Source organism: Jeotgalibacillus marinus, assembly GCF_040801915.1.
In the GTDB taxonomy this organism is placed as follows: Bacteria; Bacillota; Bacilli; order Bacillales; family Jeotgalibacillaceae; genus Jeotgalibacillus; species Jeotgalibacillus marinus.
The window spans coordinates 461,093-518,763 of record NZ_JBFMIA010000001.1; the positions used below are offsets into that span (position 1 = coordinate 461,093).

At 39.0% G+C, this 57,671-nt stretch carries 51 protein-coding genes (2 of these 51 running past the window's edge); 11 read left to right on the forward strand and 40 right to left on the reverse strand.

The features are described from left to right. The 10 genes from polA to AB1471_RS02440 form a co-directional block, all read right to left on the reverse strand. A protein-coding gene (gene polA / locus AB1471_RS02395) for a DNA polymerase I (RefSeq protein WP_367778117.1) crosses the window boundary here: on the reverse strand, positions 1–352 show its 5' end (the start). It extends 2,264 nt beyond the left edge of the window; only the first 352 of its 2,616 coding nucleotides appear in the window; the start codon lies at positions 350–352; the stop codon falls past the left edge of the window. Between the two features lie 219 nt (positions 353–571). Then, complete coding sequence (gene hflC, locus AB1471_RS02400) at positions 572–1,528, reverse strand: protease modulator HflC (protein WP_367777959.1); 957 nt, start codon at positions 1,526–1,528, stop codon at positions 572–574. Next, positions 1,525–2,499, reverse strand: coding sequence for an FtsH protease activity modulator HflK (hflK, locus tag AB1471_RS02405; RefSeq protein WP_367777961.1), 975 nt, complete (start codon positions 2,497–2,499; stop codon positions 1,525–1,527). The genes hflC and hflK overlap by 4 nt, the downstream gene beginning before the upstream one ends. A 310-nt stretch (positions 2,500–2,809) precedes the next feature. Further along, positions 2,810–4,573 (reverse strand): two-component system histidine kinase PnpS, encoded by a 1,764-nt coding sequence (pnpS, locus tag AB1471_RS02410; RefSeq protein WP_367777962.1) that lies wholly within the window; start codon positions 4,571–4,573, stop codon positions 2,810–2,812. Between the two features lie 2 nt (positions 4,574–4,575). After that, on the reverse strand, positions 4,576–5,289 hold the full coding sequence (locus AB1471_RS02415; protein WP_367777963.1) for a response regulator transcription factor: 714 nt from the start codon (positions 5,287–5,289) through the stop codon (positions 4,576–4,578). A gap of 441 nt (positions 5,290–5,730) precedes the next feature. Beyond that, the gene (locus AB1471_RS02420) at positions 5,731–6,207 is read right to left on the reverse strand and encodes a hotdog family protein (protein WP_367777965.1); all 477 of its coding nucleotides are present in this window, start codon (positions 6,205–6,207) and stop codon (positions 5,731–5,733) included. 176 nt (positions 6,208–6,383) lie between these two features. Next, positions 6,384–7,325: a malate dehydrogenase gene (mdh, locus tag AB1471_RS02425; protein WP_367777967.1), complete on the reverse strand. Its 942-nt coding sequence runs from the start codon at positions 7,323–7,325 to the stop codon at positions 6,384–6,386. Positions 7,326–7,392: 67 nt separating this feature from the next. Next, positions 7,393–8,661, reverse strand: coding sequence for an NADP-dependent isocitrate dehydrogenase (gene icd, locus AB1471_RS02430; protein ID WP_367777968.1), 1,269 nt, complete (start codon positions 8,659–8,661; stop codon positions 7,393–7,395). Positions 8,662–8,725: 64 nt separating this feature from the next. Further along, positions 8,726–9,844 carry a citrate synthase gene (citZ, locus tag AB1471_RS02435; RefSeq protein ID WP_367777969.1) on the reverse strand — a complete coding sequence of 373 codons (1,119 nt, stop codon included), beginning with the start codon at positions 9,842–9,844 and terminating at the stop codon, positions 8,726–8,728. 256 nt (positions 9,845–10,100) lie between these two features. Next, complete coding sequence (locus AB1471_RS02440) at positions 10,101–10,568, reverse strand: DUF441 domain-containing protein (protein ID WP_367778118.1); 468 nt, start codon at positions 10,566–10,568, stop codon at positions 10,101–10,103. Between the two features lie 70 nt (positions 10,569–10,638). On the opposite strand from AB1471_RS02440, the gene ytvI reads away from it, so the two are divergent. Beyond that, the gene (gene ytvI, locus AB1471_RS02445; protein WP_367777971.1) at positions 10,639–11,769 is read left to right on the forward strand and encodes a sporulation integral membrane protein YtvI; all 1,131 of its coding nucleotides are present in this window, start codon (positions 10,639–10,641) and stop codon (positions 11,767–11,769) included. 39 nt (positions 11,770–11,808) lie between these two features. Here the strand turns inward: ytvI and AB1471_RS02450 are convergent, their stop codons facing one another. The 8 genes from AB1471_RS02450 to AB1471_RS02485 form a co-directional block, all read right to left on the reverse strand. Then, a complete protein-coding gene (locus tag AB1471_RS02450) occupies positions 11,809–12,195 on the reverse strand; it encodes an FxsA family protein (RefSeq protein ID WP_367777972.1) in 387 nt (128 codons plus the stop codon). Between the two features lie 314 nt (positions 12,196–12,509). After that, entirely contained in the window at positions 12,510–14,270 is a 1,761-nt protein-coding gene (gene pyk / locus AB1471_RS02455; protein WP_367777973.1) for a pyruvate kinase, read from the reverse strand. 33 nt (positions 14,271–14,303) lie between these two features. Continuing rightward, on the reverse strand, positions 14,304–15,263 hold the full coding sequence (pfkA, locus tag AB1471_RS02460) for a 6-phosphofructokinase (RefSeq protein ID WP_367777974.1): 960 nt from the start codon (positions 15,261–15,263) through the stop codon (positions 14,304–14,306). Positions 15,264–15,553: 290 nt separating this feature from the next. Then, entirely contained in the window at positions 15,554–16,522 is a 969-nt protein-coding gene (gene accA / locus AB1471_RS02465; RefSeq protein ID WP_367777975.1) for an acetyl-CoA carboxylase carboxyl transferase subunit alpha, read from the reverse strand. Further along, positions 16,516–17,382, reverse strand: a complete 867-nt coding sequence (gene accD / locus AB1471_RS02470) for an acetyl-CoA carboxylase, carboxyltransferase subunit beta (protein ID WP_367777976.1) — start codon at positions 17,380–17,382, stop codon at positions 16,516–16,518. Before accD ends, accA begins: the two co-directional genes overlap by 7 nt. Before the next feature lie 504 nt (positions 17,383–17,886). Next, positions 17,887–19,125: an NADP-dependent malic enzyme gene (ystJ, locus tag AB1471_RS02475; RefSeq protein ID WP_367777977.1), complete on the reverse strand. Its 1,239-nt coding sequence runs from the start codon at positions 19,123–19,125 to the stop codon at positions 17,887–17,889. A gap of 109 nt (positions 19,126–19,234) precedes the next feature. After that, positions 19,235–22,564: a DNA polymerase III subunit alpha gene (dnaE, locus tag AB1471_RS02480; RefSeq protein WP_367777979.1), complete on the reverse strand. Its 3,330-nt coding sequence runs from the start codon at positions 22,562–22,564 to the stop codon at positions 19,235–19,237. A gap of 24 nt (positions 22,565–22,588) precedes the next feature. Next, the gene (locus AB1471_RS02485; protein ID WP_367778119.1) at positions 22,589–23,521 is read right to left on the reverse strand and encodes a DHH family phosphoesterase; all 933 of its coding nucleotides are present in this window, start codon (positions 23,519–23,521) and stop codon (positions 22,589–22,591) included. A 93-nt stretch (positions 23,522–23,614) separates the two neighbouring features. On the opposite strand from AB1471_RS02485, the gene AB1471_RS02490 reads away from it, so the two are divergent. Continuing rightward, positions 23,615–23,935 carry a YtpI family protein gene (locus AB1471_RS02490; RefSeq protein ID WP_367777980.1) on the forward strand — a complete coding sequence of 107 codons (321 nt, stop codon included), beginning with the start codon at positions 23,615–23,617 and terminating at the stop codon, positions 23,933–23,935. Positions 23,936–23,979: 44 nt separating this feature from the next. Here AB1471_RS02490 and AB1471_RS02495 read toward each other — a convergent pair whose 3' ends face one another. Both AB1471_RS02495 and AB1471_RS02500 read right to left on the reverse strand, forming a co-directional pair. After that, complete coding sequence (locus AB1471_RS02495) at positions 23,980–25,290, reverse strand: DRTGG domain-containing protein (RefSeq protein ID WP_367777981.1); 1,311 nt, start codon at positions 25,288–25,290, stop codon at positions 23,980–23,982. A gap of 141 nt (positions 25,291–25,431) precedes the next feature. Next, positions 25,432–26,112: a metal-dependent hydrolase gene (locus tag AB1471_RS02500; protein ID WP_367777983.1), complete on the reverse strand. Its 681-nt coding sequence runs from the start codon at positions 26,110–26,112 to the stop codon at positions 25,432–25,434. 172 nt (positions 26,113–26,284) lie between these two features. Between AB1471_RS02500 and AB1471_RS02505 the strand changes: the two genes are divergently transcribed. Continuing rightward, entirely contained in the window at positions 26,285–27,382 is a 1,098-nt protein-coding gene (locus tag AB1471_RS02505; protein WP_367777984.1) for a M24 family metallopeptidase, read from the forward strand. Between the two features lie 109 nt (positions 27,383–27,491). Here AB1471_RS02505 and ald read toward each other — a convergent pair whose 3' ends face one another. Then, positions 27,492–28,643 carry an alanine dehydrogenase gene (gene ald / locus AB1471_RS02510; RefSeq protein WP_367777985.1) on the reverse strand — a complete coding sequence of 384 codons (1,152 nt, stop codon included), beginning with the start codon at positions 28,641–28,643 and terminating at the stop codon, positions 27,492–27,494. A gap of 382 nt (positions 28,644–29,025) precedes the next feature. Then, entirely contained in the window at positions 29,026–29,367 is a 342-nt protein-coding gene (locus tag AB1471_RS02515; protein ID WP_367777986.1) for a DUF4064 domain-containing protein, read from the reverse strand. A gap of 304 nt (positions 29,368–29,671) precedes the next feature. Here AB1471_RS02515 and AB1471_RS02520 point away from each other — a divergent pair, with 304 nt between their 5' ends. Continuing rightward, positions 29,672–30,154 (forward strand): universal stress protein, encoded by a 483-nt coding sequence (locus AB1471_RS02520; protein WP_367777987.1) that lies wholly within the window; start codon positions 29,672–29,674, stop codon positions 30,152–30,154. 429 nt (positions 30,155–30,583) lie between these two features. Here the strand turns inward: AB1471_RS02520 and AB1471_RS02525 are convergent, their stop codons facing one another. The 8 genes from AB1471_RS02525 to sppA form a co-directional block, all read right to left on the reverse strand. Beyond that, positions 30,584–31,420, reverse strand: a complete 837-nt coding sequence (locus tag AB1471_RS02525) for an EcsC family protein (protein ID WP_367777988.1) — start codon at positions 31,418–31,420, stop codon at positions 30,584–30,586. Between the two features lie 139 nt (positions 31,421–31,559). Next, a complete protein-coding gene (locus AB1471_RS02530) occupies positions 31,560–32,744 on the reverse strand; it encodes an acetate kinase (RefSeq protein WP_367777989.1) in 1,185 nt (394 codons plus the stop codon). A 221-nt stretch (positions 32,745–32,965) separates the two neighbouring features. Then, entirely contained in the window at positions 32,966–33,952 is a 987-nt protein-coding gene (locus AB1471_RS02535; protein ID WP_367777990.1) for a class I SAM-dependent methyltransferase, read from the reverse strand. Between the two features lie 186 nt (positions 33,953–34,138). Beyond that, entirely contained in the window at positions 34,139–34,639 is a 501-nt protein-coding gene (gene tpx, locus AB1471_RS02540) for a thiol peroxidase (protein ID WP_367777991.1), read from the reverse strand. Between the two features lie 92 nt (positions 34,640–34,731). Then, positions 34,732–35,151, reverse strand: a complete 420-nt coding sequence (gene ytfJ, locus AB1471_RS02545) for a GerW family sporulation protein (RefSeq protein ID WP_367777992.1) — start codon at positions 35,149–35,151, stop codon at positions 34,732–34,734. Then, on the reverse strand, positions 35,135–35,752 hold the full coding sequence (locus tag AB1471_RS02550; RefSeq protein ID WP_367777993.1) for a DUF2953 domain-containing protein: 618 nt from the start codon (positions 35,750–35,752) through the stop codon (positions 35,135–35,137). The genes ytfJ and AB1471_RS02550 overlap by 17 nt, the downstream gene beginning before the upstream one ends. A 91-nt stretch (positions 35,753–35,843) precedes the next feature. Further along, positions 35,844–36,407, reverse strand: coding sequence for an RDD family protein (locus tag AB1471_RS02555; protein ID WP_367777995.1), 564 nt, complete (start codon positions 36,405–36,407; stop codon positions 35,844–35,846). Positions 36,408–36,421: 14 nt separating this feature from the next. Beyond that, positions 36,422–37,423, reverse strand: coding sequence for a signal peptide peptidase SppA (sppA, locus tag AB1471_RS02560; RefSeq protein WP_367777996.1), 1,002 nt, complete (start codon positions 37,421–37,423; stop codon positions 36,422–36,424). A 178-nt stretch (positions 37,424–37,601) separates the two neighbouring features. Here sppA and AB1471_RS02565 point away from each other — a divergent pair, with 178 nt between their 5' ends. Further along, a complete protein-coding gene (locus AB1471_RS02565; protein WP_367777998.1) occupies positions 37,602–38,402 on the forward strand; it encodes an NAD kinase in 801 nt (266 codons plus the stop codon). Positions 38,403–38,472: 70 nt separating this feature from the next. Here AB1471_RS02565 and rarD read toward each other — a convergent pair whose 3' ends face one another. The 6 genes from rarD to AB1471_RS02595 form a co-directional block, all read right to left on the reverse strand. Next, the gene (gene rarD, locus AB1471_RS02570) at positions 38,473–39,396 is read right to left on the reverse strand and encodes an EamA family transporter RarD (RefSeq protein ID WP_367777999.1); all 924 of its coding nucleotides are present in this window, start codon (positions 39,394–39,396) and stop codon (positions 38,473–38,475) included. A 153-nt stretch (positions 39,397–39,549) separates the two neighbouring features. Beyond that, entirely contained in the window at positions 39,550–41,112 is a 1,563-nt protein-coding gene (locus AB1471_RS02575; protein WP_367778000.1) for an amidohydrolase, read from the reverse strand. Positions 41,113–41,255: 143 nt separating this feature from the next. Beyond that, complete coding sequence (mbcS, locus tag AB1471_RS02580) at positions 41,256–42,833, reverse strand: acyl-CoA synthetase MbcS (RefSeq protein ID WP_367778001.1); 1,578 nt, start codon at positions 42,831–42,833, stop codon at positions 41,256–41,258. A 165-nt stretch (positions 42,834–42,998) separates the two neighbouring features. After that, on the reverse strand, positions 42,999–43,196 hold the full coding sequence (locus AB1471_RS02585) for an alpha/beta-type small acid-soluble spore protein (RefSeq protein ID WP_367778002.1): 198 nt from the start codon (positions 43,194–43,196) through the stop codon (positions 42,999–43,001). Between the two features lie 92 nt (positions 43,197–43,288). Continuing rightward, positions 43,289–44,506 (reverse strand): tRNA uracil 4-sulfurtransferase ThiI, encoded by a 1,218-nt coding sequence (thiI, locus tag AB1471_RS02590; RefSeq protein ID WP_367778120.1) that lies wholly within the window; start codon positions 44,504–44,506, stop codon positions 43,289–43,291. After that, positions 44,506–45,651: a cysteine desulfurase family protein gene (locus AB1471_RS02595; protein ID WP_367778003.1), complete on the reverse strand. Its 1,146-nt coding sequence runs from the start codon at positions 45,649–45,651 to the stop codon at positions 44,506–44,508. The genes thiI and AB1471_RS02595 overlap by 1 nt, the downstream gene beginning before the upstream one ends. Before the next feature lie 218 nt (positions 45,652–45,869). Here AB1471_RS02595 and brnQ (AB1471_RS02600) point away from each other — a divergent pair, with 218 nt between their 5' ends. The 3 genes from brnQ (AB1471_RS02600) to brnQ (AB1471_RS02610) all read left to right on the forward strand — a co-directional run bounded on the left by brnQ (AB1471_RS02600) (position 45,870) and on the right by brnQ (AB1471_RS02610) (position 49,988). Continuing rightward, a complete protein-coding gene (brnQ, locus tag AB1471_RS02600; RefSeq protein WP_367778004.1) occupies positions 45,870–47,216 on the forward strand; it encodes a branched-chain amino acid transport system II carrier protein in 1,347 nt (448 codons plus the stop codon). A gap of 872 nt (positions 47,217–48,088) precedes the next feature. Continuing rightward, the gene (locus AB1471_RS02605) at positions 48,089–48,445 is read left to right on the forward strand and encodes a hypothetical protein (RefSeq protein ID WP_367778005.1); all 357 of its coding nucleotides are present in this window, start codon (positions 48,089–48,091) and stop codon (positions 48,443–48,445) included. Positions 48,446–48,641: 196 nt separating this feature from the next. Continuing rightward, entirely contained in the window at positions 48,642–49,988 is a 1,347-nt protein-coding gene (brnQ, locus tag AB1471_RS02610) for a branched-chain amino acid transport system II carrier protein (protein ID WP_367778006.1), read from the forward strand. Positions 49,989–50,043: 55 nt separating this feature from the next. Here the strand turns inward: brnQ (AB1471_RS02610) and ezrA are convergent, their stop codons facing one another. Further along, on the reverse strand, positions 50,044–51,753 hold the full coding sequence (gene ezrA, locus AB1471_RS02615) for a septation ring formation regulator EzrA (protein WP_367778007.1): 1,710 nt from the start codon (positions 51,751–51,753) through the stop codon (positions 50,044–50,046). 458 nt (positions 51,754–52,211) lie between these two features. Here ezrA and AB1471_RS02620 point away from each other — a divergent pair, with 458 nt between their 5' ends. Further along, the gene (locus tag AB1471_RS02620; RefSeq protein WP_367778008.1) at positions 52,212–52,433 is read left to right on the forward strand and encodes a PHP domain-containing protein; all 222 of its coding nucleotides are present in this window, start codon (positions 52,212–52,214) and stop codon (positions 52,431–52,433) included. Positions 52,434–52,518: 85 nt separating this feature from the next. Here AB1471_RS02620 and refZ read toward each other — a convergent pair whose 3' ends face one another. After that, on the reverse strand, positions 52,519–53,157 hold the full coding sequence (gene refZ, locus AB1471_RS02625) for a forespore capture DNA-binding protein RefZ (RefSeq protein WP_367778009.1): 639 nt from the start codon (positions 53,155–53,157) through the stop codon (positions 52,519–52,521). A 173-nt stretch (positions 53,158–53,330) separates the two neighbouring features. Here refZ and AB1471_RS02630 point away from each other — a divergent pair, with 173 nt between their 5' ends. Then, positions 53,331–53,810 carry a GAF domain-containing protein gene (locus tag AB1471_RS02630; RefSeq protein WP_367778010.1) on the forward strand — a complete coding sequence of 160 codons (480 nt, stop codon included), beginning with the start codon at positions 53,331–53,333 and terminating at the stop codon, positions 53,808–53,810. Between the two features lie 83 nt (positions 53,811–53,893). On the opposite strand, the gene megL is transcribed toward AB1471_RS02630, so the two are convergent. Together megL and AB1471_RS02640 are read right to left on the reverse strand one after the other, a co-directional pair. Next, positions 53,894–55,105, reverse strand: a complete 1,212-nt coding sequence (gene megL, locus AB1471_RS02635) for a methionine gamma-lyase (RefSeq protein ID WP_367778011.1) — start codon at positions 55,103–55,105, stop codon at positions 53,894–53,896. Positions 55,106–55,195: 90 nt separating this feature from the next. Then, positions 55,196–57,043, reverse strand: coding sequence for a sensor domain-containing diguanylate cyclase (locus AB1471_RS02640; RefSeq protein ID WP_367778012.1), 1,848 nt, complete (start codon positions 57,041–57,043; stop codon positions 55,196–55,198). Between the two features lie 474 nt (positions 57,044–57,517). On the opposite strand from AB1471_RS02640, the gene rpsD reads away from it, so the two are divergent. Next, a protein-coding gene (gene rpsD / locus AB1471_RS02645; RefSeq protein WP_367778013.1) for a 30S ribosomal protein S4 crosses the window boundary here: on the forward strand, positions 57,518–57,671 show its start. It continues 449 nt past the right edge of the window; the window shows 154 of its 603 coding nt (coding positions 1–154); its start codon is at positions 57,518–57,520; the stop codon falls past the right edge of the window.

A 57,671-nucleotide genomic window follows, 5' to 3' on the forward strand; every position in this document is an offset into this window, starting at 1 on the left:
TCTCAGCCTGAAGAGATAGCGTACCGATAATATCATCTGCTTCATATTGATCAAGCTCATAATGATCAATCGAGTAGGCTTTTAAAAGGTCACGAATAAATGGAAATTGCTCAGATAGCTCAGAAGGCGTTTTTTGACGTCCACCTTTGTATTCAGAAAATGTTTTATGCCTGAATGTTGTTTTTCCTGCATCAAACGCAACGAGCACATGGCTCGGTTTTTCATCTTCAAGCACTTTCATTAGCATGGTAGTAAAGCCTAAAATAGCATTTGTATGTACACCTTTATCATTATTTAAAAGTGGTAGTGCAAAAAAAGCGCGATAAGCAATACTGTTCCCATCAATCAACATGAGTTTTTTACTCAAAATAAATCCCCCTTATAGGTTGCATTCGCTGGCAAAGATCTATCCAAAGCAGCTTGCACATCTAGGAATAACCTCTTTTAGCTAGCTGCATTTCTTTTGTGTCATTCTTGCCTAAATGAAATACCGTTGTTCCTCTCTCATTTTAGCATGACCAAAATGAAAGAGAAAACAACGGCACTAGTTATTCTTATATTTAGCTGCCTCTTACTCTAAATAGCCTGAAAGTAAGCTGGCATATGGTGAATCGGACGGAAGAATGATCATTGTTTTATCATCAATTGTTGTTTTGTACGATTCGAGTGTTCTAAATAGCTCATAAAATTCTGGGTCTTTCGAGAAAGATTCATTGTATGCACTCGCTGCCTCTGCTTCACCTTCTGCTCGAATAACATCCGCATCAGCTTTTGCTGTTGCAAGCAGTTCTTGTACTTCACGGTCTGTTTGGGCTTCAATACGATTTTTATTCGCATCCCCAGTCGATAAGTATTCTTGAGCTGTCGATTGACGTTCAGAGATCATTCGAGTGAAAACGGATTGTTCATTTTCTTCAGGTAAGTCTGTCCGCCTCATTCGAACATCTACTACACGAACGCCAAATTCTTCTTGTTCAAGGAGCGTGTTCACTCGCTCTGTCACACGATCATTTAAACTACCACGTGATGATTTTTCATCGTTAATAATTTCATCATAATCAAGTTGCCCTAGCTCAGATCGAACAACAGAGTAAATGTACTCTTCCATTCGAGATTCAGCATTGATCATTGTTCCAGCATTAGATATCATATTTTTTGGATCCGTAATTTGCCAAACAGAATAGTTATCTATGATAATTCTTTTTTTGTCTTTCGTATTAATCTCAGCTTCAGTCACATCATAAGTCATTTGATATTTAGGGAGCATTGTAACTGATTGAACAAATGGAATTTTCCAGTTTAGTCCTGGTTCTTCTACTATTCTAACAACTTCTCCAAATTGACGGATTACGCGGTATTCTCCTTCTTTTACGATAAATGTGTTCAACAGCACAATAATAAGCAACGCAATCAAAATGATTAAGATTGTTCCAATTTTGGTGTACTTGCGCCACTCCATCGCGACTGTTGATCCTTTGGATTTACTAAAGTCAAAGATCTTTCCATTTGGCGTTTTTTCATCACTCATGATTGACCATCCTCACTCTCTTGCTCTTCTGTTGGTACTGGTGGTTGTTGTTCGCGCTCAAGTGGATTTAATGGTAAATATTTAAGTGTGCCTCCATCGTCATTCATAATGTACACTTCAGCATTAGGTAGTACTTCTTCTAACGTTTCTAGTATAAGACGTTGACGTGTCACATCAGGGTTGGTTTGATACTCAGCATACAGCTTGTCGAAAATCGCAACATCTCCACGCGCTTGTTCAATACGAGCTGCTTTTTCTCCTTCGGCACGCAACTTAATTGCATCTTCTTCCCCTTGTGCTTCATTCAATTTTTGATTTCGATACTTCTCTGCTTCATTTTCTTTTGTATTCATCGTTTCACGTGCATCCGTTACATCAGTAAAAGCTTGACGAACTTCTTCGTTTGGCAATTCTACATCTTGCAACTGAACAGCTTGAACAGAAATACCAATACTATATTTCTCAATGAGTGAAGAAAGTAACTCTCTTACTTCGTCTTCAATTTCAGCTTTCCCAGTTGTTAAGGCAGCATCGATAGTTGAACTCCCGATAATACTTCTGATCGAAGCAGATGTAGCATCATACAGGATACTTTCTGGATCCTCTGAGTTAAATAAGTAATCTCGTGGTTCAGTAATTTTCCATTGCACGACAAGATCGGCTAACGCAATATTTTCGTCACCTGTAATCATTCTTGTTTCTTTAGGAAATGATTCGATTTCTCCATCTTTTTGGTCATAACCAAACTGCAAACTAAATGTTTCTTTTGATAAAATTTCAACCTGCTGAATCGGCCACGGTAGTTTAAACTTTAGACCTGACTCTGTAATGGTTTCATTCGCTTCACCAAATGTTAGTACTAAGGCCTGTTCTGATTCATCAACGGTGTACCAGGATGTAAACAAAACAACTAATAATAGCGCAGAACCGATGACAATCCCTACACCTGTTAAAATTCTTCTCACACTCATATCGATCTTCCTTTCAAAAAAATTCTTCTCCTCTCTTACGGTGTAAAAAAGGAAAAGTTTCAGATATATTTCAACTTCATTTCAAAAAGCAACAGTATCAGTTAAACACGTATTAAAGGCCGTGGTGTATAAAGTGACAAATGTGACTAGTGAGGAAAGTGAAAAAAAATGTATAAGGCCCGCTCGAAGGAGAACCTTGACTACTATATTTCCTAAACAATGAAAAAAGACGTAAACGAAGTCTATTCACGTCGCTTTTCTCAAACTAGCGGGTGAAGGGGGTTCACTTAGTGCCTTATAATTGAACTCATTACATCCGATTTTTAATGTTTTTGGGCAATGAGATGTCAAAAGCAGTTCCTTCATCTGGTGTACTTTCGACCGTTATCTCTCCTGCGTGTACTTCGATAATGTGTTTCACAATCGCAAGACCAAGACCTGTTCCACCGGAATTTCGACTTCTCGCTTTATCGACACGATAAAAACGTTCGAAAATTCGAGGGATTTCTTGCTCGTCCATTCCAATGCCATCATCTTCAACTCGTATCAGCACACGGTCTTCCTCATCTTGTAACAAGACTCTAATTTCACCATTAGGCTGTGAATATGTCATCGCATTACTCACTAAGTTGATAAATACTTGTTTTAACCTGTCTTGATCTCCTTCAATAAAGCTTTGATCACTTCCTAAAAGAGAAATCGTCATTCCTTTTTGCGACGCTTTTTGCTCCATCATCGTCTTAACTTCTTGAAGAAGTACGCGCAAATCCATTGTAGAAATATTGAGTTTAAATCCTTGTTGCTCAACTTTTGATAATTCAAGTAAATCTTGAATTAGCGCCTGCAATCGATCGCTTTCTTTTAAAATAATCGATAGGAAAGAATGTAGTGCCTTTTCATCAGCCATTGCCCCATCCAACAAGGTTTCTGTAAATCCTTTGATAGACGTGATCGGCGTTTTAACTTCATGCGACACGTTGGCCACAAAATCTTTCCTCATTTGTTCAAGCATTTTTAATTCAGATATGTCGTGAAAAACTAGAATAATTCCTCGCCAAGCGCTGCCTTTACCAATGATTGGCGCACCATACACTTCTAAGTGTCGTTGATCATAGGAAGCTGATAAATGCAGTTGTCTACGCACTCGCTGTTCTGTCATAAACACTTCTTCAGCAAGTTGTTGAACTTTTTCTTCAGAAAAAATATCTACATAACGCTCATTCAATACATCATCAATTTTCATATGGAAGAAATCTAAAAATGGACGATTGACCAAAACAATATACCCTTGACGATCAATCATAATCAGTCCGCTTCCCATATTTTCAATCAACGTTTGAAGACGATCTTGTTGAATCGTTTGACTATTGATCATTTCTTGCAAATTCCTAGCCAAAATGTTAATTGCATTACTAAGCTTCCCTGATTCATCCACACGATCTTCATACGTTCTTGCACGATAATTTCCCTTTGCAAGCTCAATCGCAACTTTTGTCGCTGAATCAATTGGTTTTGTATATCGATTTGTAATTTTTGAACCTATTAAGATAATGATGAGCAGAGCAAGCCCTAACGTAATAGATAGAATAATCCATATTTGTCGATATACATCTTTTAGCTCATCAAAAGTTGTACCGATTACGACAACCCCTGTAGTATCACCTATCGTAATTCCTTGAGCATAATAAATGATGTCCTCTTCCACTTGATAGCGTGAAATAACATCACTTTGATTTAATTGATCTTCTTGTATCGTTTCAATCATTTCTTCATGACGCTCGATTAACCCGTTATTCTCACTGTCATAGACCGTCGTATCTTGTTCGTCTAAAATGGTAATTCGCATATCTAAAACATCGCTAATTTCATCAAATTGTGAGGTAGAAATCTCCTGAAGAGAAGATTGTTGTTCTACTTGGCTCACAATAATTGACACTTCTTTTTCAAACCTAGACTGTAGGGCATTTGGGTAATACGATTTAAATAGTTCACCAATTAGTACCCCAAGCCCAATCAGTACTAATAAGATAAGCGAAATTAACGCGAATAAGAGTTGCGTCCGAAAACTAGTCATCCTCACTCTCCTTTAGGCTTCTCCATTTTATAGCCAAGCCCTCTGATCGTTTTTATGTAAAGAGGTTTTTTCGTGTTTTCTTCGATTTTTTCGCGCAAATGACTAATATGAACGTCAACAATTCGCGTACCACCTGCAAAATCATAGTTCCATACAGTTTGCAGCAACTGATCACGGGTTAAAACGCGCCCTTTGTTTTCAATTAAATAGAGCAGTAGCTCAAATTCTTTTGGTGTTAATTCAAGTAGCGTGTCTCCAAAATAAGCTTCATATTGATCTGGAAATACTCTTACATCTCCTACTGAAAATGACGGTTCTTCATCTTGCACTACTGCTTTAACTTCAGCTTGTTTCGTTCTTCTTAAAATCGCTTTTGCTCTTGCTACCACTTCACGTGGGCTAAAGGGTTTTGTCATATAGTCGTCAGCACCTAATTCAAGGCCAAGTACCTTATCAAACTCATCCCCTTTTGCTGTAAGCATAATAATTGGAATTTGGACGTGCTCTTTGCGCAATTCTTTACAGACTTCAATGCCATCCATTTTCGGGAGCATTAAATCTAGAACAATTAAATCTGGTCCCTCTTCAAGTGCTTTTTGTTTGCCATCTTCACCATCAAAAGCTGTAATTACCTCGTAGCCTGCTTGCTCTAGATTATACTTAAGTAACGTTACAATGGATTGTTCGTCATCTACAACCAAAACCTTTTTAGCCATGTCATACCTCCAGGTTCTATAGTAAACCTCTGTGTTCATCCAGTAATTCACTTTTATTATAGTATAGAACAGGACAGCATGACGATTTAAATAGAAAAAAGCGTACCTACGCACGCTTTTTTGTCAATTGCCCGACCGAGATCACCTGGTTACTGAGCATTTCTTCTCCCAGTAGAATCAATATGGATTGGCAACAGTACAGTTCAATTGGAGAAGTACCTTGCGGTTTCTCCAATTGAACTGTTCGACTCAAAATGAAAACCCTCAGGAAGTGAAGTGAACCCAAAAAGCTAATCACTCGCCTGTAGGTTTTGTGTATATGAAAATAAATGTACAAACACAGAAGCTACTAAAAATCAATCTCACATTGGATTACGTATTTATCCAGCTACATCAATGCTTACTTTCCTAATTTGGTCTACGAAAGTCGAGTTATTATGGTTAGAAATTATCCCTCGCAGAACTTTCCAAACTTTCTAGTCTTTGTGGTGGGCATACTGTTATACTCCCTCTCACCACTTCATCGCCCTTGTCATCAACGGCCTTCACAAAAATCTCAACTTGCGACTTAGGTCGATCAATTGATGTTATTTCAAATAAAAATTCAACTGTTGCATAATGAGGAAGCGCTTTAGGAAATGACAGTTGTTGAGCCAAAATATGGGATCCAGGTCCAGGTAGATATTTTGACACAGCAGATGTCACAAAACCAGTCAACATGATAGCAGGTACAATCGGTTTTTTGTGAAGTGTTTGAGATGCATAGTCATGTTGAATATACAAAGGATTTGCGTCGTTTGTAAGTCCTAAAAATAGCAGCAAATCTTTATCTTCAATTTTCTCAGTAAGCGTTAATTTCTCCCCAATTGCCATATCTTCAATGTTACGTCCAAGTTTCCTTTTTTTACCCAATAACATAATGATTCCCCCTTGTTCGCAGTAAACTAAATTTTTAGTTTACTAACCATTTAAGTGTACCATTTTCTACTGTATTTTCAATGTAAAAAGGAACCGCCATATAAACGGCGATTCCTTTTAGAATATGATTGAGCCAAAAAATGTGGTTAGTCGGATCTGGACAAGCCGCTTGCGCTTTAGTTTGTCAAAGCACCCATTACACTGTTCACTGAGTCCACTGATTTTTGGAGTTGTGACTTTTCGTCGCTTGTTAGTTCAAGTTCAACGATTTTTTCGATTCCATTGCCACCGAGAACTGTAGGAACACCAAGGTAAATTCCTTCAAAGCCATATTCGCCTTCAAGGTATGCAACAGTTGGAAGAACACGTTTTTGATCTCTAAGAATCGCCTCTGTCATTTCCATCAATGAAGCTGCAGGTGCATAGTATGCTGAACCGTTACCAAGAAGAGCAACGATTTCACCGCCTCCCTTACGCGTCCGCTCGATGATTGCATCAAGACGAGCTTTGGGAATGATTGTTTCAAGTGGGATCCCACCCGCATTTGAATAACGAGTAAGAGGAACCATATCATCGCCGTGTCCACCAAGAACAAAGCCTTGAATGTCTTTAACAGATAAGTTAAGCTCTTCTGCGACAAATGTATTGAAACGAGCTGTATCAAGAACACCAGATTGTCCAATTACGCGTTCTTTAGGGAATCCAGAAGCCTTATAAACTGTATAAGTCATTGCATCGACTGGATTTGAAAGAACGATAATTGTGCTGTTTGGAGAGAATTTAACGATCTCCTTCGTAACTGATTTCATGATTTTTTCATTTGTTTGGACAAGATCGTCACGGCTCATACCAGGTTTACGCGGAATACCTGCAGTGATAATAACCACGTCTGAACCAGCTGTATCTTCATAACTTGACGTACCTTTAATTGTTACATCATAGCCAAGAACAGGACCTGCTTCAAGCATATCTAGTGCTTTTCCCTTTGTAGGACCTTCATTTTGTGGAATATCAACTAAAACAATGTCACCAAGTTCTTTTTGTGCAAGAAATAGTGCTGTTGTTGCTCCTGTAAACCCTGCTCCAATAATTGATATCTTATTACGTTTGAAACCCATTTAAATTCCTCCATTCGCTGTGATTACATTATGTACAGAAACCCGTTAACCTGGTTCCAACACTTACTTACATGTTGTCGATAAGAGCTGTTCCAAATTCAGAACATTTAACTTCAGTAGCACCGTCCATGAGACGTGCAAAGTCGTACGTTACAACTTTGGAAGCAATCGTTTTTTCCATTGAAGTAAGAACCATGTTTGCCGCCTCACTCCAGCCAAGGTGCTCAAGCAAAAGAACGCCTGAAAGGATAACAGATGATGGATTCACTTTATCAAGACCAGCGTATTTTGGAGCTGTTCCGTGTGTCGCTTCAAAGATCGCATGTCCTGTATCGTAGTTGATGTTTGCACCAGGAGCAATTCCAATTCCACCAACTTGTGCAGCTAGTGCATCAGAAATGTAATCTCCGTTAAGGTTCATTGTTGCTACTACATCAAATTCAGCAGGACGAGTTAGAATTTGTTGCAAGAAAATATCAGCAATTGAATCTTTTACGATGATTTTCCCAGCTGCTTCAGCATCGCTTTGTGCTTTGTTTGCTGCTTCAAGACCAGCATTGTCTTTGATTTCATCATATTGATTCCAAGTGAATACTTTATCGCCGAATTCTCTTTCAGCCAAGTCATAGCCCCATGATTTAAATGCACCTTCAGTAAATTTCATGATATTTCCTTTGTGAACAAGCGTTACCGATTTACGGCCTTCCGTTAGTGCGTAGTTGATCGCAGCGCGCACTAGGCGTTCTGTTCCTTCTTTAGATACTGGTTTAATGCCAATACCTGATGTTTCAGGGAAGCGAATATTTTTCGTACCCATTTCATCTTGTAGGAAATTGATCATTTTCTTCACTTCGTCAGAGCCTTCAGCAAATTCAATACCAGCATATATATCTTCTGTATTTTCACGGAAAATAACCATGTCAGTGTCTTCTGGACGTTTAACTGGCGAAGGAACACCTTCAAAGTAACGAACAGGACGAACGCAAGTAAATAGGTCAAGCTGTTGACGAAGCGCTACGTTCAATGAACGAATTCCGCCGCCAATAGGTGTTGTTAAAGGACCTTTAATCGCGATGAAATACTCGTTGATTGCATCAAGTGTTTCTTGCGGAAGCCATTCGCCTGTTTCATCAAATGCCTTTTGACCAGCTAACACTTCTTTCCAAACAATTTTCTTTTCTCCTTTGTACGCTTTATCAACTGCAGCATCTAAAACACGACAAGCTGAAGCCCAAATGTCTGGCCCTGTGCCGTCACCTTCGATAAAAGGTACGATTGGATGATTAGGTACATTTAATGAACCGTTGCTTACTGAAATCTTTTCACCTTGTGTCATAAAAAAAATCCCCCTCAAATTGCTTCTAGTTTATTACATCAATTATTGTTTCATTTGTAAACTATTAATCTCTTTTATTCACTGGAACGTATTCTTGCATTCCTGGTCCAATATAATCTGCACGTGGGCGGATTAAGCGGTTGTTTGAGTATTGCTCAAGGATGTGCGCGATCCAACCAGAAACACGGCTTACAGCAAAAATTGGTGTGAAAAGGTCATGGTCAATACCTAAGCTGTGGTAGACAGATGCTGAGTAGAAGTCCACATTTGGTGGAAGATCTTTCTGTGACGTTACTACTTCTTCTACTTTAACTGATATATCGTACCATTTAGATTCGCCAGTAAGCTCAGTTAGCTTTTTCGACATATCTCTTAGATGCTTTGCACGGGGGTCTCCTTGACGATAGACGCGGTGACCAAAGCCCATGATTTTTTCTTTGTTTTCTAGTTTCTTTTGAACAATAGATTCCGCTTTTTCAACAGAGTCAATCTCTGTAAGCATCTTCATTACTTGCTCGTTCGCTCCACCATGAAGTGGCCCTTTTAATGCGCCAATCGCGGCGGTGACGCCTGAGTAAACATCTGACAGGGTTGCAACACATACACGCGCAGTGAACGTTGAAGCGTTAAGCTCGTGGTCAGCGTGAAGGACAAGCGCTTTGTTCATTGCTTCTTCTTCAATTGCAGCAGGTTCTTTACCTGTAAGCATGTACATAAAATTTGCAGCGAAGCTTAAGTTTGTTTTTGGAGCAATTGGCTCTTTACCTTGACGAATGCGCGAGAAGGCTGTAACAATCGTTGGCATTTTCGCTTGTAGGCGAATAGCTTTACGATAATTAGCATCATCTTCCATTACATCCGCTTCGTCGTCAAACAATCCAAGAGAAGAAACAGCCGTGCGAAGTGCAGCCATTGGGTGAACCGTAGAAATTGGCATCGCCTTTAACTGATCAATTACTTCTTTAGGTAAAGACATGTTTTCAGCCAATTGTTTTTTAAGTTCAACAAGTTCGCTTGCTGTTGGTAAACGCAAATGCCATAATAAGTAAATAACTTCCTCGAAGCTTGCATTTTCTGTAAGGTCATCAATGTTATAGCCTACATATGTAAGCGTGTCATCAATGATAGAACTGATGGAAGAGGTTGTCGCAACGACACCTTCTAATCCTCGTGTTGCAGTCATACCTATCTCTCCTTTGACATGTATTTTAGAAATTTTCATAAGTACGATAATTGGCCTAATCAAGATGTTTTCACCATGATATTCTCATTCTTTTTGTGAACAGAACGGCCGCTCACCTTGCGGACATTAAAAAATTTTCGAGCACATTCAACAAAAAGTCCGAAAGGTTGCGCTTACATTCTCCATTATAATCAAAACTCTGAACTTTGTGAATGAAAACGCATAAATTTGCTCGATTTTATTTTTCCAAAAGAATTTAAAAGCTGCTCACCCACTCGAAAAACTTCATCGCAAAATAAGCAATTCCAGCTCCAATAAGTGGGCCAACTGCAACGCCTTTAAACAAAGCTACTGCTAAAACCGTTCCAATTACAAGCGCTACAGTAATATGAGGATCGTCGGTTAAAAGTGTTATCCCCCCTTTAGCAACGACCGCTACTAACATACCGGCTCCTAATGCAATCCAAGCATATGGCGATTTCACCGCTTCTACTAAGTCCTTGAAACCTATAGATCCGCTCGCAATCGGAGCCAGAACAGCGATGGTAATAATTGTGATGCCCCAATTTATCCCTTTCGATTGAAGCGTGTCGAATACTCTCTGATCCATACCCGCAACCTTAATAATTAAAAGAACAGCTACTGCAATAATGAGTGAGTTATTTTTCGCCATCACCGCAATGGCTAAAAGAATAAATAAAAAAATGAGTGCTTGATCCAACATCATTCTCGCCTCCAGCATTTTTTGTTGTTCATTCATTGTCTCACTTCATCATACATATAGAAAAGCTCATATGAAAGTTGTTGGTGGTGAAATGACGAACTATTTAATTCTCGCCCGATTTTTTTTAGTTTGTATTGTCATTCTCTCTTGTGTTGCTCTTTTTGCAATCGCATATGAATTTATGTTGCCCATCTTAATTGGATTTGGACTATCCATGGTTTTGTATAAACCATCTGTCATGATTCATCGTTATTGTAAAATACCTTTTTCTCTCAGTGTCTTAAGTGTTATTTTGTCAATGTTTACGGCCATAGCAGGTATCACTTTCAGTATTGGATTGTTGTTTTGGGCAGATTTCATTGAACTAATCAAAAGGTTACCACATCTTTTCACTCAGTTCACTACTGCAATCCAATCAAGCATTGTAAAAATACTTCCCCTAATTGAACAAGCAGAGAGTTGGTTGTTATCAAAGAATTTACTTGACCAACATACCGCTAATTCTCTCGTAAAATCAATTGAAAATACAGCTGTTTCATTTGTTCAAGGCGTGGGAGAAACGATTGTAATTGAGCTTTCTTTACTGGTGTCCACTTTACCTAGTATGGTCTTTTCAAGCTTTATCGTGTTAATTTCTGCCTATTTTTTCACAAAAGAAAAAGAGGAAATCAAGAAACGATTCAATGATGCATTGCCATCTGCAGTTGTTTCGTATAATACTCAACTTTCAAAAGCAATTCACTTTTATTCATGGTCATATGTACAAGCCCAGATGCTCCTTACAGCTATTACAGCTACTATTGTGTTAATTGGCTTAATGATCCTACGTGTTGAAGGGGCTCCTGCACTCGCTCTTATCTCCGCATTGCTGGATTTATTACCTGTCGTCGGGACAAGCCTTCTGTTTGTCCCATGGATCTTTTATTATTGGATCAATGGATTGGAAGAAATGATGATTGGGCTAATTATTATCCAGTGTGTCATTCTTGTGGCACGTCAGCTTTTAGAGCCAAAAATCATTGGTCAAAAGCTTGGTATTCACCCGTTTATCGCATTTCTTCTCATTTATTTAAGCTTTCAATGGTTTGGATTAAAGGGAGTTATTTTTTCTCCACTCATCATGCTTACGATCAGCACACTAACCAAAGCTGGAACATTTAACCTTTTGTGGATTTACATAAAAAAAGGAACTATCCGCTAATGTCGCGGATAGTTCCTTTGAATATGCTTTGTGGATTTTTTAGCGATAAATGATCAAGTTCCCTTTATTCATTCGGCGACGAATCCATTTATAAATAAACGGCTTCATTCGATTTCGGGTAAATGGAATGAGTAACAAAAAACCAATTGTATCCGTGATAAATCCTGGTGTTAAAAGAACAACTCCACCGATTAAGATACATAGTCCATCGATAATTTTTTCGCCTGGTCGTTGTTGAATACCCATTTGGTTTTGCACATTTCGTAAGGCTTGTATCCCTTGTGATTTAGCTAAATATGCACCCAAAAAACCGGTACCGATAATAAGCAAAACGGTTGGTAAAACACCGATAATATTCCCAGCACTAATTAAGAGCCCAATCTCAAGAGCAGGTATAACAATAATTAAAAGCATGATCCATTTCAATTCGGATCCTCCTTTTTACCGTAACATATGTGAATTATAGCATAGTAAGGGTTTTATTCATAGAAATTGACCTTCACAGAGGTAAAACTTACAACGTTTTAAATGACAGTCATGTTCATAATGCAGTGAATGATTCAGTCAGCAAACCGTTTTTTTCGCATTTGAATTGGTTTTTCATACATCATCCTACTCTACTCTATTCACATCTGACCATTCTTTATTCATGCACTTCTTAAAAACTAGTTTTCTTTTCACCCACATCAAAAATAAAGGCACCCCCATTATTTAAGAGGTGCTCTTCATCTTATATTCGTTTAAAGTACACTTGCGTGTCCGTTATATACCACGCCACGTTCAGCATCAACTGTAACTTCTTGTCCGTCCTTAAAGATAGATGTTGCACTATCCACTCCAACGATTACTGGTAGTCCAAGGCTTAATCCAACGACTGCCGCATGGCTTGTTAATCCGCCTTCTTCTACGATTACAGCAGAGCATTTTTCAAGTGATGCTACCATATCTTTATCTGTACCGATTGTAACAAGTATGGATCCGTCAATAATTTTCTCGTTTGCTTGTGCTGCATCTGAGGCAACTACAACGCGACCAAAGCCAGATCTGCGACCAATTCCTTGTCCTTTAGCTAACACATCTCCAACAATATGGATCTTCATCAAGTTTGTTGTACCTGATTCACACACTGGTACACCTGCTGTGATAACAACAAGGTCCCCGTGTTTGACACAACCACTATTCAAGCTTTCAGACACGGCCATATCAAGCATTTCATCAGTTGTTGAAGTTACTTGTCCAACTTGTGGGTACACGCCCCACACAAGTGCCAGACGGCGTGATACTGCAGAGTCAGCAGTAACAGCAACGATTGGTGCTTCTGGGCGGTATTTCGAGATCATGCGTGCTGTATGACCACTTTCCGTTGGAGCGATGATTGCATTCACTTCCAAATTAAGTGCTGTGTGAGCAACTGCTTGTCCGATTGCGTCTGTCATATTTCGTTCATAACGCTTGCTTCTGTTTGACAAAATTGTTTTGTAATCAAGCGCAGTTTCCGCACGAGATGCGATGTTGTTCATTGTTTGAACAGACTCAACTGGATAGTCACCTGCTGCTGTTTCACCAGATAGCATGATTGCATCTGTTCCATCGAAAATCGCATTTGCCACGTCACTTGCCTCAGCGCGAGTTGGACGAGGGTTACGTTGCATAGAATCAAGCATTTGAGTAGCAGTAATAACTGGCTTGCCTAGTGCGTTACATTTTCTAATTAAGTCTTTTTGAACAAGTGGTACTTCTTCAGCTGGGATTTCAACACCTAAATCCCCTCGAGCAACCATTAAACCTTCAGATACTTCAAGAATTTCATCGATGTTATCAACGCCTTCTTGATTTTCGATTTTAGGAATGATATGGATACTTGGCGCATTATTTTTCTCAAGTAGTTCACGAATTTCTAATACGTCAGATGCTCGACGAACAAATGATGCTGCGATAAAATCAACACCTTGCTCTACACCAAATAGAATATCTTGAGCATCTTTGTCTGTAATTCCTGGTAGGTTTACCGAAACGCCAGGAACGTTGACACCCTTTTTATTTTTAAGAATTCCGCTGTTAAGAATTGTGGTCGTAATTTCACCATCTGCTTTGTTGATTGACAAGACTTCTAAACCGATTAAACCATCGTCCAATAAAATTTTCGATCCAACTTCTACATCTTCAATAAGACCTTCGTATGTAATCGAGAACATTTCTGTTGTTCCGACAACTTCTTTCATTGACACAATGATCTGTTGGCCAGCTTTTAGCTCGATTGCACCATTTTCCATCGTGTTTGTGCGAATTTCCGGTCCTTTTGTATCCAATAGAATTCCTACGTTTTTACCTAGTTTTGAAGCAGCTTCACGAATATTATTGATTCGTGCACCATGTTCTTCAAAATCACCGTGCGAGAAATTCAGACGCGCAACGTTCATTCCGGCTTCCATTAGATTTGTTAGTTTTTCAACCGTTTCACTTGCTGGACCAATTGTACAAACAATTTTTGTTTTTCTCATAACTATAGCTACCTCCTACAGGCTTTTAACTGTTTAAATTGATAGTTCTTGTGATAATCGATATAAGTCCATGTCTGCTTCATGTGGCATTTTTAAGGCTTCAATAATGTCGTAGTCGACCAATACATTTTTTTCAATCCCTACTGCTCTTCCACCTTTGCCTTCCATTAACAATTCTACAGCACGTGCACCTAAACGGCTAGCAAGCACACGATCGGACGCAGTAGGTGAACCACCACGTTGCATGTGGCCCAGTACGGATACACGTGTTTCAAGCGACATTTTTTCTGATAACTTCTCTGCAAATTCATTTCCTGACATGACACCTTCTGCAACAATTATAATACTATGTTTTTTTCCACGTGCATGCCCTTTTAAGATACGCTCAGTAATATTGTCCATATCGTGTGGATCTTCTGGAATCAATATCGTTTCTGCTCCACCTGAAAGACCAGCCCATAAAGCAAGATCGCCTGCATTTCTACCCATAACTTCAATAATAAATGTACGTTCGTGAGATGTTGCAGTATCACGAATTTTATCAATCGCATCGATGACAGTATTTAGTGCTGTATCAAATCCAATAGTGAAATCTGTTCCTGAGATATCATTGTCGATCGTTCCAGGGACACCCACACATGGAAAACCGTGTTCAGTCAATGCTTTCGCTCCCATGTATGAACCATCTCCACCGATTACGACCAAGCCTTCAATACCATGCTTTTTCAACTGCTCGATCCCTTTTTTCTGACCTTCTTCTGTTTTAAATTCTTCGCAACGTGCTGAATAAAGTTTCGTTCCTCCGCGATGAATAATATCTCCTACAGAACCTAGTTCAAGCTTTTCTATATTGCCAGAAATCAATCCTTGATAACCTTGATAAATACCATAAACCTCAAGACCATGATAAATCGCTTTACGCACAACCGCACGAATAGCTGGGTTCATCCCAGGAGAATCGCCCCCGCTTGTTAATACACCAATCCTTTTCATTACGAAAATCCCACCTTTTTAAATAAATGTAGTCTATATGTTAAGGGTTTCACATAATCCCTTGTTAGTATGTACAAGTGAACGAAACATCTAATTAAAAATAACATGAAAACAGCGTGTTCTCAATACATATAAGGCAGGATAAACAATAGACGAAATTATCTACCTTCTGGAAACGCATTCAACTCGTCAAAATTCACACTAAAGACATATTTAAAGAAAAAGAGGGTCGTTCAGCCCCGAAAAATAATAAAAACGTGCACCAAAAACAGGCACACGTCTAGTATTCCCTATAGCATTTCAGTCAAAACAGTATGAGCTCCAATTTTTTGGAATTTCTCATGTCGATGTGTGATCAATTGATCTGAAGAAAGCTTTGATAACTCTCGCAGTGATTGGAATAAAACAGAATCAACTTGAGCCGCTTGATCTTTTACTCCTCTATGAGCGCCACCTTTCACTTCGGGTACGATTTGATCAATAACGCCAAGCTCTTTTAAGTCTGGTGCCGTGATCTTCATCGATTCAGCCGCTTTTTTTGCTAAACTTGCATCTTTCCATAAAATCGACGCTGCCCCTTCAGGAGAAATAACCGAATAAGTAGAGTTTTCAAGCATGTGGACGTGATTTCCTATGCCAAGAGCAAGCGCTCCCCCACTTCCACCTTCACCAATCACGATGCACACGATAGGTACGGTTAACCCCGCCATTTCAAATAAATTTCGTGCAATCGCCTCACTTTGTCCACGTTCCTCAGCAGCTTTTCCTGGATATGCACCTTTTGTGTCAATGAAACAAATGATCGGACGGTTAAACTTTTCCGCTTGCTTCATTAGACGCAGCGCTTTCCGGTAGCCTTCAGGATGTGGCATCCCAAAGTTACGACGAATATTTTCTTTCGTTCCTTTTCCGCGTTGGTGACCAATGACCGTAACTGGTTTGCCTCGATAAAAAGCAACTCCACCGACAATCGCGTGATCATCTCCGTATAGTCGGTCACCGTGAAGTTCAATAAATTGATCAAATAGCTCACTGATGTAATCAAGTGTTGTTGGTCGCTCAGGGTGACGAGCAATTTGAACGCGGTCCCAAGGTTTAATATTTATATAAATATCTTCTTCAAGCTTAGCAAGACGTTGTTCAAGCTTTTCAATCTCCATTGACAAATCAACATCAGAGTCAGCAGTGAATTTTTTTAATTCATTGATCTTTTCTTTTAGTTGAACAAGTGGTTTTTCAAATTCGAGTTCATTTACCATGAAATATCCTCCTGTTCATGAATTGCTAAGATTGTCGTCAATCGGTCTCTCAGTTCATTTCTTGGAATAACCGCATCTAACTGTCCATGCTCGAGCAAGAACTCCGATTTTTGGAAATCATCTGGTAATTTTTCGCGAATCGTTTGTTCGATAATGCGTCTTCCGGCAAACCCAATAAGGGCTCCTGGTTCTGCAAAGTTATAATCGCCAAGTGACGCGAAACTTGCTGACACACCACCAGTTGTTGGATGCGTCATAATTGAAATAATCAATCCACCAGCTGTGCTGAATTTTTTTAATGCTGTACTAGTTTTAGCCATTTGCATTAGAGATAATACGCCTTCTTGCATTCTAGCGCCGCCACTCGCAGTGAAAATAAGAAATGGCACGGATAGTTTCTCTGCATGAGCAATGGCTCTTGAAATTTTTTCACCAACGACAGATCCCATGCTTCCCATTCTAAAACGAGAGTCCATTACGACCAAAACGACCTTATGTCCATTGATCAAAGCCGTACCTGTCATAATTGCTTCATTTAAGCCTGTTTTTTGGCGATCTTTCTCTATTTTTTCCATATAATCAGGGAAATTCAGAGGATTGAGTGATGTCATATCTTCGTTAATTTCTACAAACGACTCCGGATCTACCAAGCTCTTTATTCGTTCGGGGGAGGTCATCGTATGGTGGAACCCGCAGTGAATGCATACCTTTTCATTTTTCCTAATCTCTTTTGTGTACATGATCTTTTTACAATTCGGACATTTTGTCATGATTCCTTCAGGTACATCATTCTTGGCATTTTCTGACGGAATTGTAGCATATTTCTTTTTCTTTGGTTTTGTGAAAATATCTTTGAGCAATGTAAATCCTCCCCCATGTATAGTGACACCATCAACTTTAGCTATTTATTTTCCTAGCTGTTCGACGCTTGAATAATAATAAACGCAACATCCTTCTTTAGAAAGTGCGTCTGTAACCCCTTCGATCGAATTCTTATCAAGTAAAGGTGATCATTGTTAATTCTCCATTATAAAAACGAGTCAAGATGTTGTCAAAAAGTAAATGAAACGATTTTATCCATTTGAACCGGTGAATGTTTGCGAATTAATCCATTCTTCATCTTCATCCTTGTTCTGCTTGTCCTACTAACGTTCATTCCCTATTACACTTTCAATTAAACCGACAAGTGTACAAAAGGGCTTCACAGGCAGAAAACCAGCCAACCCTTAGGCGCTTAGAAAGAGCTCCCACTCAGAAGAAAACCGATCCCCTGATGAGAGCCTATTACGTTGAATCATGTCTTTAAGCTAAACAACAGAAATATAAACCTTTCTCCTGAAGGTTGGTCTGCTCCATGAATGACTTCACTCACTCTTTCCAATTAAAGATAGACGCGCTGTTTTTGCACGAATTTCTTCAGGATCCACTTTACGTCTTGCTACGCCTGTTTCCATGGCAGCTTTTGCAACAGCAGCTGCTACAGCTGGAGCTACACGAGGATCAAATGGTGCTGGAATAACATAATTCTCATGCAATTCTGTATTAGAAATTAGCGAAGCAATTGCTTCAACAGCAGCACGCTTCATCTTTTCGTTTATATGTGTTGCACGAACGTCTAATGCTCCTCTGAAAATACCAGGGAATGCTAATACATTGTTTACTTGGTTTGGGTAATCTGAACGACCTGTCCCAATAACTTTCGCTCCAGTAAGTTTCGCTAGTTCTGGCATAATTTCTGGTATGGGGTTAGCCATTGCAAAAATTATCGCTTCATCATTCATTTCACTAACCATTTCTTCAGTCAATGCACCAGCGACTGAAACGCCAATAAAAACATCTGCCCCTTTAATAACATCTGCTAAAGAACCATCTAATTGTTCACGATTCGTTATTTTTGCTACCCCATTTTTTATTTCATTCATGCCATAAGAGCGCCCTTCATAAATTGCACCCTTTGAATCGCACATAATGATATCTCGAACGCCGTAGCTATATAACAAGTTTATGATTGCAATGCCCGCAGCACCTGCACCATTCATCACAACTTTAATGTTTGACATTTCTCTATTCGTTATTTTAAGTGCGTTAACTAAACCAGCAACTGTTACGATCGCTGTGCCGTGTTGGTCATCATGGAAGACTGGAATGTTCGTTTCCTTTTTTAGACGCTCTTCAATCTCAAAACAGCGTGGTGCTGCAATATCTTCTAAATTTACGCCGCCGAATGTAGGCTCCATTAGTTTCACAGTTTCAACAATTTTATCGATGTCTGTTGTATTTAAACAGATTGGGAAGGCATCAACACCAGCAAAGCTTTTGAATAAAACAGCTTTCCCTTCCATTACGGGAAGTGCAGCCTCAGGACCAATATTTCCTAGTCCAAGAACAGCCGTGCCATCAGAAACAACCGCTACCATGTTGCCCTTCATCGTATAATCATAGACCGTTTCTTGCTTATCGTAGATTTCTTTACAAGGCTCAGCTACACCTGGTGAGTAAGCAAGGCTTAGATCCTCAGCATTTCGAACGGGTATTTTTGATTTTGTTTCTAATTTCCCTTGATTGACTCTATGCATATGTAATGATTCATCGCGTAATGACAAAGGTTATTCACTCCCTGAATTTATGGGTGTTACCCCTATATAATTGGTCAGGCCACATATCTCTCTTTCCACTATATCAAAAAAACGTTCATAAAAGCAATTTCGTTTCTTATTTAATAATGACGTTGTTGTCTCCTAGAAGCTGTTTAAGTCGAGCTGGCAGAACACCATGTAAATGAATCCACTCTGTTCGTTGCAACTGGATCGTACGCTTTGTTTCTTCTAAGTGAACAATCACAGGTGTGTTTCCATTGTTTTTTCTACATATCTCTCGTACATCTTGAAGAGTTGATTGTTGCTCGAGTTGAGGTGGGATACGCAAAAAAAGCTTATGATTGCTTTCACTTGCTTGCCAATCTTGTGCAAGCTTCACTTCTTGAATCACAACCTGAACCTTGCCATTGCGCTCCTCTATCTTTCCTTGCAAAATGACTACAAACCCTTGCTTTAAAATGGCAGAACCATGGCGATACGTATCTGGAAACGCCACTGCATCGACATCTCCGGTTGCATCACTTAAAACTACAAATGCCATGACTTCCCCCTTTTTTGTCCGAATCATTCTCACCTTTGTAATTAACGCTCCAATGATAACTGAACGCTGCCCAGCTCGTAATTGATCAGTAGATTTAGCTTGTAGATTCAATAGTTTTTCTTCGATAGCTGACACAGGATGCGCGGATAAGTAGAGCCCAAGAACTTCTTTTTCAAATGCTAACTTTTCTTCTCTAGGCATCGGTGATTTTTCAATATATTTTGGGCTTATTCCAAAGTCATCAGCAAATAATCCACCGTCCTCTGATTTCAATAAAGAAGCGTGTTCAATCGCTACGGCAAGTGTCGCAAGCAGTGTTGAACGATCTATTCCAAAATCATCAAGCGCACCTGATAAAACAAGCGATTCCAACACTTTGCGATTTATTGATTTTGACGGCACACGCACACATAGGTCAAATAAATCTTTGTACGGTCGTTTCATTCTTGCTTCGACAAGATCAACAGCGGTCGCTTTTCCTATTCCTTTTATTGCACTAATACTGTACCTAATCCCTTCCTTTTCGACTGCAAAGTACCGATGACTATGCCCTATAGAAGGAGGAAGAACGTCAATATTCAGACGTTCACATTCACGTATATACAAACGTATCTTCTCTTCATTTCCAGTTACTGATGTCATAAGCGCAGCCATAAAATGCTTTGGGAAATGTGTTTTTAAATAAGCGAGCTGATAGCCTATTAAACTATAGGCAACTGCGTGACTGCGGTTAAACCCATAATTGGCAAACTGCACGATTAAGTCGTAAATATTGTGAGCAGTCTTTTCTTCGTACCCTCTTTTTGTTGAACCCTCGACAAATATTGTTCGCTCACGGTCTAAATCATCTTTCTTTTTCTTACTTACTGCCCGCCTAAGCATGTCTGCTTGCCCTAGCGTAAAGCCCGCCATCTTTGCTGCAATTTGCATAATTTGTTCTTGATAGACAATGATGCCGTACGTTCGAGCTAATATGTCTTTCAAATCATTATGAAGATAGTGAACAGCTTCTCTGCTGTGCTTACGTTTAATAAAAGAAGAGATATGGTCCATCGGGCCTGGACGATACAACGCATTAACAGCCACGATATCCTCAAAAGATGTAGGTTTTAATGAAGTAAGAACATTTTTCATGCCTTCTGACTCAAGCTGAAAAACACCTGTTGTCCACCCTTTACTTAGCAGTTCAAACGTTTGTGAATCGTGATTAGGAATGTCTTCAAGTCGAAATCTCTTATTCTCATTTTGTTTAATGGACTTTGTGATTCGCTCTAAAATCGTTAAGTTACGTAGACCGAGAAAATCCATTTTTAATAAGCCAACGTCCTCTAAAATATCCATAGGCCATTGGGTTAAATGGATATACTCTTGACCTTGCTGGAGAGGAACAACTTCAACGAGTGGACGGTCGCTAATAATAACACCAGCCGCATGCGTCGAGGTATGACGAGGTAGACCTTCTAATTGTTTGGCTACATTAAACCACTGTTGATGACGAGCGGATTGATCCACAAACTGACGAAGATTAGGAGATTCACGATAGGCATCTTCAAGAACAATGCCAATTCTTGACGGGATTGATCGAGAAATCACTTCCATTTCACCATTCGAAAAACCATATACACGTGCAGTATCTCTCGCTACAGCTTTTGCTGACAGCGTACCGAATGTCATTATTTGCGCAACATGCATCGCACCATATTTTTCTGCAACGTACTGAATCACTTCATCACGTCGATGGTCCGGAAAATCAATATCAATATCAGGCATTGAAATTCGCTCAGGGTTTAAAAAACGTTCAAACAATAAGTTATGCTCAATCGGATCGACTTGAGTAATAAATAATGCATATGCCACCAGTGATCCTGCTGCAGAACCACGCCCTGGCCCAGTCAGGATATGCTCTTGTCGCGCAAACTTCATAAAATCCCACACGATTAAAAAATAATCATTGAAAGACATTCGGTCAATAACAGACAACTCAAACATCAAGCGTTCTTCGTACTGGTTCGGGATGTTGTTGAGTCTTTTTTTCAACCCTTCTATACAAAGATGCTCTAACACTTCTTTTGCAGTAACATCATCCGGAATAGGATATTTAGGTAAATACGTTCGAGTAAAATCAAGTTCAATGCAGCAGCGTTCTGCGATTTGGAGTGTATGTTGTAATGCATCTGGGATGTCCGAAAAGCGTTTTTGCATTTCGTTTTTCGCTAAAAAGGAATAATTTCCTTCTAGCCGATCCCCCTCTATCTTGACGCCATCTCGAATCGCTGTCACAACTTCATAGCTAAAGGCATCCTCTTCATTTAAATAGCGTACATCGCCAGTGGCAACAAGCAGAACTTCACACTTCTTGGCAAATGAATGCAGAGATTCGTTCAGCTCTTCATCTTTACTTATGTCATGGTCTTGCAAAGATAAATAAAATGAATTTTTTCCAAACATCTGCTGATAGAGCAACACGCGTTCTTTTGCCTCATCCAATAATTGCTGCTGGACAAGCTGTTCTATTTCACCTGCACGCCCAGGAGATAAAGCGATCAGCCCTTTTGCATAGGAGGATAACCACTTATGTGGGATTCCTTTAGGGGATTTTGTTTGAAGAACACTCGATATTTTGATTAAATTTTCGTACCCATGTTGATTTTCTGCAAGTAATACGAGTGGGTAAGCGCGTTCATCCACCTCTACCCAAACGTCAACTGTCATACCAATGATCGGTTTGATACCCGATTTTTTGCACGCACGATAGAAAGGAATGACTCCATAGAGTACATTCCGATCTGTTATTGCAAGTGCTTTAGCTTTGTCCTCTTGCGCTTTTTCCATCAAAGCAGAAAGCGTGATCGTGCTAGACAAGAGGTCAAACGAGCTCGTTAACTGTAAATGAACAAACGACATTCTGCTTCCCCCTTTACTTAAACCCTACTTACAAATTCCAATTAGCTTTTCAACAACTTCATCTGCTGTCGACCATTCTTTAATTGAAGCGCCAGACGCCATTGGATGTCCACCACCATTGTATTGCTTAGCAAGTTCATTGACGATTGGACCTTTTGACCGAAGGCGAACACGTATTTCAGATTCTTCTTCAATAAAGAACACCCACGCTCTCATTCCTTTTACACTACCAAGCGTACCAACCAGAAGTGAAGCTTCAGATGCTGTAACATTGTATTGATCGAGCATTTCTTTTGTTAGTTTAATATAAGCGGCACCATCTTCATTCATCAAAAAGTTTTGCAACACGTATCCTTGAAGCTTTAGTACATGAGGTTCTATTTCATACAATGAATTAAATAATGTCGTGCGATCAAAGCCGTAACGAATTAGTTCACCTGCATAATCGAATGTTTTTTGAGAAGTGCTTGGAAATAAAAATCTTCCTGTATCCCCGACAATCCCAGCAAATAGTAGACGAGCTGCTTCTTTTGTCATTTTAAGCCCTTGTTCTTGACCTTCAAGGTAAAGTTCATAAATCATTTCACTAACCGAACTTGCTGATGTATCGACCCATAAAAGATCGCCATATGCATCTTCATTTGGATGATGGTCAATTTTAATAAGCTTTGCTCCAGTTGTATAACGGCGATCATCAACTCTTTCTTCATTTGCTGTATCACAAACAATAACTAAAGCTTCATCAAAAACATCATCTGATAGCTCATCTAATGTACGTAAAAAAGCTAGAGATTTTTCAGGTTGACCAACTGCATATACATTTTTTTCTGGGAAAGATGCTTTAATAATCTCCGCTAATCCACCTTGAGAACCGTATGCATCAGGATCAGGACGAACATGACGATGGATAATAATTGTTGAATATTCTTTAATGGAATCGATAATTTGTTGTTTCATCATTAAAATTTTCTCCTTCAAGATCAAAAGTGGCATTTCGACAATATTCTCGCTACAATAGGATTAAGAATGTTCTTTATTGGAGGAATAGGAATGCCGATCTTAGTATTTTTTATCATACTGTCTGCAGTAGCTTATCTTTACTTTAAAACGAAGCAAATCCGCTCACCGCGACCTGTTGAAAAACAATGGCAAGCAAGTCGTGCTGGAATTGCACTTGGTTTAGGAATAGGTTTCTTTGGTGTTAATCAATTGTTCCTATTTAATTTTGAATTAGCAACTAATTTGATTATAACGTACATCATCGCAACGATTTTTATCCTCGTTGGCTTTGGTAGTGCATGGTTGCGACTTAAATTTTACCGCCATCTAACCCCACTCCTTGCAAAAGAAGAAGTGGAGTGGAAAAAATAAGAAAAGCAACAACCATAAAGAACCGGTGCTTAGCCGGTTCTTTATTATCTATCTAACAACTGACACATCATCATTGCTTTTCCCACAAGGTTTCCTTCACTAAAGACCTCAACGTCCACTTTCCCAAATTTTCGACCAACGTCTAAAAGTCTTGGGCAAATTTCAATTGTGCTTTCCATTTGCATAGGCTTGATAAAGTAAATGGTAATATTCTCAATAACAAGATCGCTTCGTTTAAAATCTTTTAAGGTGCGGTTGGCTGCTTCCGTTATGAGCGATGTAAAAACGCCATACGAAATGGCACCGAGTTGATTCGTCATTTGAGGGGTGACTTGAAAACGGTAAGGCTTGTCAGCATCTTTTTCAACCGTCAATTCTTTAAAAACGAGATCATCGATTGTCTCACCGATCTGTGGCTGCCGTTGAATCATTTGAAGTGCTTTTAATACATCCTGCCTACTAATCACACCTTCAAGACGATGTTGCTCATTAACTACCGGCAGAAGCTCGATGCCCTCCCATATCATAATATGAGCCGCAGAAGCGACACTTGTTTTACCGCTTACCGTCAGCGGTGAACGCGTCATCACTCGATCAATCGCCTCTTGACTATTTCTTCCTATAATATCTTTCGACGTCACCATGCCAATTACCTTCATTGATGCTTGATCTAAGACTGGAAAACGGCTATGTGCGGTTTCTTTATTTAACTTAGACCATTGATCAATTGTGTCTTTCATTGTTAAATAATAAGCATTCTCAAAAGGAATCAAAATATCCTCAACAAGAACAATTTCTTTTTTTATGAGCTGATCATAAATGGCACGGTTGATCATTGTAGCTACAGTAAAGCTGTCATAACTCGTTGAAATAACTGGTAATTCTAAGTCGTCAGCCAGCTTCTTCGTCCGTTCATGCGCATCAAAACCACCTGTAATCAACACCGCAGCACCTGCTTGTAATGCCTGTTCATGTGCGCGTGTTCGATTCCCGACAATTAACAAATTTCCTGCTTCTGTGTAACGCATCATGGCTTCAAGCTTCATCGCACCAATGACAAACTTATTTAACGTTTTATGTAATCCAGCTCGCCCACCAACAACCTGACCATCAACAATGCTGACCACTTCCGCAAAGGTAAGTCGCTCAAAATTTTCTTTTTTCTTTTTTTCAATTCGGATTGTTCCAACACGTTCGATCGTACTGACTAACCCTTGATTCTCTGATTCTTTAATTGCGCGATAAGCGGTTCCTTCACTAACATCTAATTGCTTTGCTATTTGACGCACAGAAATCTTGTTGCCAACAGGCAGTGATTCAATATGCAATAAAATACGTTCATGTTTCGTAGCCACAGTCTGTTCCTCTCTTTCACCCCGAGCATGTATTCGCCTTTTTATTATACTCGTTAAACAATCGTCCGTTCAATGAAACGTTGTTTTTAGATCAAATAAAAGCTCGCGCTATGAATATTTCCACATCACGAGCTTTTAATTCTATAATTGCAGAAAGTCTCCAGCATGCATAACTTTGCCTTCCCCACCATTGATTAATTTCACAAAAGCGTCTGGGTCTTGTTTAATTGGCGGAAAAGTATCGTAATGAATGGGGACAACCACTTTAGCTTGTAGCAGTTGGGCCGCATAAGCGGCATCTTCAGGTCCCATGGTAAAATTATCGCCAATGGGCAGAAACGCCAAATCAATCGGATGACGTTCTCCAATGAGCTTCATATCACCAAATAGAGCTGTGTCTCCTGCATGATAAATGGTTTTACCTTCAACCATTAGTAATACGCCTGCTGGCATGCCTGTATAAATCATTTGTTGATCTTCTGTTGTGTAAGAAGAACCATGGAATGCTTGGGTCAATTTAACTTTCCCAAAATCAAACTCAAACGCACCACCAATGCTCATCGGATGGGTTTTTACCCCTTGCCATTCTAGATAATTTGCAAGTTCAAAGGGTGCGATAACAAGCGCATTGCTTTGTTTCGCGATCTCAATCGTATCTCCCACGTGATCATTATGTCCATGTGTTAAAATGATCACGTTTGGTTTCTCATTTTTAACTTCTAGATCCGTAAGTTCATTGCCGTTTATAAATGGGTCAAAAAGAAGCGTTTTTCCGTTCGTTTCTACTTTTACAATTGAATGTCCGTGATATGAAATCTTCATTCTAACATTCCTCCTCAACAAATTTTCGAATCCCATCATACCCCTGCACTCTTTCCCTTAATCATATCGTTTAAAACATTCGGTGTGCTCAGTTAAATTTTACAATGTGTTGTAAAATTGCTATGATTTAAATGGAAATTGGACAAATTTGCCCAAGGAGGCGGCCGAGAACTTGACTACTAAAATTGAACATGTTCAACAATATTTAAAAAAGAATGCACTTGATGGGGCTTTTTTAACATCAACCGAAAATGTATTTTATACAACTGGGTTTAGAAGCGATCCGCATGAACGCTGGTTAGCTGTATTTGTGCCATCTTCGGGAGATAGTGTGTTAATTTGCCCAGCTATGGAAGTTGAAGACGCACGACATAGTGGATGGACCGGAGATGTAATCGGTTATAGCGATACAGAAAATCCAATTGCCTTGCTACGCGATCTTGTTGTTACGCGAGCGGAGTCATTAAAATCTATTGCGATTGAAAGTGGACATTTAACGGTGGATCGTTTATCGATTTTAAATGAATCATTTGGGGAATTTGCCACTCACTCAATTGATCAATTTATGAATGACTTACGTGTCGTCAAAACAGAAGATGAGCTTGTACATTTACGAAAAGCGGCTTCTTTAGCTGACTTTGCGATTGAAGTCGCATGTGCAGAGTTGGCCGAAGGAAAATCAGAGCTAGATGTCCTCGCGACAATTGAATATGAATTGAAACGCAAAGGCATTACCGAAATGGCTTTCTCCACTATGGTGTTAACAGGTAAAAACGCTGCTTCTCCACATGGCACACCAGGCCTCACTAAAATTCATTACGGGGACTTAGTGTTGTTCGACTTAGGCGTCGTCTATAACGGCTACTGCTCGGATATTACACGTACTGTTGCGTTCGGCGAAATTGGCAACGAACAGCGCAAAATCTATGAAACCGTTCTTAAAGCTGAGCAAACGGCACTTGAGATGGTTAAACCAGGTGTAAAAGCAAGTGATTTAGACAAAGCGGCTAGACAAGTGATTATAGATGCTGGCTATGGTGAGTTCTTCCCACATCGTTTAGGCCACGGTCTTGGCTTAAATGTTCATGAATATCCATCCATCACATCAAGCAATGACCTCGTTCTTGAAGAAGGGATGACTTTTACGATCGAACCAGGTATATACGTACCTAACGTGGCAGGCGTTCGAATTGAAGACGATTTACTTGTGACAGCGGATGGTTGCGAAACGCTGACAAAATTCCCAAAAGAATTACAATTTTATAGATAAGAAGCAATCAGTCTAATCGACGAGTTCTTCAGGACATCAAAAAAGGATGCTGCATTTGGCATCCTTTTTTAATGTGATTTGAACGTTACTCTCAGATAAATCTCTACATCTAGCTACGACTAGCTGCTTTCGCTTTCTCTGGTTCTCTTGAAAGCAATTCTCTTACATTTGCATAGTCCAAACCATGTGCTTCTGCAACTGCATTGTAGGTTACAAAACCATCTAAACAGTTGATGCCCATCATTAATGCTTCATTATCTAGACATGCTTGATGGAAGCCTTTGTTGGCAATTTGAACAGCATAAGGAACTGTTACGTTTGTAAGGGCCATTGTTGATGTACGAGGAACCGCTCCTGGCATATTCGCAACCGAATAATGGACAACACCATGCTTTGTATACGTTGGGTTGTCATGTGTAGTAATATGGTCAGTTGTTTCAAAAATTCCACCTTGGTCAATCGCGATATCAACGACGACTGCTCCCGTTTTCATCGTTTTAATCATTGCTTCAGGAACAAGTTTTGGTGCTCTAGCTCCCGGAATCAGCACCGCGCCGATCACTAGATCAGAATCAGCTACACTTTCTGCAAGATTCAATGGATTAGACATTAATGTTGTTACATCTTTTCCGAAAAGATCATCTAGCTGACGCAAGCGATCCGGATCTAAATCAAGAATCGTCACTTCTGCTCCAAGTCCTACAGCCATTTTAGCAGCGTTCGTTCCGGCAACCCCACCACCTATAACTGTCACTTTTCCTCTTGAACACCCTGGTACACCAGCAAGAAGTATCCCTCTTCCACCATGTGTTTTTTCAAGAAATTGTGCTCCAATTTGAGTCGCCATACGACCAGCAACTTCACTCATCGGTGTTAATAGTGGTAATGATCCATTTGACAGTTGGACCGTTTCGTATGCAATCGCAACGACTTTATTGTCAACTAAAGCTTTTGTAAGCTCTGGTTCTGGCGCAAGGTGAAGGTATGTAAAAAGAATGAGCCCTTCGCGAAAAAATCCATACTCAGTTTCAATCGGTTCCTTTACTTTCATAACCATATCAAATGACCATGCTTCAGCAGTTGAAGAAGCAATTTTGCCACCCGCACTTACATAATCTTCATTTGTAAAACCTGATCCGAGACCAGCATCTACTTCAACAAAAACTTCATGTCCATGATTTACTAGATGATGGACACCAGATGGCGTAATTGCCACACGATTTTCGTTGTTTTTTATTTCTCTTGGAATTCCAATACGCATCTTAAAAACCCCTCCTAATTGTGAATCTCCTCATCCGCCAACATTCCCAAGAATAAAAGGAATGTTAAACATCTCCATCTTAACAAATGTAAATGATGATGTCTCACTTTTATTTTTAAAATTAAAATAATTCATAATATTATTTCTGATCAAGTTATAGCATGTAAAATGTAGACAGATCATTAGATACTTCTTTAGAACTGGAGATGTACAGGAAAACAATCGATTATGCTAAAAAATTGAAATTACACTTTGGTTTGAAAAAAATCCGTATTGAGAAAAATTTTTTCCCTCAATACGGAAGACTGTACTAGCTGTTCAAACGGTCGCTTCTCTTTGAATGGGCTTCTCACCTTTGTCACTACTAAGAGCTAGAAATCTTTTATGCTGCTATGTTTTGAGCTTTTGGTTTTCTAATAACGCCCATTAATCCTGCTGGAATAAGGAATAAGGCTGGAACAACACCAAACAAACTAATAGAAATAAGGATTGCAACACCACTAATTAACATTAACCATCCACCTAGCTTTGCTTTAAACTTCACAACAATTGACCCAACAATAGCAAGAGCACTAAATAAGAAAGCGCTTGTACCTAATCCGTTTAGTTCTGTGCTTCCACTCACTGCTTCATCTACTGCACCCATGAACAATGCCATGAACGCTCCCCCAAACCCTATTAATCCACCCAAAATACCTAAAATCATTTCAGTCGTTCTACTCATTTTTACCTCTCCTCTTTATCTGAATATTTTATTTTATTACCTACCAAATCTATCATGTTAATTTTCACTTTACAACAATATTATTATATTTAACCAATAGGGATAATAACTGGAAAATAAGAACAGGCTTATGTTCAGCAATTATTACACTCGTTTTCATCTTAACTAGATTTACATATGTACTTTTACGACAAGTTGTACATGAAAGAACAAATAAGCGTTTCCACTCTTATTTGTTAATCGAGTTAAATTAAATCAATTTTCTGTTAATTGTTGTACAATAAGACATAAGGAGGCGATAAATATGGCACTCAGTTATGACCACATTCTAGTGGCTGTCGATGGATCAAAAGAAGCAGAATGGGCATTTAAAAAATCGATCGATATTGCCAAACGAAACGATGCTACGCTGAATCTACTGCATGTAATCGACACACGTTCATTTGCCGTTGTTGAAGCATATGACCGAAGCGTAGCAAAACGAGCACAAACATTTGCAGAGGAAATGCTTGCCGGTTACAAAACCGAAGCCGAACGCAAAGGCGTAAACAAAATTAATATTTTTGTCCAGTACGGTTCTCCTAAGGTACTAGTACCGAAAGAGTTCGCTAAAAAAGTAGAGGCTGACCTCATCATTTGCGGAGCCACTGGCTTAAATGCAATGGAACGCTTTTTGATCGGCAGCATTTCTGAACATATTGTCCGAGCAGCAAAATGCGACGTACTCGTCGTTCGCACAGACCAACCTCCCAAAAAAGAACAGGCGCAAGAGGATTTTACCATTTAATTCAAAACGAAGCAGGTGATTCAGTGAGCAATCGGGATAAATGCACGATCGATCAAGGAGTTTGAGTAAAATTCCACAATAAAATCGCGGTTACTTACAGCATCTAATCACCTGAATACGTAGTATCACTTTTTTATTTTGCACCATATATAAACAACCTCTTTCCGGTTTTTATTTTAATAACGTATATTTTTTCTTTAGTAAGGTAGGTCCATGCAATAGTTAGTCCTCTACAGCGAGAGGCGTGGGGTGGTTTTTCGAGACTGTTCGGTAGGTCAGAATGGTTATCCATTTTAGGAGAGGTATACATGGTGAAAAAAAGAAGCTATTGTGAATAGCGGAAACCTGTAACCCGATCATATAAAATCACACCTTAATTGTAAAACAACAAAAAACATCCACCTTCACTAACAGCAAAGGTGGATGTTTTTAGTCATCTTGTTTATCGATTAAAAAGCGATACTGATAAAACCGTTCTGCGAAATCTGTTACACGTCTCGTTAATCGGTAATTGGATATCGCCCCTATTGACATGGACAGTAAAGGGATATTGGAAAATTTCTTTTTGCGAAATAAATTAATCGCTGAGGATTTCACTAATTGTTTCATTGGTCCTTCCATCCAGCGTTCGTTCGTCAGTTCATCATCGCCACTAAAAAAATAATCTAGCTGCTCGGACTCTAATGATTGAATGAGCTCATCCCAAGCTCCAGCCTGGTAACGAATCGGCATTGTCGCTGCATGAAATACTTTTAAGGAAAGCGTCATTTCATAAGGGATCTGTACATCTCGACCGTATGCCGCTGCGATAATCTGTATCGCACGAATATTAAGAATTGTCATAGCAAAAAAATCCGTTCCAAATGCTACCGCTCCTCCAGTACCCGCGACTCCCCCTTGTACGAATGAATACAGTTTATGGCGACCGCTTTGTTGTAGCGCAATATAATGAAGCTGATCAATTCTGAGCTGTTGAAAATCATTTAGGTGAGATACAGTCTCATCAAAAGCTTGTGCAGTAGCCAACAAGCTTTCGTGTGTATCTCGCTGTATATTAGAGCCTTGAATCAAATTATGTAGGTTAAATAAAGCCGAGTCTATACGAGCAAAAAACTCTTCTTTCACTCCGTCAGGTAAGCTAGAAAGGGAAGCATCAAACCATCTTGAAAACGTGTGGGAAAAATCATCTTGCCTGTATTTACCGAGCTCATTACGCCAATGTGAGATTTCTTCATAGACCTCTTTTTCACGTGTCGACCACGCCATGGACCTCACCTCTGCTTTTACATAAGTATAACATGCCTACTAGTTATATCTTACTTAGAATTTCCCTTTTCATTAGATTTTTTTCATCAGAAAAACCTGCAAATTCTCTTAAAAGAGAACTTGCAGGCTTCGTATCCATTTATGTTAATCGTATAACGTCTCGAGCAATCATGACCTCTTCATCGGTCGGAATTACTAGTACCTTTACAGGTGAATGTGGATAGTTGATAAACGCTTCTTCCCCACGTGTTTTATTTAGTGTTGGGTCCCAATACACGCCCATAAATTCAAGACCTTTTAATACTTCCGCACGGATGACGTCGCTATTTTCACCGATTCCGGCTGTAAAAATAATCGCGTCAACGCCGTTCATGCGAGCAGCATACGATCCGATGTATTTATGAATACGGTTAGAGAAAACATCCAATGCAAGCTTAGCACGTTCGTTTCCTTCGGCTGATTGTGTTTCGATATCGCGAAGATCACTTGAAAACCCTGAGACACCAAGCATTCCAGACTGTTTGTTTAATACATCAAGAACACCTTCAGCTGATTTGTCTGTTTTCTCCATAATGAATGGGATAAGCGCTGGATCGATATTTCCGCTTCGAGTTCCCATCGTTACACCGGCAAGTGGTGTAAAGCCCATTGATGTATCGATCGAGCGTCCGCCTTCAATTGCCGCAATACTTGCACCGTTCCCTAAATGACAAGAAATAAGACGTAGCTGTTCTAGTGGACGACCAAGCATTTCTGCTGCACGGTTTGATACATATTTATGCGATGTACCATGGAAACCGTATTTACGAATGCCAAACTCTTCATAGTATTGATACGGCAAGCTGTATAAAAATGAACTCTCAGGCATTGTTTGGTGAAATGCTGTATCAAATACTGCTACTGCAGGCACATTTGGTAACACATTGTGGAATGCACGGATTCCTGTAATGTTTGCAGGGTTATGCAAAGGTGCAAGGTCTGATAGCTCTTCAAATTTACCGATTGTCTCCTCTGTAATTAAGACTGAATCATTGAAAACTTCTCCCCCGTGAACTACGCGGTGTCCGATGCCATCAATTTCATCAAGTGAAGTGATGATTCCAGCCGAAGTTAATTTTGCGAGTAGTAAATCGACCGCTACTTCATGGTCTGGGATATCTGTAATTTCTTTTTGTTTTTCACCGTCTACAGTAATCGTGAAAACAGAATCATTTAAGCCGATTCGTTCGATAATTCCTTTTGTAATAACCGTTTCTTCTGGCATGTCAAAAAGCTGAAATTTTAACGATGAGCTTCCAGCATTGATTGCAATGACTTTTGTCATAAGGGGTTTGCTCCTTTTATTCAATTTATTTCTAATATGAAAATGGTTATACCAAATTGGTCGTCCATACTAAGTATTGTTTATCCTTGTTCATTTAATCATTGAATACCGTGCACTTCAAGAAAAAGCTTGTAGTGACAGCGCTTACAAGATGAAGTGTTTATTTTCAGAAAAAAAACGCGTACCGACTTGAATGGTCGATACACGCTTTTATTATGAAATTATGATTTATTTTCATCCATCCAAAGCTGGATTTTTGTCATCATCGATTCAACCGCTTGTCTATTGCTAAGCTTTGGCATTTCTGCTAGAAGTACTTGCTGAGGCGGTGTAACATCTTTGTGTTGACGCTGAAGAATTAAGATACTTTTCGCTGATTGTTCATTTTTAAATAGAGAAGTCGGTAGCTTAAGCAGCCCTTGAATATGTACATGTTTTTGTAAATATTCATGAAGCTGGCCAGCTAGTGGCGATTCAAAGAGGCTATTGGGCACTAAGAAAAATAAATAGCCACCTTCTTTGACGTGCTGAACACTTTGCTCCATAAATAAATGATGTGCATAAGAATGCCCTTCTTTCGCTTGTAGGTCGAAGTCTGCAGCACGTACATCATCGGGATAATAGCCAACTGGCAAATCACTCACTACAGCATCGACTGGATCAATAAATAATGGATGGAGCGAATCTTGCGTATACAGGTGAAGAGGCTGCTCTGTTAAATTTGCCAAAACGTAAGCTAGTCGAACTAATACTTCATCAATTTCAACACCATGGGTTACTGTCACTTTTCCTGAGAGCTGGTTCATAATCGCAAGGGCTAGGTTGCCTGTCCCAAGAGCTGGATCTAATAGCGTTAGTTCTTTTTCACTGCGTGTAAATTTATCTAGTAAAAAGCCAATAACCATCGCAATTGAATCAGGTGTCATCTGGTGATTCGGTTGAATGTGTTCCTTCATTCCTTTTAAAATCGTTAATTGGAATGCTTTTCGCACATCTTCTTTTTTAAATGTTTCTAGAGGATATTCATCATATTTTCTAGCTAAACGTTTCTGTAGCACGTCGTCAATATCTTGACTGATTTCGCCACGAAACCAATTTTCTCCGCTTTCAGCTAACGCCTCTAAAAAAGAAGACGCATGTGCATCCTGCAAAGCTGTCGTCGTCTCATTTAACATCGTAAAAATCGACTCAACGGGAGAATGACTCATTGCACTAATTCCTCCTGTCCATAGTATCAACAACCTATTCTACCTTTATATACGGAAAAATGGAAGTGAAGTGGTTTTAGACGGTCTTCGTTCATTGAAGGAGACAGCCCCGAAAGCATTCAAAAAACCACAAAACATGGGTTCTGTGGTTTTTTTCATTCGTTTTCGCAGTGTTTGTTCCTTTGCTTATTGTAATGCTTTAACTGCCTCAATAGCAGCTTCGTAATTAGGGTGCTCAGTTGCTTCGCTTACATACTCTACGTAAGTGACGACGTTATTGCTATCGATAACGAATACAGCACGCGCTAGTAATCTAAGTTCCTCGATTGCCACACCGTATGCTTTTCCGAATGATAGGTCACGATGATCAGAAACTGTTTGAACGTTGTCAATGCCGTTCGCTCCACACCAGCGACGTTGTGCAAAAGGAAGATCAACCGAAACCGTTAAAATCGTTGTATTGCCAAACCGTGCTGCTTCTTCATTAAAACGACGAGTTTGAGCATCACATGTACCAGTGTCAATCGATGGGACAACACTAATTAAACGGACCGATCCTTTTGAATCATCAAGTGTTACAGGTGAAAGATCATTTGCTAGCACAGTGAAATTAGGCGCTTGATCCCCAACTTTAACCTCTGACCCTTGCAATGTAACAGGATTATTTTTAAATGTAATAGCTACCATGTGTAACATCCTCCTTATGGTGTATGATTTGTTTTTACTCGTTCATCATACTGAAGTTAAGGGAGAACAGGCAACTAATATGCAACTGATCGCTATTGATATGGTGGCGGTTCAGACTGACGGTTTTGTGATTGTGACAATTGTTGTTGGATTTTCGAAATCGCTCCAGGTGCCAAATCCATTAATCTTTCTAGAATGTGTGTACCATCGTTTAGATGATGCATTTTGACCCCGTCTTTTCCAACAATTAAAAATGCTATAGGCGTGATGGACACTCCTCCACCACTTCCGCCCCCAAATGGATGTTCAGATGATTCCAACCCTCCACCCGTGTCATACTCTGATTGAAACTCACTTCCACCTGCCGCAAATCCAAAGCGTACTTTAGAAACCGTCATAATCGTACTACCATCGTGTGTTTCAACAGGATCTCCGATGATCGTGTTCACATCGACCATTTCCTTTAATTGTTCCATCGCTGTGGACATAAGTCCTTCAATTGGATGTTCCATGAATCCCACCAGCCCTTTTTTGTTTTGACATTCCACTTTCTATCCATAGACGAATGCCGATTATCATAAGGTGCCCTAAGGGGATTGATACTATGCATGAAGCCGTCATTTTAAATACAACTTGTCCGTAGAGAGGGACAACATTATGTACTGGTTTGCATGCGATTGTCACTGTTCGTTCTAAAAACGTGCGAATCAACCCATGAACAGTCCACAAAAGAGCAGTGAGTGTTGCTGTATGATCCGCTTGACCTACACCAAATCGAATATCGGTCGTTAAACGATCGACTGAGCTTTTTTTTACTATACGACGGATATGTTCTTTGCCATTTTTAACGGAATTTAAAAATTGGTCATAGTTGTTTTTCATGTGCTGCAGATCATTTGGTGTGAACGTTTTCTCTTCTTTTTTATTTGATTGCTGTTCTTCATATTTTAATGAAAGTCCCTCTCTTTTCATAAAAGGGATCGATACCTTTTTCGAAAAGAGTCCATGTAAAAGTTTAATGGTAAACTCGATTCGATCATCGTTACCTGTTTTTATGAGCAACATGTATATACGTATCTTAGAGAAGAAGCAATAGATTACGACGAGCGTCAAGAAAGTGGTGACTCCTAGAAAAATCATCATACAATCCGACCTTTTCATTGTTTTCCCTATTATGTCCAATAACCACAAAAAAAACCTGCCACTAGTTCATGGCAGGTTTTACGAGTACTGTTCTTTCGTGAATAACCGTTGTATCAGCTATAAAATCGTGAATCCCTTGTTTTTTTGGTGTAAATGCAACAACAAGATATAGCGGAAATGTCAAAATGACGAGCGCTGTATGAATATAGCGTCCAATCAATTCTCTAAACACCACTGTAGACCAGCCTAGATCTTCCCTCTTAAGCGTAATGACTTTTAAGCCAAAAATCATTTTACCAAGTGTTTGTCCTAGAAACTTTGTCATCAATACAAAGTAAGCAAAATAGGTGATCGTTGTCACGATGTTAACTACACTAAACATTCCACCATCATTTGCAATTCCTATAATGCGAAAGACTGGATAAACGAGTAACCCATTGATTGCTGCAATAACAAGTACATCAAATAAATAAGCCCAAACACGCATCCAAAATCCACCGTAGTGGGGAGTTAAAACTGGATTAGGCTTGTCGACAACACTTCTTTGCTCATACTCCTCGTTTCCAACCTGCTGCCCAGCAAGTGGTGCAGAAGGCTCAAGTGATCGCTCGTCTTTATGATTCAATATGTGTACCTCCCTTAACCAGCATACAAGTACATCGGACGTGGACCGCCTAGGCGATTCATAAATTCTGATAGTACCTGACCTTCTAAACCACCAAATACTTTATTTGCTTGCAGTGAAAGTAACGACCCAAAGCTATTTGTCATCGTATAGTTGATTACTTGTGCTCCTTCAAGTTCAAGGTCTTCTTTTAACGCTGCAATTACGTCTTCTTCATATCCGTATTCATCAATCAAGCCTAACTCTAGCGCTTGAATCCCATTGTAAATTCGACCATCAGCAATTTCTCTTACGCGTTCTTGTGACATTCCACGACCATTAGCAATGACGTCAACAAAACCATCATAGGAATCGTTTAAAATACTTTCAACGATCTCTATATCTTCTTGTTTAACTTCTCCTGTTGGACTGAGCATATCTTTAAATTCACCAGACGTGACGGTTACGAATTCAACTCCGAATTGCTCAGCTAATTTACCATAGTTAACGCTTTGTAAGATCACACCTAAAGAACCTGTCATCGTTTCTTTACTTGCAAAGATTTTGTCTGCTGGAGCTGCTACGTAATAACCACCTGATGTTGCTTGAGCGCCCATTGAAACATAAATCGTTTTCCCTGTTTCTTCTTTTATTTCTACAAGCTTGTCGTGAATTTGCGCACTTTCAACCACACCACCACCAGGTGTATTGACACTAAGTACAATTGCTTTAATAGAAGAGTCTTCTTTGACGCTATTGAGTTGGTTCATAAAATGCGTATGATTGTAGCCAACATTGCTAAGTAAGCCCCCTTGTTCACCTGTGTCTTGAATCGTGCCAGTTAAATCAATTACTGCAATTCTTTCCGAACTATTGCCAGGCTCCAATACACTTTCTTCTAAACCTTCTGTCGTATCTAGTGAAGCGAAGACTTCATCAAGGTTTGTTGTAAACAAGGTCGTTACTGCATTGATACTTACAGAAGTGATAAACAAAACCAATGCAACTCCTAACGCGATCCATCTTTTCCCAGACATTGTTTGTTCCCTCCTTTGAAGCTCTCAGTCCTTATATGATCAGCTTCAGTTATATTTCAATTCATGGTACACTTTATAAGTACCTCTTGTATATTCCATCCACTCCATTAAATAGGCGAACCTTACATATCATACCAAACATATGCTCAATTAAACAATGTTTTAGGAGGGAATTAAGTTGGATAAACGTCGAAACATGTATTTTTATGCTCGTAAAGATCAAAAAACGAAAGAACAACTTCTCACGTTAAGTGATCTTGCTGAACGCTATGGATTTACGGTTGTGCGTGATGCAAAACAAGCAAATATCATTGTTAGTGTCGGTGGCGATGGTACCTTCTTACAAGCCGTACGTAAAACGGGCTTTCGGCAAGACTGTTTATATGCAGGCGTATCCACTTCAGAAAGCCGCAGTTTATATTGCGATTTTCACATTGATGATCTCTCCACAATGATCGAAGCGATGACAAAAGAGCAAATTGAAGTTCGTAAGTATCCAACGATCCAGGTAACAGTTGATAGTGAGACAAAATTTTTATGTTTAAATGAATTTAGCATTCGCTCTGGTATTGTTAAAGCGTTCGTGATGGATGTTCACATCGATGACTTACATTTTGAAACGTTTAGAGGGGATGGCATGATTATTTCCACTCCAACTGGTAGCTCCGCTTACAATAAATCGGTCGGTGGTGCAGTGGTCGATCCAATGATTCCTTGTATGCAAGTGAGTGAGCTTGCTTCTCTTAATAACAATCACTTTCGTACACTCGGTTCATCCTTTATCTTGAGCGGACAGCGCAAACTAAAACTAACAATCGTCCAAGATGGTAATGACTATCCTGTCATGGCACTCGATAATGAATCATTAGGTGTCAGCCATGTAAAAGAGGTCGATCTTATATTGAGCGATCAGGTCGTTAAAACAGTAAAATTAATAGATAATTCATTCTGGGAAAAAGTAAAAAGAACATTTTTATAAGAAAGCGAAATCGGCTCTTTCAACTCCGAGTCTACGCTACTGCCGTCACCATCTAAAAAAGGTACACGAGTTAATGCCCGTGTACCTTTTTTATGCGTCTTGGTAGTGCAACATACCATTTCGAGCGTGAAAACGTAAATAGGGTTAGACCTGCCCAGATAAACAAGAAAGAAATAAAATCAATTAAACTAAAAGGTTCACCATATACAAACACACCAAGTAAAAGTGTCAAAGTGGGTGTGATGTATTGCAAAAAGCCAATCATATAAAGTGGAATGCGCTGCGCACCTTTTGCGAAAAATAATAATGGAATAGCTGTCGCTACACCCGCTCCAATTAATAACAAGTCAGTATCAAGCATACCTGAGAACAACGAGGGTGTTCCCTTACTAAATAAATAGCCGATATAGATCATAGCAATTGGCATAATCGTGAGTGTTTCAAGCGTTAAGCCAATTGCCGGGTCTACTTTTATCATTTTTTTGACAAGCCCGTACAATCCAAAAGACATCGCTAATGTAAGTGCAATCCACGGGAAATTTCCATAGGAAGCCGTAATAATAACAACTCCTATTAGCGCTAAAATAAACGATGCAACTTGGACTCTGGACAGTATCTCTTTTAGTACAATAACCCCTAATAAAACTGACACGAGTGGATTGATATAGTAACCTAAACTCGCTTCAACCATTTGATTTGTATTAACCGCCCAAATATAAATAAACCAATTCATGCTTATTAGTACCGAGGCCGTTATAAGTGCAAGAAGTCTTTTTTTTCGCTTGATGAGCGCTAACCCTTCTGCTTTGAATGCACGCAGATTTCCTGTCACCATCAACAAAAGGAGCATAAACCAAAATGACCAAAATACACGATTAGCCAATATTTCGTCTGCGCCTACATCTTGCAGTAGTTTCCAATATATTGGTAGTAATCCCCATAATATATACGCAAATGTTGCAAATACTATGCCTTGTTTTTCTTCCTTCTCCATGCTATTCTCCATTCCTTTGAGTTCCGAAATAAAACTCATTATACGCCCGAATTGGATAAGTAGCAATACAAAAAACGATTTACACACAAGCAAAAAACATAGGCAATCATAAGATTCCTCTAATAAGAAAAGGACGCTCAATTGAACGTCCAATTAATCACCTTCATAAACCGTTTTACCATCTACAACGGTGCGTACAACTTTCATTGTTAAAAGGTCGTCAATAGGTGATGTAAAAGGATCTTTTTCTAGAATAGTAAAATCGGCTGCATAGCCTTTGTCAATGACACCACGATTTCCTTCGTGGTGACAGGCAAAAGCACTCCCTTTTGTGAAAAGAGAAATGGCATCGTATAATGATAGACATTCTTCTTCACCAAAGACTGTTCGATCTGTACTCCCAGACTTTGTTCTCGTTACAGCAGAATGGATTCCAAAAAGCGGTCCCAAAGGTTCGATTGGAGCGTCTGAGCCACCAGCGCACGCTATCCCACGCGCAAGTAACGACTTCCAAGCGTAATTCCACTGCATACGGTCTTCCCCAATCCGTTCAACGACCCACGGAAAATCCGACGAAACAAATTGCGGTTGAATATCTAGCACTACTGATAATTTTTCTGCTCGTTTCACTAGTTCTTCATTTAATATTTGTGCATGTATCAAACGATCACGTTGACCATTTAACGACGGGTATCGTTCAATCGCGTCAAGCATATATTCAAATGCCAAATCGCCAATTGTGTGTACTGCAATTGGCATATCATACTGCCGTGCTTTATACACAAGCTGCTTCAATTTTTTGGGACTATGTACAGCTACACCTTTTGTTGAGGAATCGTCTGCATAACCATTTTTCAATAAAGCCGTTCGCCCACCTAGCGCTCCATCAGCAAAGATCTTCATCGCTCCAAATTCAACATAGCTAGAACCTGATAAAAACGAATGACCTTGACGATGCCAATCTTCAATGACTTGATGGTGAACAAGTAAATGCCCCCTAAAATAATGACCTTCTTCTTCTATGACCTTTTGAAATGCACGATACGTTCGTGTAAAGTCACCATAATAGCTTAAGTCCTCCGTGTGCCCACCTGTTAAACCAAGTGACCAAGCATATTTCACAGCTTCTCTAAGCGATGCTTGAATGTACTCATCTTCAATTGGTGGGAGTGCTGGGATCATAAAGTCCTGAGCTTGATCTTTTAACAGCCCGGTGAGAGATCCGTCTTTCCTACGATCAATGATCCCTCCCTCAGGATTCGGTGTTTGATGATCGATTTTGGCAATATCAAGTGCCAGTGAGTTTGCAACACTCGCATGACGACAAATTCGTTTAAGAAATACAGGGTGATTGGGTACAATCTCATCTATCTCTGTAGCCGTAATTACTTCAGGCACTGCCCATTCATTTTCATTCCAGCCATCACCTAAAATCCATTCTCCTTCAGGAAGAGAGTCTGCTTTTAGCTTTACTGCTTGCATCACTTCAGCCTTTGATTTCATTTGGGATAAGTTCAACCGCAATAATGTTTCACCCACTGCTATTAAATGAAGATGACTATCTACAAAACCTGGGAAAAGGGTTTGACCTTTTAAATCAATCTTCTCCTCGATCGGACCTTTTGATCGCTTTGTGACTTCTTCTTCTATACCATAGTCAATAACTTTTCCGTTATATGTCAAAATCGCCTCAACTAATTGATTTTCTTCTTGCATCGTATAGATCGTTCCGTTTGTCCAAAGTTGCGTAATACTAAAACCTCCTAAATTGCGTTAAAAAACACCAAACACCGATGCAGCACAATCTCGACAACCCACTGCTCATTCGGCGTTAGGTATTTTTTCAAAAGGTCGTGTAATTACAAAGTGGGAGTATCTTGCTCTTGTTTTCGTAACTCAACACGACGTATTTTGCCTGAAGCTGTTTTAGGTAGTTCGGCTAAGAATTCAATTTTTCGTGGATATTTATAAGGTGCTGTTAACTCTTTAACATGGTTTTGCAGTGACAATACGAGTGTCTCATCGACTGTCAAAGATTGATCTCGTAATACGACAAATGCTTTAACAATATTTCCTCTTGTCTCGTCCGGACTTGCGACTACTGCGCATTCTTGAACAAGTGGATGCTTTATGAGGGCGTCTTCTACTTCAAAAGGTCCAATTGTATATCCAGAGGAAATAATGATATCATCACTTCTACCTTCAAACCAAAAGTAACCTTCCTCATCTTTTTTCGCTCTATCCCCTGTTATATAAAAATCGCCTCTAAATTGCATCTCTGTTCGTTCAGTGTCTTTATAGTATCGTTTAAATAGAGCAGGGGTATCTTTATGAACTGCAATATCACCAACTTCTCCTGCAGCACAAGGTTCACCCTCATCATTTATAATGTCAACGTGATTACCAGGTGTTGGCTTACCCATTGATCCTGGCTTCAGTTCCATCCCATTCATAATACCAACAAGAAGTGTATTCTCCGTTTGACCATAGCCATCACGGACACAAAGGTTGAAATGACGTTCAAATGTGTCGATTACTTCTCTATTTAACGGCTCACCAGCAGATACAGCACTTCTAAGCGATGAAAGATCATATGTTTCCAATCCATCAACTTTTGCTAAAATGCGGTATTCAGTTGGTGTGCAACAAAGTACATTCACCTCGTATTTTTTTAATAAATTTAAATATGTTGTTGGCTCAAATTTACCCATATATACTAAACCCGTTGCACCTGATCCAAGTACAGATAAAAACGGACTCCATATCCACTTTTGCCAACCAGGACCAGCCGTTGCCCAAACAACATCTTCTTCTTGAATGCCTAACCATTTCGGTGCAGCTGTTCTCAAATGTGCATAAGCCCAACCGTGCGTATGAACAACACCTTTTGGTTGACCAGTCGTACCAGATGTATAAGATAAAAATGCCATGTCATCTTGTTTTGTAGGAGCTGTTTGAAGATGTGCCGATTCCTCATTCATAATTGATTCAACACTAAGCCACCCTTTTTCGTCACCACCAACTACAAAACGGTGCAAGTTATTCAGTTCTTCAATCCCTTTAAACTGTGAGATAAAGGGTGCGTAAGAAACAACTGCATTTACTTCACCGTGATTTAATCGATACACAATATCTTCTGCACGTAGCATTTCTGAGCTAGGAATGACAACCAATCCTATTTTTAAAGCAGCTAAGTAAAGTTCATACGCTTCTATTAAACGTGGCACCATAATAAAAATCACATCACCTTGTTGCAACCCTGCCCGTTTAAAAGCATTTCCTATTTTATTCACATGCAAAAGCATGTCATCATATGTAATTTGTTTTGTTGCTCCGCCTTCACCTTCCCAGAAAAGAGCTGTTTTTTTTCCAGCAAACTTTTCAACTTCTTCGATTACATTATAATTTTCTGGCGCTAGTAAATCCTCACGTTTCATAAAATACCCCTTTCATTACTAAAACTATCTTTATCATACAAAATATTCTGATAAAATAAAAGCGTAAGAGGACGTTTAGCTCAAGGTAAGTAGAGGGCTTGAGGAGCTAGCCATTAAAACAAAAAAATCGGTGGCTATACTAGCCACCGATTACTTTGTTTTTTATTATTTTGAACCACCAATTTGTTGTTCAGCCATTTGAACAAGACGTTTAGTGATTTCTCCACCTACTGAACCGTTAGCTCGAGATGTAGAGTCTGCTCCAAGTTGTACGCCAAATTCTGTTGCAATTTCATATTTCATTTGATCTAATGCTTGTGCTACACCTGGAACAACCAGTTGGTTTGATCTGCTGTTTGCCATGTGTTTTCACCTCCCTTGTGAATATAGAATGTGCAAAAACACACGGCTTAACACTGGTAATTATTCCTAATGAAATTTTTTTTGGTAATAACTTAGAGCAACTCAGAAAACGCTTCTTTTTCATCCAAATCAAGTGTATGAGGAGTTATATTGTGCACTTCAATATTGGCGGCAGCGTCAAGAATCATCGCCTCAAAATCCACAAAGCTTTCATAAAAAAGAACCTTCTCAAGTTTTGGTTTTGTTTTAGGAGCCGCTGGTGTGAAGATCGTACAGCAGTCCTCAAACGGTAATATTGAAATGTCATGTGTTTTAATATTTTTGGCAATATCGATAATTTCCGTTTTATCCATTGCAATTAAGGGTCTTAGAATAGGTGTTGCTGTAACTGCATTGATTGCTTGCATACTTTCGAGTGTTTGGCTTGCAACTTGTCCTAGGCTTTCACCTGTAACGATCGCAAGTGAATCAGTTTTTTCTCGTATCATGTCTGCAATTCGAAGCATCATTCTTCTCGTTGACGTCATCGTGTAATTCTCTGGCACTTGTTGACCAATTGCTTGTTGAATAGCTGTAAACGGGACGATGTGAAGTTTGACCATTCCAGAATAACTCGCTAATTGAGACGCTAGCTTCATGACTTTCTCTTTTGATTGATCACTCGTAAACGGTGGGCTATGAAAATGAATCGCTTCAATTTCAACTCCACGTTTGAGCATTTGAAAACCAGCAACTGGACTATCAAGACCACCTGACAGCATCAGACTCGCTTTATTTCCTGTACCTATCGGCATACCACCAGCACCCTGAATTCTTTGTGCGGACAAGTAAACGCCCTCTTCTCTCACTTCCACAACGAGTTCGATTTCAGGCTTTTTCATTTCAACAAGCAATCCTTCAACATTGCGAAGGACATGCGAGCCCATTTCTTGATTTAATTCATTTGTATCAAGTGGAAATGATTTATCGGCTCTTCTTGCAGATACTTTAAACGTTGTTTCTCCTCTAACTAATGATGAAACAAGCGCTACCGCTTCACTTTTCATCATGTCCAGGTCCTTCGTTGTTTTTACGACTGGACTAAAAGATTGAATGCCAAAAATCGGTTCTATACGAGTTAAAATTTGATCTACTTCTGCTGTGTTGTCAATCAACACATGCATGCGATCACGACCTGCATCGATACGTACCGGTGAAAGCCCAGTGAGTGAATCTAAAATATTGCGTTTTAATTGGTTAATAAATTTGTTGCGGTTTTTCCCTTTAGTTGAAATTTCACCGTAGCGAATAAGAATTCGATCAAAGTTCATCACGATTTTTTTATACCCTCCATTAACGTTGGAATAACACTGTTCCACGTATATATAAATTGTTGCACGTCATCTTGAGTAGTTGAATGAGACATACTTATTCTAACTGATCCGACATTCGTTTGAAATGAAAATCCCATGGCCTCTATTGTTCGACTCGTTGAAGCTTTTTTAGAAGAACACGCACTAGTTGTTGATACGTAAATTCCGTCCCTTTCAAGTGCGTGTACAATTACCTCACCTTTCAAGCCTGGGATCGACACATTTAAAATATGTGGTGCCCCTTTGATAGGAGGACTTACGATTGTCACACCTTTAAATGAAGAAAAATACTCGGTCAATTGCTTACGGAAGCATTCAAGCTGCTCGTTTTTCTCTTTGTTTTCCCTAACCATCCGCATCGCTTTCGCCATTGAGACAGCTCCTGCCACATTTTCTGTGCCACTTCTGAAACTTGATTCTTGATCTCCACCCCTCTGTTCGGTGCGAAAGGGAATATTTTTTCTTCTATATAAAAGTCCAGTCCCTTTTAAACCGTGGAATTTATGCGCAGATAAAGAAAGCAGGTCAATGTTTGACTCTGATATATTCAACGAAACCTTACCAAAGCCTTGGATCGCATCTACGTGAAAGCTTGCTCTTGAATTTTTTTTTATCAGCGCTCCCGCTTCAGCAATTGGTTGAATTGATCCAACTTCATTATTTACATGCATGATGGAGACAATGATGGTATTTTTGTTTAATGCTTTTTCCAGTGCATCTAAAGAAATCACTCCGTTACGATCTACAGGCAAAATAGTCACCTCAAACCCCTCTTCTTTTAACTGTTGAAAAACATTATAGACAGAAGGATGCTCAATAGAGGTTGTGATAATATGATTACCTTTATGTCGATTGGCTCTTACCACACCTTTTAAGGCTAAATTATTCGATTCCGTTCCACCTGATGTAAAAATAATCTCATCTTTCTCTACTCTTAAGATTTCAGCAATTTGCTCTCGAGCTCTCCCAAGCAAAGTTGATGCTTTTGAACCGAGATTGTGGAGAGAAGATGGATTGCCAAAATAGTCTTCGCTAACGGTTAAGAATGATGAGAGTACTTCTTTATATGGTTTCGTCGTTGCACTATTGTCTAAATAAATCATTCTACTCACTCTTTCATTGTTCTTAAACGTTGGGGCTGTTCTTTCAAAACAACCTTATCATATCACAGATTATTATGAACGTATGATACATCACTTAATTCAATATCGTAATTGTTATAACAATATAAATAATTAAGATCATTTAAATTTTCGACATATTTCGTCTTTTTGTGTTAAGATGTTGCTGAGATCAGTGATATCATTTATTGGAGGACATTATGAAATCAAACACTTTATCTTTTGGTAGCATTTTCACTATTGGTCTAATGCTATTTGCATTATTTTTAGGAGCAGGAAATATGATATTCCCACCTCTCCTCGGCCAACAAGCGGGTGAACAAGTTGGAATCGCAATTTTAGGTTTTTTATTTACAGGGGTCGGGTTGCCTCTACTAGGTGTTATCGCAATCGCCTACACTGGCGGAAATCCTCAGCAATTAGCAAGTCGTGTACACCCAATTTTCGGAATAATCTTTACAATCACACTTTATCTAGCACTTGGTCCTTTTTTTGGCATTCCAAGAACAGCAACAGTTAGCTATGAGATAGGGGTACTACCCTTTTTACCAGATGGATTAATAAGCTCTGGATTGCCATTGTTACTTTTTTCGGTTGTCTTTTTCACATTGACAGCTTTATTGTCTCTTAACCCTTCACAATTAGTAAATCGCATTGGGAAATTTTTAACTCCAGCATTAATAGTTATTTTAACCACTTTGATTGCAGGTGCTTTTATCACACCTATGGGATCTCCAGGTGAACCAACAGAAGCATACGCATCTTCTGCTTTTTTTACTGGTTTTATTGAAGGTTATTTAACGCTGGATGCAATTGCGGCACTTGCTTTTGCTATTGTCGTGATTACAGCAATTAAAGAAAAAAATGTAACGGACCGATCAGCCATTGTTCGTGTCACTATTTATGCTGGGTTAATTGCAGCAACTGGTTTAGCTCTTGTCTATCTGGCTTTAAGTCATATAGGTGCAACCAGTATTTCCGCAATTGGCGAGCAAGCCAACGGTGGAGCGCTATTGTCGGCAGTAGCCTCTTATTTATATGGATCAAGCGGAGCGGTCATTTTAGGCTTAGCCATTGCAGCCGCATGTCTTACGACATCGATTGGATTGGTGTCTGCAACGTCAACGTATTTCTCTAGACTTATCCCTTCTGTGTCGTACCGTTCGTTTGTTTTTATTTTCTCTGGATTCAGTATGGTCGTTGCAAACGTTGGGCTTACACAATTGATTTCATTTTCCTTACCTGTTCTTGTGATGATTTATCCAATGGCGATCGTATTGATCTTTCTGTCATTTATCGACCCATTGTTTAATGGATTCAGAGCTGTTTATATTGGAACGATCATTCCTACTTTTATTATTGGTGTGTGTGATGGTTTGTCAGCAGCTGGATTTTTAGGAAATGGTATAGCTTCTGCTCTTGCCTTCTTACCTTTAATGGAACAAGGCGTTGGCTGGATCGTTCCTGCTATTGTTGGTGGCTTTATCGGATTCGCTATTGCACACATTCTTCGACACTCAGCCAGAACATCGACTACACACATATAAATATGGAAAAGAGGTTGGTTCCCAATGTGGGAACCAACCTCTTTTAGTTGAATTTAAGCATATTGATCTTCTTTACGTTGTCTTAGGTGACGATTCTTCAATTTTGTCCATTGGCTCTTACCATACCATTTACGACTAAATTATTTGATTCCGTTCCATCTGCTGTAGACAAGTCAGGGCTAGCTCGACAGTCATCAGTAGGGCAAAGCTGATTACATTGGACCTCTTGTGCTAGATCCAAAACTCATCCATTGGTAAAAACATCCGGATCAGGAACAAAAGCCTCGGATGAGACAAATCCTACCATTTGAAGACAGTCACTCTCACCGGGTTCCTGGGCTTTAAAAGTTGCCATAAGACTCGGCTGATCAGGAGCCACTCTGGTTTTACTGTTACTCCCATTCCAGAATAAAAGTGAACTTGATAATTGGACCAACTTGTGAATTCGATACCAATGGTTTTACTCCTGCTTCTGCGAGAACACACTTATCGCCGATCGTAACAATAGTGTCATTTAAATATCCCGTAGCAACTGAAGAACATATGAACTCTCCTTCGTCTATATCTTCTTGGAAAAATAAATAGCACAGTAGGTTTCATCCCGTTCACTTTTATCGGTCATGGCAATCCGTCTCTAGGGATAAATGTGATACGAGTGACCCATCCGATATTTGTAATTGATTAATCTTAGCATCCTTCGGGGTGCTTTTTATAAGGGGCTTCCATTAATTATAAGGTGCCCTTGTAATCTCTCTGTTTTCTCGGTAATCTCTTTGATACTATATTTTTTGTCGTATAACGTACATCTGGCTATACATAAGTAATCTATTAAACATACGATAATATAGATCAACTAGGAAGGAGGTGTTTAAATGACTCTATCTAAAAAGATACGCGAAACCTCGGGCGTACTCTTTCGACCAGTAGGTGCTTTTTCGGGTCATTTTGAACTTGCAAATGAAGATAAAACAAAATCGTGTGAAGTAACCGTTCAAGTATTAGATTGGGAAGACTCCCAAGCACCAAAAGTAATATTTGAAGAAACATTTGAAATTGATCCACGCACTCGTGTTGCAGTTGACGTCGTAGTGCCTAATCACTATTCATTTGAAGTAAAAAAAGATAATTCAAAATGCATTGGGAATCTCTTCTTACTTGACCAAGATGGCTGTACTGTGGGATATACTGTACTAGCAAGTGATTTCATAGATGTATCTCATTGTTCATAATGATGATGAGAAAATACCATCATCTCCATTATTATTAACGATATTCCCTTTAGATACATCGCTTAATTCACTATGGTTATTGTTATAATAATAAATCTTTTTAAAATAATTACGAACATTTAAATTTTCGACAAATTTCGCCTTTTCTGTGTTATGATGTTGCTGAGATCAGTGATATCAATTATTGGAGGGCATTATGAAGTCAAACACTTTATCTTTTGGTAGTATTCTTACTATTGGTTTAATGCTATTTGCATTGTTTTTAGGGGCAGGAAACATGATATTCCCACCTCTCCTCGGCCAACAAGCAGGTGAACACGTTGGATTAGCAATTTTAGGTTTTTTATTTACAGGAGTCGGGTTGCCTCTACTAGGTATTATGGCGATCGCCTACACTGGTGGAAATCCTCAGCAATTAGCAAGCCGTGTGCACCCAGTTTTCGGAATAGTGTTTATAATTACGCTTTACCTTACAATTGGTCCTTTTTATGCACTTCCGAGAACAGCGACAGTTTCCTATGAGATAGGGATAGTCCCCTTTTTACCAGATATATTAATGGGCTCTACATTACCATTGTTACTATTTTCGGTTCTGTTTTTTATATTGACAGCTTTATTGTCTCTTAACCCTTCTAAATTAGTAGATCGCATTGGGAAATTTTTAACTCCAGCATTATTGATCATTTTAACTACTTTGGTTGCAGGTGCTTTTATAACACCTATGGGATCTCCAGGTGAACCAACAGAAGCATACGCATCTTCTGCTTTTTTTACCGGTTTTATTGAAGGTTATTTAACGCTGGATGCGCTTGGGGCACTTGTTTTTGCTATAGTAGTGATTCAAGCAATTAAAGAAAAAAATATAACGGATCGCTCATCCATTGTTCGTGTTACTATGTATGCTGGATTAATTGCCGCAACTGGTTTAGCTCTTGTCTATTTGGCTTTAAGTCATTTAGGTGCAACCAGTATTTCCGCAATTGGCGAGCAAGATAACGGTGGAACACTATTGTCGGCAGTTGTTTCTTATTTATATGGATCAAGCGGAGCGGTCATCCTAGCCTTAGCTATTGCGGCCGCATGTCTTACGACATCGGTTGGGTTGGTCACTGCAACGTCAACGTATTTCTCTAGACTTATCCCTTCTTTGTCGTACCGTTCGTTTGTTTTTATTTTCTCTGGATTCAGTATGATTGTTTCGAACATTGGACTTACACAGTTGATTGCCATTTCCATACCTGTCCTTGTAATGATTTATCCAATTGCGATCGTATTGATCTTTTTGGCATTTATCGACCCACTTTTTAATGGCTACAGAGCTGTTTATATTGGGACAATGATTCCTACTATTATTATTGGTGTGTTTGATGGTTTATCAGCATCTGGATTAGTAGGAACTGATTTCACTTCTTCACTTGCGTTTTTACCTTTAATGGAACAAGGCGTTGGGTGGGTCGTTCCTGCTATTGTTGGTGGCTTTATTGGATTCGGTATTGCACTTATTCTTCAACACTCAGCTAGAACATCTACTACACACACATAAATATCAAAAAGAGGTTGGTTCCCAATGTGGGAACCAACCTCTTTTTTAGTTGAATTTAAGCATATTGATCTTCTTTCGTTGTCTTAGGTGACAATTCTTCGATGCGCTTTAAAGCACCAGGTTCAACGCTTTCGATTGCTTCAGCTGCTTTTTCTAACGCCTCTTGGTATTGCCCTTGTCTAAATAAAAGTTCAGCTTCACTCAATCCGATATAAACGGCTTCGTATTTACTACGATAACGGTTTCCATATTGAATGACTCGTTCAACTGATTGTGCAGTTTTAATCATGTCATTTGTATCATTGTAAACAGCATCAATCATTTCGTTAGATGTTGCTGCATGCTGTTGAATCGTAACAATATTTAATGGCTTCTCACTTAAACTTTGCTCTAATTGAAAAAGTTGTTCATGTGCATCTCTTGCTTGGTTTAAAATATATTCAGGGAAGCTAGGTAGGTTAGTCGTTCGCAACATCCGATCTTGTTCTTTTAGTTTGAACTTAAGCTGTTGCTTTAATTCACGTACCTTTACTTCGTCTTGACGTAGGCTTTGTAGCTGTTCTTTAAACGATTGTTGTGCTGGTTGAATGTCATTTAACTCTTCGCGGATTGTATACATTTCAGACCACAAAGTAGAATACGCGGTTTCATTCATACCGATTCGTTCTTTTATTATTGCGTATTTATTATGCAAAAGACCAATTCGTTTATCAAACCCTTTTGGTATATCTAAATCGCTTGGATTCAATGTGTAACCTTGACGTACAAATTCTATTTCCGTTTGAAGAGAAGTATTTTGTTCATGCATTTGATCAAGCCATTGAGCAGTTGATTCGTCATACTGCTTAATGTTAGCTAGAGCATCCACTTCTTTTTCCAAAAAATCGTATAAGGAGTCAATTCTTTGGTGAGTCTTGATAATCAGTTCTTCAGCCTCAGTTATTTCCAGTCGATTCACATGCGTTCTTGCTTGTTCAATCGATTGTTGAAGTGTAGTTGTATCTTTTTCAATCGGCACATGTGCTAGAGGGTAACCAGCCTGTACCATTTCTTCAAAGCCATCCTTCATCTCTGTTAACTCGGCAGGCAGAGCGTAATGAATCTCATTATAAATATCCGGAAGCTGAGCTAGCAAATGTGTAATTTGTGCTAGTTCATCTGTAATTGTTAGAACAAGCTCTCTTGCTGCTAAATAATTTCCTTCCAGAGTCATTTCATTGTATTGCATAAGCTTTGGGTCTAACGCTTCTATTTTGCGTTCAATAGCTTCAGCAGCTTTACCGTATGTATGACGTTGAGCAAATAACTCTTTTTTTGCTTCTTTAAAATCAGCTTGAATGGTTTCCATTTCAATTCTATTTTTCTCGTCACTACCCATAAGTTCTTCAAGTTCAACAAGAATCTGATTCATTTCAATTTCAGCTTTTTTTAACATTACATTAATTTCTTCTCTTATATGGGCAGATTTACGAAAACGTAATTTATCAATACATTCTTCTGCATCAAAAAGGAGTTTATCTACTTCCCCTAAATCCACATCTAAAACTTTGGTCCACGTTTGGCGCCAACCTTCAAATAATTCTTCAGTCTGACCATTCATATTGAGCTTTTTAACTTTTGTCATTTCTTCAAGAATGGGGCGATGTTGAATTTCAAGTTTTAAATGTTCTAGTTTGTCCACTTCTTTATAAAGCTTTTTCCGCCAAAATAAAGATATGGTAAAAATTAGTATCACCAATACAACGGAACCGATTATATACTCCATCTTAGGCCTCCTGTCCGAGCAACCGACACCCATGACTCACAATCATTGGATATGCACGATATTGACTTTATAATATCATGTTATCAGTGATTTTTCTTTCTTTTTCTTATTTTTTTGACACGATTTTCAATTATTCTAAAATTCTCTGCTGTTTCCCTTATTATTCACCAATAGGTATTTAAATAGCGAGTTTACTTGCATGATTTTATGAGACCCCTACGCTCCTTACCTGTGTTTTACCGATTCAACCCCTGAGCAATATAGTAGAATGACTACTCTTTTGACATCCAGAAGCTTTAAAGGCATATAAAAAAAGACCTCGTCATTTCAAACAGGTCATGAGGTTGATTTTATAGTAGGATTTGAAACACAAATCCAGACATTTTATCCGACAATACGGAGACCAGTTAGACGCGCCATTTTATCCGTATACTTTTTTACTATCCTGAGGCATACGAATGGATGGGCTAAAGTCACCAAGTATTTTCTACTATCAAACTACGCTTAAAACAGTGTTGGCTGAAATAGGACCATATAGATCAACTCTAATTGGTCACATGACGCTAGTGCAAAATTTCAGCGACGTCATCAGTTTAAAGCGTCTTATCAATGAAATCTTCGCAGCTATCAACAAGAGGGGCTACGAATTTGATTATAATGGAACAGGCTTTGGTTCCTGACTGCATGGAAGTGAATTCTGCTAATGACCTTGCCAAAAAAGCGCAATTCCGTGGAATTCCGCTCATTTATGGCTCTATGATTCCTCTAACTAATAACCACTGAGGATTCGCATGTGACACCAAAAAACCATTCTTTTAAAATAGAGCTATATAAACGTGTAAACATTTTATCGCCTGGGTTCACATTCCAAAGCTCTTGCATCGTTTGACTTTGTAAAAATGGCATTGACAGCATTGAGGTTAATTGGATTAAAAAGAATGATGGTGAAATTTTTATTGAAAAACCTTGTTCGATATCCAGTGCTAACAGCATTTTCCACATATATTGTTCTTTTCGTAAATAACAAGACGTCATTTCACGAACAATTTGACTGTCCATCGTTACTTCTCTCCATGCAAATCGAGCAAAACGATGGTGCTTCTGTTGAAATTCAATAACTGAAAGCGCCGCATCCATGGTATAAGAAATTTGTTCACTCTTCCGTTGGTTTGAAGGTTTTGAGATATTTTCTAATACAGTTAAATAAGGTTCAAAAAAAGCAACTAAGCATTCTTCTAGCAGGCCTTGTTTTCCAGCAAAATAATATGAAATCGTCGCAACATTCACTCCAGCTTTCGCCGAAATTTCACGGATGCTAGTGGCATGATATCCTTTTGTATAAAATAAATCGACTGCTGCTACCATAACCTCAGATTTTGTTTCACGTTGTTGCAGAATGGCCATTTTCATACATCCTTCCATAATGATTGCTTCCAATCATGTATTATGCTAAAAATAGAATACTGTCTTTACATACATTCTCTATTTATGACCGCGTACCTTCATAAATTTATCATCAAATATCGAGTCGGTACGTTAAGTTGACAGAATATTTAGTAAAAAAGAAGGTGAACCGCTTGTTTACTGTCGAAATGTATAAAGGAACAAGGGAAGAAAGGTACTCACTTGTTCAAAAACAGCTTCGAGCTTTACTTGAAGGAGAACAAAACCAAATCGCAAACTTAAGCAACGCTTCCTCTTTATTGAATCAATTTTTAGAAAACACAAATTGGGTTGGCTTTTATTTAATTGACAATAAAGAACTCATTCTCGGACCATTCCAAGGCTTGCCAGCATGTGTACGTATCCCATTTGGCAAAGGTGTATGTGGAACTTCAGCATCTGAACGTAAAACGATGAGAATTGAAGATGTACATGCGTTCCCAGGACATATCGCGTGTGACGCGGCTTCTCTCTCAGAGATTGTTATTCCAATTGTAAAAGATGATAAGCTCATCGGAGTCCTTGATATCGATAGTCCAATCACTTCTCGTTTTGACGAAGTCGATCAAGAGCAACTTGAGAAATATGTAGAGATATTGGTAGAATACCTATAAGAAAAGACTGTCGAGATTTTCTCGACAGTCTTTTGAATTCTTCAGGCGATTGGAGTTGTGAAGTTTTAAATTTTCCCCCACGATCAGCTCAAACGTAGCGCCATACCATGAAGTTTTTTAAATGCCTGGTCAAGATCCTCACAAACATCTTCCCATGCTTCCAGACCAATGGATAACCGAAGAAGTGTGTCAGTTATCCCCATTTGTTCTCTCACCTCAACAGGTACAACTGCATGCGTCATACTTGCTGGATGCTGGATGAGAGTCTCAGCATCACCAAGGCTCACAGCTATTTTAATCATTTTTAACTCATTCATAAAGGTTTGTGCCATTTCTTTCGTTCCATCAATCTCAAACGCTATAAGCCCCCCATATTGTTTCATTTGCGTATGTGCGATTGCATGGTTAGGGTCATCTTTTAGCCCTGGAAAATGAATGGCCTTTATACTTTTATGTTTTTTCAGGTAGCCTGCAATTTTTTGTGCACTTTCACAGTGGCGATCCATACGTACCGGAAGCGTTTTTAATCCTCTGATCAGTAACCATGCATCAAACGGCGACATTATGCCGCCAACATCCTTTTGTGTTGTCATTCGAATGTGGTTCATTTGCTCGAGCGAATCTCCAACTAAAATGCCACCAATCACATCGCCGTGTCCGCAAATATACTTTGTGGCACTATGAACGATGTAATTGGCACCAATGTCTAGTGGTTGCTGCAAATACGGTGAACAAAATGTATTATCCACAACCACTGGTAAGTTATGCTCTTTTGCAATCTTGCAAACCAGGGATAAATCAATCAATTCCATTGTTGGGTTAATTGGTGTTTCAACGTATATACAAGACGTATCATTTGTGATGAATTTGCGAATTTCTTCTTCAGTCGATAGATTAATATAATCATGTGTAATGTTGAACTTTTCTTCTAGCATTTCGAGAAGACCAAATGTACAGCCATACACGCCTCTAGAACATAAAATATGGTCTCCTGCTTTTAGCAAATGAAATAAAATAGCCGATACTGCAGCCATCCCTGATCCAAATGCAAGTGCACCTTTACCATTTTCCAATGATGCCATTCTTTCTTCTAAAACACGCACAGTTGGATTACCCAACCGAGAATAAATATACCCCTCTTCTTCCCCAGCAAAACGTTGCTCTCCTTGCTGTGCATTCCCAAATGTGAATGTTGATGTTTGATACAAAGGTGGTGTAAGTGAACCGAAATGATCGACTGAATCGTAACCATCATGGATCACTCTCGTCTCAAATTGCTTTGTTCCTTTATTCATGCAAATCTCCCCCTAAAAAATGCAATCGTATTCATTATATTATATGTTATTCTTACTAATTGAAAAGGGATCGACCATGATCCTCTTTTTCTATGCATTCCATTCGATTGCTTCGTACCATCGATACGCAATACGATTTTTGCCGTTTTTTTTCGCCGTGTACAACGCTTCATCTGCTCTTTTGACTAATTTTATAAGTGAATCTTTCTGTTGTCGTTGCCAGTTTGTAATACCACACGAAATGGTAATAGTAGGATTTGTATGCTTTGACACTCGGTTTAAAAGTTTCTCAGTTGTTTTAAGTCCTATTTCAATTGGTGTGTTGGGGAAATATAAAGCAAGCTCTTCGCCACCCCATCGTGCCCCTATCCCATTGTTAGCGGTCAACCCTTTTAGCTCATCTGCTAACTGGATAATCACTTCATCTCCGATTTGATGGCCGTATGTATCATTTACCCTCTTGAAATTATCAATATCTATAAGTACAAAAACTCCTTCATCATGGTCAGACATCGATTGCTCGATATACTGGTCCAGATAATTGCGTGCAAATAAATCTGTTAAATGATCTTTATTGATCATTTCCTGTAATTCTTCTCTCAGCATCGAATTTCCCACAGCTAATGTCGAATGATGTACGATCAACTGCAATAATTTATACATTTCAAACGTAAAGAAATAAGGCTCTTCATGCAGGACAATGCAAAATCCTCTTAGCTGCTCATCATGAACCATCGGCACCGCAACAAGTGATTGATAGGCGGTCTCTTGATTAATTTTAGCCGACAAATCAGTAATGTACAGCGCCTCTTCCCCTTCTTTGAATTGTTCAATTGTGATCGATAAATACAATTCACTTTCCTGTGTTTTGAAAAACGCAGAGCTGTCATCTAAGATATCCATATTATCCCCTTGTAATAACACAAACCCGATGGCAGATGGAGAAAATGCTGATGTGATTTGCTCAAAAAGATACCTCATCATGTCAGATAAGTTTAAATTTGAATTTAACTCGTGTGATAAATCGTTAATCAGCTGAAGATCTTCTATTAGTTTTTGAGACTGTTGATACAGCTTGGCATTTTCCAACGCATTTCCTGCAGTATAGGAAAGATTTTTAATAAATTCCTTGTCATTTTCCGGAAAAGTTTTTAAGGAGTTCGCTTCAACCTGTAATAATCCATACACACCTTGCTTTCCTTTTAAAGGTGCCCAAAGAGTAGCTGCTTGGGCACCTTCGTCCAACAAGACTTCAGACGTTACAAATGCTTTATGTATAAATGGATTATTCGATGGGTAATCTAAATGTTTGATCGGCAAATCGCTTTCATTTTCATGGTCGTCTGACAAGTAAAGCGCAAATGAAAATAATGGAAATGTTTTACGTAATGATTCAATGATTGTAGCTAAAATCTCGTTGACATCCATGATCGAGTTAAATACTTCTGTTACTTCAAATAATTCATGATAATGTTTTTTTTCTTTGGAGGTAGATGTCATTTGCATCACATTTTGAAATAAAACCGTCAGATTCTTCGAGATTTCGTTAACAAAGGGATCAACTTTGAACCATTCTGCTTGTTCACTCGGCCGCAAGCAAAATACACCTAGAAGATTTCCATGATCATAACAGGGGATCAAAACATCACCAGCTTTAACTGAGCCATTCGTTATTGAAATACGAATGAATGGCTGGTGTTTTAATTGTTTTATGAGGGACTCCCCACCTTGAACAATTACTTTCTCACTTTGTTCATAGACGTGCAATTGGTGTTCCTCAACGCAAAAATATTGAACCTTCTCAACTTGAAATTCGTTTACAAAAAGCTTGCTTATTTGTCGATACCAACTCCTAACAGAGGCCTGTCCTGTCATCGAATCAGAAAGGATATCAAAAACCCCTGCTTTAAATCGATCCGTTAATCGTTGAAGTTTCATCACATCGCTCACCTTCGTCTCAATTTAGTGTACAATCTTTTAACTAAAAAGAAGCTATAAACCAACGTTTTAGGTTTTATTAAATAAGGATCCTTCAAAAGAAAGATTCACCTTTTTACATAACAAACTGATTATGTATTCTATTTATTCAGATATTTATAAATACTAATTATAGCATACCTACCGTGAATACCATAGAATACAATAGGTAAATCGTCCTCTACGACCAAATCGATTGATTGATTAACCATTTCAGGTTGACATCTTTTCTCTCAAAGTATATGATGGTTGTTGTGTAAAATAATGCAGCCTATGTGAATACATTGATTGTTCATTTTGTTCCTATTGATTAGGTGCATCGAGTAACCCTTGCTGCAGGGCGATGGTGCAAGATGACAAAATGACATTTAATGAATAATCACGCTAATGGTTTTTATTTTACAACAAAATAAAAACGCAAGGAGGAGTCAACTTATGGCTCGTTATACAGGTTCTTCATGGAAAATCTCTCGTCGTTTAGGAATTTCACTAAGCGGTACAGGTAAAGAATTAGAAAAACGCCCTTACGCTCCAGGTCCACATGGTCCAACACAGCGTAAAAAACTTTCTGAGTATGGTCTTCAATTAC

Excerpts from the sequence above, each read along its gene's own strand:
- hflC (WP_367777959.1), bottom strand. The coding sequence starts at position 1,528 with ATGAGTGATGAAAAAACGCCAAATGGAAAGATCTTTGACTTTAGTAAA.
- hflK (WP_367777961.1), bottom strand. The coding sequence starts at position 2,499 with ATGAGTGTGAGAAGAATTTTAACAGGTGTAGGGATTGTCATCGGTTCT.
- pnpS (WP_367777962.1), bottom strand. The coding sequence starts at position 4,573 with ATGACTAGTTTTCGGACGCAACTCTTATTCGCGTTAATTTCGCTTATC.
- AB1471_RS02415 (WP_367777963.1), bottom strand. The coding sequence starts at position 5,289 with ATGGCTAAAAAGGTTTTGGTTGTAGATGACGAACAATCCATTGTAACG.
- AB1471_RS02420 (WP_367777965.1), bottom strand. The coding sequence starts at position 6,207 with ATGTTATTGGGTAAAAAAAGGAAACTTGGACGTAACATTGAAGATATG.
- mdh (WP_367777967.1), bottom strand. The coding sequence starts at position 7,325 with ATGGGTTTCAAACGTAATAAGATATCAATTATTGGAGCAGGGTTTACA.
- icd (WP_367777968.1), bottom strand. The coding sequence starts at position 8,661 with ATGACACAAGGTGAAAAGATTTCAGTAAGCAACGGTTCATTAAATGTA.
- citZ (WP_367777969.1), bottom strand. The coding sequence starts at position 9,844 with ATGACTGCAACACGAGGATTAGAAGGTGTCGTTGCGACAACCTCTTCC.
- AB1471_RS02440 (WP_367778118.1), bottom strand. The coding sequence starts at position 10,568 with ATGTTGGATCAAGCACTCATTTTTTTATTTATTCTTTTAGCCATTGCG.
- ytvI (WP_367777971.1), top strand. The coding sequence starts at position 10,639 with ATGAAAGTTGTTGGTGGTGAAATGACGAACTATTTAATTCTCGCCCGA.
- pyk (WP_367777973.1), bottom strand. The coding sequence starts at position 14,270 with ATGAGAAAAACAAAAATTGTTTGTACAATTGGTCCAGCAAGTGAAACG.
- pfkA (WP_367777974.1), bottom strand. The coding sequence starts at position 15,263 with ATGAAAAGGATTGGTGTATTAACAAGCGGGGGCGATTCTCCTGGGATG.
- accA (WP_367777975.1), bottom strand. The coding sequence starts at position 16,522 with ATGGTAAATGAACTCGAATTTGAAAAACCACTTGTTCAACTAAAAGAA.
- dnaE (WP_367777979.1), bottom strand. The coding sequence starts at position 22,564 with ATGTCGTTTGTTCATTTACAGTTAACGAGCTCGTTTGACCTCTTGTCT.
- AB1471_RS02485 (WP_367778119.1), bottom strand. The coding sequence starts at position 23,521 with ATGAAACAACAAATTATCGATTCCATTAAAGAATATTCAACAATTATT.
- AB1471_RS02490 (WP_367777980.1), top strand. The coding sequence starts at position 23,615 with ATGCCGATCTTAGTATTTTTTATCATACTGTCTGCAGTAGCTTATCTT.
- AB1471_RS02500 (WP_367777983.1), bottom strand. The coding sequence starts at position 26,112 with ATGAAGATTTCATATCACGGACATTCAATTGTAAAAGTAGAAACGAAC.
- ald (WP_367777985.1), bottom strand. The coding sequence starts at position 28,643 with ATGCGTATTGGAATTCCAAGAGAAATAAAAAACAACGAAAATCGTGTG.
- AB1471_RS02515 (WP_367777986.1), bottom strand. The coding sequence starts at position 29,367 with ATGAGTAGAACGACTGAAATGATTTTAGGTATTTTGGGTGGATTAATA.
- AB1471_RS02520 (WP_367777987.1), top strand. The coding sequence starts at position 29,672 with ATGGCACTCAGTTATGACCACATTCTAGTGGCTGTCGATGGATCAAAA.
- AB1471_RS02525 (WP_367777988.1), bottom strand. The coding sequence starts at position 31,420 with ATGGCGTGGTCGACACGTGAAAAAGAGGTCTATGAAGAAATCTCACAT.
- AB1471_RS02530 (WP_367777989.1), bottom strand. The coding sequence starts at position 32,744 with ATGACAAAAGTCATTGCAATCAATGCTGGAAGCTCATCGTTAAAATTT.
- AB1471_RS02535 (WP_367777990.1), bottom strand. The coding sequence starts at position 33,952 with ATGAGTCATTCTCCCGTTGAGTCGATTTTTACGATGTTAAATGAGACG.
- tpx (WP_367777991.1), bottom strand. The coding sequence starts at position 34,639 with ATGGTAGCTATTACATTTAAAAATAATCCTGTTACATTGCAAGGGTCA.
- ytfJ (WP_367777992.1), bottom strand. The coding sequence starts at position 35,151 with ATGGAACATCCAATTGAAGGACTTATGTCCACAGCGATGGAACAATTA.
- sppA (WP_367777996.1), bottom strand. The coding sequence starts at position 37,423 with ATGTCTGGGAAAAGATGGATCGCGTTAGGAGTTGCATTGGTTTTGTTT.
- rarD (WP_367777999.1), bottom strand. The coding sequence starts at position 39,396 with ATGGAGAAGGAAGAAAAACAAGGCATAGTATTTGCAACATTTGCGTAT.
- AB1471_RS02575 (WP_367778000.1), bottom strand. The coding sequence starts at position 41,112 with ATGCAAGAAGAAAATCAATTAGTTGAGGCGATTTTGACATATAACGGA.
- mbcS (WP_367778001.1), bottom strand. The coding sequence starts at position 42,833 with ATGAAACGTGAGGATTTACTAGCGCCAGAAAATTATAATGTAATCGAA.
- AB1471_RS02585 (WP_367778002.1), bottom strand. The coding sequence starts at position 43,196 with ATGGCAAACAGCAGATCAAACCAACTGGTTGTTCCAGGTGTAGCACAA.
- thiI (WP_367778120.1), bottom strand. The coding sequence starts at position 44,506 with ATGAACTTTGATCGAATTCTTATTCGCTACGGTGAAATTTCAACTAAA.
- AB1471_RS02595 (WP_367778003.1), bottom strand. The coding sequence starts at position 45,651 with ATGATTTATTTAGACAATAGTGCAACGACGAAACCATATAAAGAAGTA.
- brnQ (WP_367778004.1), top strand. The coding sequence starts at position 45,870 with ATGAAATCAAACACTTTATCTTTTGGTAGCATTTTCACTATTGGTCTA.
- AB1471_RS02605 (WP_367778005.1), top strand. The coding sequence starts at position 48,089 with ATGACTCTATCTAAAAAGATACGCGAAACCTCGGGCGTACTCTTTCGA.
- brnQ (WP_367778006.1), top strand. The coding sequence starts at position 48,642 with ATGAAGTCAAACACTTTATCTTTTGGTAGTATTCTTACTATTGGTTTA.
- ezrA (WP_367778007.1), bottom strand. The coding sequence starts at position 51,753 with ATGGAGTATATAATCGGTTCCGTTGTATTGGTGATACTAATTTTTACC.
- AB1471_RS02620 (WP_367778008.1), top strand. The coding sequence starts at position 52,212 with ATGGATGGGCTAAAGTCACCAAGTATTTTCTACTATCAAACTACGCTT.
- refZ (WP_367778009.1), bottom strand. The coding sequence starts at position 53,157 with ATGGCCATTCTGCAACAACGTGAAACAAAATCTGAGGTTATGGTAGCA.
- megL (WP_367778011.1), bottom strand. The coding sequence starts at position 55,105 with ATGAATAAAGGAACAAAGCAATTTGAGACGAGAGTGATCCATGATGGT.
- AB1471_RS02640 (WP_367778012.1), bottom strand. The coding sequence starts at position 57,043 with ATGAAACTTCAACGATTAACGGATCGATTTAAAGCAGGGGTTTTTGAT.